The sequence below is a fragment of the Gillisia sp. JM1 genome, assembly GCF_000424645.1.
Lineage (GTDB): Bacteria > Bacteroidota > Bacteroidia > Flavobacteriales > Flavobacteriaceae > Gillisia.
Genome location: NZ_KE384219.1, coordinates 692058 through 749728, shown reverse-complemented (window position 1 = coordinate 749728; position 57671 = coordinate 692058). Strand labels below are relative to the sequence as shown.

At 33.6% G+C, this 57671-nt stretch carries 52 protein-coding genes (2 of these 52 cut by a window edge); 35 read left to right on the top strand and 17 right to left on the bottom strand.

The window, feature by feature from the left end:
• Positions 1-322: the end of a peptidoglycan DD-metalloendopeptidase family protein gene (locus tag H033_RS0117775; protein WP_026839501.1), read on the top strand. It extends 371 nt beyond the left edge of the window; 322 of the gene's 693 nt are visible here — the last part of the coding sequence; its start codon lies beyond the left edge, outside the window; it ends in the stop codon at positions 320-322.
• Positions 323-604: 282 nt separating this feature from the next.
• Here H033_RS0117775 and H033_RS0117770 read toward each other — a convergent pair whose 3' ends face one another.
• From H033_RS0117770 to H033_RS0117735, 7 genes are all read right to left on the bottom strand, one after another.
• The gene (locus tag H033_RS0117770) at positions 605-1087 is read right to left on the bottom strand and encodes a DUF4199 domain-containing protein (RefSeq protein ID WP_026839500.1); all 483 of its coding nucleotides are present in this window, start codon (positions 1085-1087) and stop codon (positions 605-607) included.
• A gap of 1641 nt (positions 1088-2728) precedes the next feature.
• The gene (secA, locus tag H033_RS0117760; protein ID WP_026839498.1) at positions 2729-6091 is read right to left on the bottom strand and encodes a preprotein translocase subunit SecA; all 3363 of its coding nucleotides are present in this window, start codon (positions 6089-6091) and stop codon (positions 2729-2731) included.
• An 85-nt stretch (positions 6092-6176) separates the two neighbouring features.
• Positions 6177-6398 carry a DUF2795 domain-containing protein gene (locus H033_RS0117755; RefSeq protein ID WP_006989959.1) on the bottom strand — a complete coding sequence of 74 codons (222 nt, stop codon included), beginning with the start codon at positions 6396-6398 and terminating at the stop codon, positions 6177-6179.
• A 153-nt stretch (positions 6399-6551) separates the two neighbouring features.
• Positions 6552-7127, bottom strand: coding sequence for a cob(I)yrinic acid a,c-diamide adenosyltransferase (locus H033_RS0117750; RefSeq protein ID WP_026839497.1), 576 nt, complete (start codon positions 7125-7127; stop codon positions 6552-6554).
• Between the two features lie 2396 nt (positions 7128-9523).
• Positions 9524-10228 carry an ABC transporter ATP-binding protein gene (locus tag H033_RS0117745; RefSeq protein WP_034886449.1) on the bottom strand — a complete coding sequence of 235 codons (705 nt, stop codon included), beginning with the start codon at positions 10226-10228 and terminating at the stop codon, positions 9524-9526.
• 54 nt (positions 10229-10282) lie between these two features.
• Positions 10283-11071, bottom strand: coding sequence for an O-methyltransferase (locus H033_RS0117740; protein WP_026839495.1), 789 nt, complete (start codon positions 11069-11071; stop codon positions 10283-10285).
• Between the two features lie 858 nt (positions 11072-11929).
• Positions 11930-13798 carry an ABC-F family ATP-binding cassette domain-containing protein gene (locus H033_RS0117735; protein ID WP_026839494.1) on the bottom strand — a complete coding sequence of 623 codons (1869 nt, stop codon included), beginning with the start codon at positions 13796-13798 and terminating at the stop codon, positions 11930-11932.
• A gap of 187 nt (positions 13799-13985) precedes the next feature.
• On the opposite strand from H033_RS0117735, the gene H033_RS0117730 reads away from it, so the two are divergent.
• The 7 genes from H033_RS0117730 (at position 13986) to H033_RS22220 (ending at position 19586) form a co-directional block, all read left to right on the top strand.
• Positions 13986-14774 carry a polysaccharide biosynthesis/export family protein gene (locus tag H033_RS0117730; RefSeq protein WP_026839493.1) on the top strand — a complete coding sequence of 263 codons (789 nt, stop codon included), beginning with the start codon at positions 13986-13988 and terminating at the stop codon, positions 14772-14774.
• 2 nt (positions 14775-14776) lie between these two features.
• Positions 14777-17245, top strand: coding sequence for a polysaccharide biosynthesis tyrosine autokinase (locus H033_RS0117725; protein ID WP_026839492.1), 2469 nt, complete (start codon positions 14777-14779; stop codon positions 17243-17245).
• Positions 17246-17281: 36 nt separating this feature from the next.
• Positions 17282-17677, top strand: a complete 396-nt coding sequence (locus H033_RS0117720) for a four helix bundle protein (protein WP_026839491.1) — start codon at positions 17282-17284, stop codon at positions 17675-17677.
• A gap of 123 nt (positions 17678-17800) precedes the next feature.
• Positions 17801-18661, top strand: coding sequence for an ABC transporter permease (locus H033_RS0117715; protein ID WP_026839490.1), 861 nt, complete (start codon positions 17801-17803; stop codon positions 18659-18661).
• 57 nt (positions 18662-18718) lie between these two features.
• Positions 18719-18970 (top strand): type II toxin-antitoxin system ParD family antitoxin, encoded by a 252-nt coding sequence (locus tag H033_RS0117710; RefSeq protein ID WP_026839489.1) that lies wholly within the window; start codon positions 18719-18721, stop codon positions 18968-18970.
• A complete protein-coding gene (locus tag H033_RS0117705; protein ID WP_026839488.1) occupies positions 18963-19262 on the top strand; it encodes a type II toxin-antitoxin system RelE/ParE family toxin in 300 nt (99 codons plus the stop codon). Before H033_RS0117710 ends, H033_RS0117705 begins: the two co-directional genes overlap by 8 nt.
• A gap of 111 nt (positions 19263-19373) precedes the next feature.
• Positions 19374-19586, top strand: a complete 213-nt coding sequence (locus H033_RS22220) for a hypothetical protein (RefSeq protein ID WP_034886448.1) — start codon at positions 19374-19376, stop codon at positions 19584-19586.
• Between the two features lie 295 nt (positions 19587-19881).
• Here H033_RS22220 and asnB read toward each other — a convergent pair whose 3' ends face one another.
• The 8 genes from asnB to H033_RS22215 all read right to left on the bottom strand — a co-directional run bounded on the left by asnB (position 19882) and on the right by H033_RS22215 (position 28158).
• Entirely contained in the window at positions 19882-21600 is a 1719-nt protein-coding gene (gene asnB / locus H033_RS0117695) for an asparagine synthase (glutamine-hydrolyzing) (protein WP_026839487.1), read from the bottom strand.
• Positions 21600-22298 (bottom strand): cytidylyltransferase domain-containing protein, encoded by a 699-nt coding sequence (locus tag H033_RS0117690; protein ID WP_026839486.1) that lies wholly within the window; start codon positions 22296-22298, stop codon positions 21600-21602. Before H033_RS0117690 ends, asnB begins: the two co-directional genes overlap by 1 nt.
• On the bottom strand, positions 22295-23416 hold the full coding sequence (locus H033_RS21085) for a class I SAM-dependent methyltransferase (protein ID WP_026839485.1): 1122 nt from the start codon (positions 23414-23416) through the stop codon (positions 22295-22297). Before H033_RS21085 ends, H033_RS0117690 begins: the two co-directional genes overlap by 4 nt.
• Positions 23417-23561: 145 nt before the next feature.
• Entirely contained in the window at positions 23562-24719 is a 1158-nt protein-coding gene (gene neuC / locus H033_RS0117680) for a UDP-N-acetylglucosamine 2-epimerase (protein WP_026839484.1), read from the bottom strand.
• Between the two features lie 169 nt (positions 24720-24888).
• On the bottom strand, positions 24889-26022 hold the full coding sequence (locus tag H033_RS0117675; RefSeq protein WP_026839483.1) for a glycosyltransferase family 4 protein: 1134 nt from the start codon (positions 26020-26022) through the stop codon (positions 24889-24891).
• Complete coding sequence (locus H033_RS0117670) at positions 26022-27422, bottom strand: UDP-glycosyltransferase (RefSeq protein WP_231367656.1); 1401 nt, start codon at positions 27420-27422, stop codon at positions 26022-26024. The genes H033_RS0117675 and H033_RS0117670 overlap by 1 nt, the downstream gene beginning before the upstream one ends.
• 235 nt (positions 27423-27657) lie before the next feature.
• Positions 27658-28071 carry a type II toxin-antitoxin system HicB family antitoxin gene (locus tag H033_RS0117660; RefSeq protein WP_026839481.1) on the bottom strand — a complete coding sequence of 138 codons (414 nt, stop codon included), beginning with the start codon at positions 28069-28071 and terminating at the stop codon, positions 27658-27660.
• 15 nt (positions 28072-28086) lie between these two features.
• The gene (locus H033_RS22215) at positions 28087-28158 is read right to left on the bottom strand and encodes a type II toxin-antitoxin system HicA family toxin (protein ID WP_231367669.1); all 72 of its coding nucleotides are present in this window, start codon (positions 28156-28158) and stop codon (positions 28087-28089) included.
• A 454-nt stretch (positions 28159-28612) separates the two neighbouring features.
• Here H033_RS22215 and H033_RS0117650 point away from each other — a divergent pair, with 454 nt between their 5' ends.
• Positions 28613-30094: an ArnT family glycosyltransferase gene (locus H033_RS0117650; RefSeq protein WP_155827870.1), complete on the top strand. Its 1482-nt coding sequence runs from the start codon at positions 28613-28615 to the stop codon at positions 30092-30094.
• On the opposite strand, the gene H033_RS0117645 is transcribed toward H033_RS0117650, so the two are convergent.
• Entirely contained in the window at positions 30081-30797 is a 717-nt protein-coding gene (locus tag H033_RS0117645; protein WP_026839478.1) for a glycosyltransferase family 2 protein, read from the bottom strand. The two genes, H033_RS0117650 and H033_RS0117645, sit on opposite strands and share 14 nt — an antisense overlap.
• A 215-nt stretch (positions 30798-31012) precedes the next feature.
• Here H033_RS0117645 and H033_RS20650 point away from each other — a divergent pair, with 215 nt between their 5' ends.
• The 17 genes from H033_RS20650 (at position 31013) to H033_RS20615 (ending at position 47765) form a co-directional block, all read left to right on the top strand.
• The gene (locus tag H033_RS20650) at positions 31013-31849 is read left to right on the top strand and encodes a polysaccharide pyruvyl transferase family protein (protein WP_034886533.1); all 837 of its coding nucleotides are present in this window, start codon (positions 31013-31015) and stop codon (positions 31847-31849) included.
• Positions 31850-31981: 132 nt separating this feature from the next.
• Positions 31982-32692: a class I SAM-dependent methyltransferase gene (locus H033_RS20645; protein ID WP_231367655.1), complete on the top strand. Its 711-nt coding sequence runs from the start codon at positions 31982-31984 to the stop codon at positions 32690-32692.
• A gap of 137 nt (positions 32693-32829) precedes the next feature.
• On the top strand, positions 32830-33756 hold the full coding sequence (locus H033_RS0117630) for a glycosyltransferase (protein ID WP_026839477.1): 927 nt from the start codon (positions 32830-32832) through the stop codon (positions 33754-33756).
• A gap of 91 nt (positions 33757-33847) precedes the next feature.
• Positions 33848-34702, top strand: a complete 855-nt coding sequence (locus tag H033_RS20640) for a glycosyltransferase (RefSeq protein ID WP_051228074.1) — start codon at positions 33848-33850, stop codon at positions 34700-34702.
• 298 nt (positions 34703-35000) lie between these two features.
• Positions 35001-35738: a class I SAM-dependent methyltransferase gene (locus H033_RS20635; RefSeq protein WP_051228071.1), complete on the top strand. Its 738-nt coding sequence runs from the start codon at positions 35001-35003 to the stop codon at positions 35736-35738.
• A 1-nt stretch (position 35739) separates the two neighbouring features.
• The gene (locus H033_RS20630) at positions 35740-36525 is read left to right on the top strand and encodes an FkbM family methyltransferase (protein ID WP_034886447.1); all 786 of its coding nucleotides are present in this window, start codon (positions 35740-35742) and stop codon (positions 36523-36525) included.
• 7 nt (positions 36526-36532) lie between these two features.
• Positions 36533-37327: a methyltransferase domain-containing protein gene (locus H033_RS0117610; protein ID WP_026839476.1), complete on the top strand. Its 795-nt coding sequence runs from the start codon at positions 36533-36535 to the stop codon at positions 37325-37327.
• 170 nt (positions 37328-37497) lie between these two features.
• Complete coding sequence (locus H033_RS0117605) at positions 37498-38766, top strand: polysaccharide ABC transporter ATP-binding protein (protein WP_026839475.1); 1269 nt, start codon at positions 37498-37500, stop codon at positions 38764-38766.
• Positions 38759-39652 carry a class I SAM-dependent methyltransferase gene (locus H033_RS0117600; RefSeq protein WP_026839474.1) on the top strand — a complete coding sequence of 298 codons (894 nt, stop codon included), beginning with the start codon at positions 38759-38761 and terminating at the stop codon, positions 39650-39652. Before H033_RS0117605 ends, H033_RS0117600 begins: the two co-directional genes overlap by 8 nt.
• A gap of 2 nt (positions 39653-39654) precedes the next feature.
• Positions 39655-40356: a class I SAM-dependent methyltransferase gene (locus H033_RS0117595; RefSeq protein WP_026839473.1), complete on the top strand. Its 702-nt coding sequence runs from the start codon at positions 39655-39657 to the stop codon at positions 40354-40356.
• Positions 40357-40376: 20 nt separating this feature from the next.
• Positions 40377-41474 carry a glycosyltransferase gene (locus tag H033_RS20625; protein ID WP_051228068.1) on the top strand — a complete coding sequence of 366 codons (1098 nt, stop codon included), beginning with the start codon at positions 40377-40379 and terminating at the stop codon, positions 41472-41474.
• 6 nt (positions 41475-41480) lie between these two features.
• A complete protein-coding gene (locus H033_RS0117585; protein WP_026839472.1) occupies positions 41481-42656 on the top strand; it encodes a glycosyltransferase family 4 protein in 1176 nt (391 codons plus the stop codon).
• 38 nt (positions 42657-42694) lie between these two features.
• Positions 42695-43810 (top strand): GDP-mannose 4,6-dehydratase, encoded by a 1116-nt coding sequence (gene gmd / locus H033_RS0117580; RefSeq protein ID WP_026839471.1) that lies wholly within the window; start codon positions 42695-42697, stop codon positions 43808-43810.
• Between the two features lie 224 nt (positions 43811-44034).
• On the top strand, positions 44035-44982 hold the full coding sequence (locus tag H033_RS0117575; protein ID WP_026839470.1) for a GDP-L-fucose synthase family protein: 948 nt from the start codon (positions 44035-44037) through the stop codon (positions 44980-44982).
• Entirely contained in the window at positions 44975-45829 is an 855-nt protein-coding gene (locus H033_RS0117570; protein WP_026839469.1) for a glycosyltransferase family 2 protein, read from the top strand. The genes H033_RS0117575 and H033_RS0117570 overlap by 8 nt, the downstream gene beginning before the upstream one ends.
• Before the next feature lie 7 nt (positions 45830-45836).
• On the top strand, positions 45837-46736 hold the full coding sequence (locus H033_RS21080; RefSeq protein WP_026839468.1) for a glycosyltransferase family 2 protein: 900 nt from the start codon (positions 45837-45839) through the stop codon (positions 46734-46736).
• 12 nt (positions 46737-46748) lie between these two features.
• Positions 46749-47765, top strand: coding sequence for a glycosyltransferase family 2 protein (locus H033_RS20615; RefSeq protein ID WP_051228065.1), 1017 nt, complete (start codon positions 46749-46751; stop codon positions 47763-47765).
• 40 nt (positions 47766-47805) lie between these two features.
• Here the strand turns inward: H033_RS20615 and H033_RS0117555 are convergent, their stop codons facing one another.
• The gene (locus tag H033_RS0117555; protein ID WP_034886446.1) at positions 47806-48693 is read right to left on the bottom strand and encodes an alpha-1,2-fucosyltransferase; all 888 of its coding nucleotides are present in this window, start codon (positions 48691-48693) and stop codon (positions 47806-47808) included.
• Positions 48694-48890: 197 nt separating this feature from the next.
• Here H033_RS0117555 and H033_RS0117550 point away from each other — a divergent pair, with 197 nt between their 5' ends.
• The 9 genes from H033_RS0117550 to H033_RS0117510 form a co-directional block, all read left to right on the top strand.
• On the top strand, positions 48891-49937 hold the full coding sequence (locus H033_RS0117550; protein ID WP_026839466.1) for a hypothetical protein: 1047 nt from the start codon (positions 48891-48893) through the stop codon (positions 49935-49937).
• On the top strand, positions 49934-50767 hold the full coding sequence (locus tag H033_RS0117545) for a glycosyltransferase (RefSeq protein WP_026839465.1): 834 nt from the start codon (positions 49934-49936) through the stop codon (positions 50765-50767). The genes H033_RS0117550 and H033_RS0117545 overlap by 4 nt, the downstream gene beginning before the upstream one ends.
• Positions 50768-50771: 4 nt before the next feature.
• The gene (locus H033_RS0117540) at positions 50772-51713 is read left to right on the top strand and encodes a glycosyltransferase family 2 protein (RefSeq protein WP_026839464.1); all 942 of its coding nucleotides are present in this window, start codon (positions 50772-50774) and stop codon (positions 51711-51713) included.
• Positions 51710-52813 (top strand): non-hydrolyzing UDP-N-acetylglucosamine 2-epimerase, encoded by a 1104-nt coding sequence (gene wecB, locus H033_RS0117535; RefSeq protein ID WP_410503532.1) that lies wholly within the window; start codon positions 51710-51712, stop codon positions 52811-52813. The genes H033_RS0117540 and wecB overlap by 4 nt, the downstream gene beginning before the upstream one ends.
• A gap of 200 nt (positions 52814-53013) precedes the next feature.
• Positions 53014-53802: an FkbM family methyltransferase gene (locus tag H033_RS0117530; RefSeq protein ID WP_034886445.1), complete on the top strand. Its 789-nt coding sequence runs from the start codon at positions 53014-53016 to the stop codon at positions 53800-53802.
• Between the two features lie 65 nt (positions 53803-53867).
• Positions 53868-55118, top strand: coding sequence for a UDP-glycosyltransferase (locus H033_RS0117525; RefSeq protein ID WP_026839461.1), 1251 nt, complete (start codon positions 53868-53870; stop codon positions 55116-55118).
• A complete protein-coding gene (locus H033_RS0117520) occupies positions 55115-56263 on the top strand; it encodes a glycosyltransferase family 4 protein (RefSeq protein ID WP_026839460.1) in 1149 nt (382 codons plus the stop codon). The genes H033_RS0117525 and H033_RS0117520 overlap by 4 nt, the downstream gene beginning before the upstream one ends.
• A 2-nt stretch (positions 56264-56265) precedes the next feature.
• Positions 56266-57351: a glycosyltransferase family 2 protein gene (locus H033_RS0117515; protein WP_026839459.1), complete on the top strand. Its 1086-nt coding sequence runs from the start codon at positions 56266-56268 to the stop codon at positions 57349-57351.
• A gap of 6 nt (positions 57352-57357) precedes the next feature.
• A protein-coding gene (locus tag H033_RS0117510) for a methyltransferase domain-containing protein (RefSeq protein ID WP_026839458.1) crosses the window boundary here: on the top strand, positions 57358-57671 show its 5' portion. 316 nt of this gene lie beyond the right edge of the window; 314 of the gene's 630 nt are visible here — the first part of the coding sequence; the start codon lies at positions 57358-57360; the stop codon falls past the right edge of the window.

Below are 57671 nucleotides of genomic sequence, written 5' to 3'. Positions count from 1 at the left end.
GAATGAAGGTTTTGGAAATTACGGCCCAACAATTATTCTAGAACATATTGTGGGAGATAGAACCTTTTATACGCTGTATGGACATTTAAGCAAAGACTCCATTAAAAAATTAAGTTTCGGCCAGATCGTGGAAGCCGGAGATAAAATTGGAACTCTTGGTTCCCATAAGGTAAATGGAGATTATGCTCCGCATTTACATTTTCAAGTGATTAAAGATATACAAGGATACACAGGGGACTATCCGGGAGTTGCATCTGCAGATAAACTAGACTTTTATCTGGACAACTGCCCAGATCCTAATCTTTTATTGAAGATTGATTAAATCAATTTGATTTTAAGTTTTTCTGTCCAGTTTTCTTGAATTTTTTGTCATCTCGAACGTAGTGAGAGATCTCAGTTGAATTATATGTGTAAAGTAAAGAAGAGATTTCTCAGTTGCTAAAGGCTTCTTCGAAATGACACTTTTTGGTAGAGGATAATTTCCGGATTTGTCATTTCGAACGTAGTGAGAGATCTCAATGGAGTTTAAAACTTCAAGTAAAGAAGGGATTTCTCAGTCGCGAAAGGCTCCTTCGAAATGACAGCAAATTTTTTGCTAAATAGCTTACTCTTTCTTTGTTTTTAGAAACCATGCAACTGCGGCAGAGGTTACTACACCCATCACTAAAGCACCAAAAGTAGCTTGAATAATATAGGATTTTAGATTGAAATACGCTTCAGCTTGTTCTTGGGTCATCACTTTTGTTTCTACACTATATGCAATTACATTCTCAAAATAATCGGGAGTAATATAGGTGCTGGTTACGAATTGTGATAAGGGAGCAAGAACTGTAACTACAATGGTTACTATTATTCCGGCCACAAAACCTTGGCGCCAGGTCATTTGTCCATTATAAAAGTTTATTTTTTTATCCCTGATGGCGAGAAAATAAACTAATACTGCAAAAATCCCGAAGAAGTTAGTGTAAATGGCTTGTTTAGCGATAAGTACATCATGCCAACCCATTGTTTTTTCAAAAACCATCCAAAGCAAGGCTAAAACAGTAAAAACAACACCCCACTTAATTTCAATTGTAAATTTATCCATGATAATGCTCTTGGTTAAAAGGCTAAAGGTATCAAAAACTTAGATTTATTTTCCTGAGAAAAGAAGCTCTCTCAAATTACGAAGTCCGTAATACTGTCCCGAGGCAGCATGATGTTTCAGGATCTTGATTGTTTTGTAGGCTTTACGTTATTTGTCATTCCGAGCCTTTAGAAGTATCAAGACAGCTATTCAATCACATTTCGACATCCCGATCTCACTGGAAATGAGATAACTTTAAAAAATGTCATTTCGACGAAGGAAAAATCTCTTTAATTTGCAGAGATTCTTCACTTCATTTCATTGCGCTCAGAATGACAATTTTGCAAATGTCTAAAACCTTAGTTTTTCGAAGTATCAATATTACCATTCAATCACATTTCGACAAGCTCAGTGTGACAATTCAATATAATCTTCTGTGTAACATAAAATGTCAAACTGAGCCTGTCGAAGTTTTTAACGGCTTGAATTGTGCAATTATATATCGACATCCAGATCCCTCGGGAAATGGGATAACGTTGAAAAAATGTCATTCCGACGAAGGAGGAATCTCTTTAATTTGCAGAGATTCTTCACTTCATTTCATTGCGTTCAGAATGACAATTTTGCAAATGTCTAAAACCTTAGTTTTTCGAAGTATCAATATTACCATTCAATCACATTTCGACAAGCTCAATGTGACAATTCAATATAATCTTCTGTGTAACATAAAATGTCAAACTGAGCCTGTCGAAGTTTTTAACGGCTTGAATTGTGCAATTATATATCGACATCCAGATCCCTCGGGAAATGGGACAACTTTAAAAAAATGTCATTCCGACGAAGGAGGAATCTACTTAATTTACAGAGATTCTTCACTTCATTTCATTGCGTTCAGAATGACAATATTAAAAATGTTAAAGACCTTAGCCTATCGAAGTATCAATATTACCATTCAATCACATTTCGACAAGCTCAATGTGACAATTCAATATAATCTTCTGTGTAACATAAAATGTCAAACTGAGCCTGTCGAAGTTTTTAACGGCTTGAATTGTGCAATTATACATCGACATCCAGATCCCTCGGGAAATGGGACAACGTTGAAAAAATGTCATTCCGACGAAGGAGGAATCTCTTTAATTTGCAGAGATTCTTCACTTCATTTCATTGCGTTCAGAATGACAATTTTGCAAATGTCTAAAACCTTAGTTTTTCGAAGTATCAATATTACCATTCAATCACATTTCGACATCCCGATTCCTCGGGAAATGTGACAATTCAATATAATCTTCTGTGTAACATAAAATGTCAAACTGAGCCTGTCGAAGTTTTTAACGGCTTGAATTGTGCAATTATATATCGACATCCAGATCCGTCGGGAAATGGGACAACGTTGAAAAAATGTCATTCCGACGAAGGAGGAATCTCTTTAATTCACAGAGATTTTTCACTTCATTTCATTGCGTTCAGAATGACAATATTAAAAATGTTAAAGACCTTAGCCTATCGAAGCATCTCGACTCCGCTCGAGGTGACATATTTCTTAACTAAGTTATATTGAGACCAGTGATAAAAAAAAGGAAATTGACGCATGATGGCTCCTAGCACAAACACCAAACCCGGCAATTTGCCGGGTTTGGTGTTTATAAAAAATATTTTATTCTAGCTTTCATGATCGGTAATTACCCAATCTCCTTTATCTAAAAGAGGGATCGCCTGCTTGTATTTCAAAGTTTTATTTTCACCACTCATCACATTTTTAATAGTAACCTTATCATTTCTATTGATCTTTGGCTGATCCCGAACTATGGTTTCGGTTACCTGAGGACGAGATTGTGTTTGCCCTGCAGCTCTACTTTGTGCTGAACGTTCATCTAAATTTGGGATTTCTTCCTTAGTGGTTTCCATTTTATCGCTGCGTCTTGGCTGACGCGCTTCCTGAATATTAGTTGTGTTCCCTTCTGGAATTTCTCCTTTAAATAAGAATGAGATCACATCTTTATTAACTTGTTCAATCATGGATTTAAACAATTCAAAAGCTTCAAACTTATAGATCAATAAAGGATCTTTTTGTTCGTGAACGGCTAATTGAACACTCTGCTTAAGTTCGTCCATCTTACGCAAATGAGTTTTCCAAGACTCATCTATAATTGCAAGTGTAATGTTCTTTTCAAAATCTTTGGTAAGTTGTTTTCCTTCAGATTCGTAAGCTTTTTCAAGATTGGTAACAACCTGCAAACTTTTTACTCCATCTGTAAAAGGAACTGCGATACGCTCAAAGTTATTAGCTGGATCTTCGTAAACATTTTTAATAATTGGAAAAGCTAAAACAGCTGTGCGATCCATTTTATTATGATAATGTTCGAATGCTGCTTTATAAACAGTTCCAGCTATCTTCTGAACATCCATTTTTCCGAAGTCAGCTTCAGAAACAGGAGAACTCATAGAGAAATAGCGAATAAGTTCGAATTCAAAATTCTTATAATCTGATGCGGCTTTGTTATTTTCAGTTATAACTTCAGAAGTATCAAAGATCATATTGGCGATATCCACCTTTAATCTATCTCCAAAAAGAGCGTGATATCTACGTTTGTAGATTACCTCTCTCTGGGCATTCATAACATCATCGTACTCAAGCAATCTCTTACGAACACCAAAGTTATTTTCTTCAACTTTTTTCTGCGCCCGTTCAATAGATTTAGAGATCATGGAGTGCTGAATTACTTCACCTTCTTCCAAGCCCATTCTATCCATTAACTTCGCGATCCTTTCAGAACCGAATAAACGCATCAGGTTGTCTTCTAAAGAAACATAGAACTGAGAACTTCCCGGATCCCCTTGACGACCAGCACGACCTCTTAACTGTCTATCTACACGTCTGGAATCATGACGTTCTGTACCAATAATGGCCAGACCACCTGCTTCTTTAACTTCTTTGCTCAATTTAATATCGGTACCACGACCTGCCATGTTGGTAGCGATGGTTACTATTCCAGCATTTCCAGCTTCAGCAACAATATCTGCTTCTTTCTTGTGCAATTTTGCATTCAAAACATTGTGAGGAACGTTTCTTAACTTCAACATTCTACTCAATAATTCCGAAATTTCAACAGAAGTTGTTCCTATAAGCACCGGTCTACCTGCATTAGAAAGCTTGGTAACTTCGTCTATTACAGCATTAAATTTCTCTCGTTTTGTTTTGTAAACCAGATCCTCACGGTCATGTCTTACAATGGGTCTGTTAGTAGGAATTTCCACCACATCTAATTTGTAGATCTCCCATAATTCTCCAGCTTCGGTAACCGCAGTTCCCGTCATCCCAGAAAGTTTACGATACATTCTAAAGAAATTCTGAAGAGTTACTGTTGCAAAGGTTTGTGTAGCATCCTCAATTTTTACATTTTCTTTAGCTTCAATAGCCTGGTGTAAACCATCACTATATCTTCTACCATCCATGATACGACCAGTTTGCTCATCTACGATCTTCACTTTGTTCTCCATCACCACATATTCTGTGTCCTTTTCAAACAAGGTGTATGCCTTTAAAAGCTGGCGCATAGTGTGTATACGATCACTTTTTACGCTATATTCACGGAAAAGCTCTTCTTTTTTCTCTACTTCATCTTCCTTGCTAAGCCCTTCATTATCAATCTTAGCGAGCTCCATACCAATTTCTGGCATTACGAAAAAGTCTGGATCGTCTTCTCCAGATAAAAATTCTACCCCTTTATCGGTAAGATCTATCTGATTGTTTTTTTCTTCAATAACAAAATAAAGTTCCTCATCAACTTTTGGCATCTCACGATTGTTATCTGCCATGTACTGATTCTCAGTTTTCTGAAGAAGAAGTTTTATACCTTCTTCACTAAGGTATTTTATAAGTGCTTTGTTTTTTGGTAAACCTCTAAAAACTCTTAAAAGTTGAAGCCCACCTTCTTTAGTATCACCAGCAGCTATTAATTTTTTAGCTTCAGCTAATACCTTGATCAAATGATTTCTTTGAACCTCTACTATATGGTTGATTGCCGGTTTCAAAGCTTCAAATTCGTGAATATCCCCTTTTGGAATAGGTCCTGAAATGATCAATGGTGTTCTGGCATCATCTACTAATACAGAATCCACCTCATCTACAATTGCAAAGTTAGGTGAGCGTTGTACCAAATCATCTGGAGCGTGAGACATGTTATCTCTTAAATAATCGAAACCAAATTCGTTATTTGTTCCATAAGTAATATCTGCATTATAGGCTTTACGTCTTGCAGCAGAGTTTGGACGATGATAGTCTATACAATCAATACTAATTCCGTGGAACTGAAAAATCGGGGCCATCCAGGCGCTATCTCTTTTTGCCAAATAATCATTCACAGTTACCAAATGCACCCCTCTACCACTTAAGGCATTTAGATACATAGGAAGAGTTGCAACAAGCGTTTTTCCTTCCCCTGTTTGCATCTCTGCAATTTTACCTTGGTGCATTGCAACACCACCAATTAATTGAACATCATAATGTACCATGTCCCAGGTAATAGGTTTTCCGGCAGCATCCCAAGAGTTGCTCCAGATTGCATGATCTCCGTCTAATTCTACATAGTCTTTCTCTGCAGAGATCTCTCTGTCAAAAGCAGAGGCTGTAACTTTTAGTTTTGGATTATGAACAAATCGCCTAGCCGTTTCTTTTACAGTAGCAAAAGCTTCGGGAAGAATATCATTAAGGACAGCTTCAGTGATATTATACATTTCATCTTTCAAGGCATCAACTTCTGCATAGATATCCTCGTTTCTGGTAATATCTTCAGAAGCATCTGCTTCGCTATTTAATGCTTCGATTTTAGAGCGAATATCTGCGGTGACATCGGCGATTTTCTTTCGGAAAGTTACCGTTTTTTCACGCAGCTCATCTATAGAAAGCGCTTCAAAATCTTTCTCCAAAGCTTTGATCTTCTCTACTATAGGTTGTATCTCTTTAACATCTTTCTTGGATTTATCTCCAACAAACACTTTTAATACAGAATCTAAAAAACTCATAGTTTTTTGTGTTTAATATGGTTCAAATGTACGCAAAAAAAAAGCCTCTTTTAGGAGACTTTTTAGTATTTACGTGTTATGTTTTCTAATATTCATCCTCATTCCAAAGGTAATCTTCGTCTGTAGGATAGTCGGGCCAGATCTCTTCAATAGAGTCATATGAATCCCCTTCATCTTCTATTGATTGAAGGTTTTCTACTACTTCTAATGGAGCTCCCGTTCGAATAGCGTAGTCAATTAATTCATCTTTTGTTGCCGGCCAGGGTGCATCGCTTAAATAAGATGCCAATTCTAATGTCCAATACATTGATTTATCGGTGTTTATTTTTTGCAAAAATAATTTTTTTGTTGTAATAGGCAAGTAAAAAATCTATTATTTCGTCAATAATTTTAAGAACGTGGTCTAAAATGTTAATTTTTATACAAAATTTAGATTTTAGCTGAATAATTTTCAATTTGTTTAACTCCTCTTTTCAGGAATCCATTTTACCTCATTTGCATGTAAATCTTTGGACAATTTCCGTGCCAGCACAAATAGGTAGTCAGAGAGTCTGTTAAGGTATTGTAAAACCAATTCATTGAAGGGGCTTATCTCATGAAGTGCAGTGGCCATACGTTCTGCCCGACGGCAGACGCAACGAGCAATGTGACAAATTGACACAGAAGGATGTCCTCCAGGGAGCACAAAATGGGTCATTTCAGGAAGACTCTCATTCATAGAATCCATTTCTTTTTCAAGAAGAATGATATCCTCTTCAGTAATAGTTGGAATGTTTAAGCGCTCTTGTCCGCTTTTAAGGATCGCTTTTTCTGGATCGGTCGCTAAAATTGCTCCTAACGTAAATAATCTATCCTGGACTCTATTTAGAATTTCACGGGTATGATCTCCAACTTTTTGATCTTTTACCAGTCCAATATGGGAGTTCAATTCATCTACGCTCCCGTAACTCTCTATTCTTATATGGTGTTTAGGAACTCTGGTTCCTCCAAAGAGAGAGGTAGTTCCTTTATCTCCGGTTTTGGTGTATATTTTCATGTCAATTTTATTTTAACAATTCAAATATACAAACATTCAAAGAAGGTGATTAGAGAAAATGAGTATAAACTAACTATTGGAAAAAGCAGATAAGAGCGCTTTCTAGTGTCGAAGCTTCTTAATTATTAAACTTCACTAGTAGACTAGCTACTCTTTTTACGTTCTAGATAACGCATTCTAAGCTTTCTGTTTTTTTTATGCTTGCGAAGTTTCGTTGAGCTGCCTTTATTCCAAAGGAAATAGGTGATAACAGTTGCAATTATCAATAAATAAATCCAGGTTTCCCTGTCAAAATCGATCATTTGTAGATGAATTTAGTACAAGGTAATAAAATGAATTTTAAATGCCAAGCGGAATTAATGTCATTCCGATCCCGATTGCTATCTGGAGAGGAATCTCATATGGAGTACCCAAGATCCTTCGACAAGCTCAGGATGACATTCTTTGCAGGTTGACCGTTGATACTATTGTCCCTTCGAGCGTAGTCGAGAAGTCTTTAAATTATAATTTGATTTCATTGAGATTCTTCACTTCGCTGCTCTTCGTTCAGAATGACATTTTTCATGTTTTGTCATCCCGACGGAAGGAGGGATCTCTTGTAAATAGGCTTGTACTAGATTGAAATCCTTCGACAGGCTCAGGATGACATTCTAGGCCTTTGTCTCTTCGAGCGTAGTCGAGAAGTCTTTAAATGATAATTTGATTTCATTGAGATTCTTCACTTCGCTGCTCTTCGTTCAGAATGACATTTTTCATTTTTTGTCATCCCGACGGAAGGAGGGATCTCTTTTAAAAAGGCTTGTACTAGATTGAGATCCTTCGACAGGCTCAGGATGACATTCTGTGCAGGTTGACCGTCATTACTATTGTCCCTTCTAGCGTAGTCGAGAAGTCTTTAAATGATAATTTGATTTCATTGAGATTCTTCACTTCGCTGCTCTTCGTTCAGAATGACATTTTTCATTTTTTGTCATCCCGACGGAAGGAGGGATCTCTTTTAAAAAGGCTTGTACTAGATTGAAATCCTTCGACAGGCTCAGGATGACATTCTGTGCAGGTTGACCGTCAATACTATTGTCCCTTCGAGCGTAGTCGAGAAGTCTTTAAATTATAATTTGATTTCGTTGAGATTCTTCACTTCGCTGCTCTTCGTTCAGAATGACATTTTTCGTTTTTTGTCATCCCGACGGAAGGAGGGATCTCTTTTAAAAGGCTTGTAATAGATTGAGATCCTTCGACAAGCTCAGGATGACACTCAAGGCTTTTGTCTCTAAAGGAGCGTAGTCGAGAAGTCTTTAAATGATAATTTGATTTCATTGAGATTCTTCACTTCGCTGCTCTTCGTTCAGAATGACATTTTTCATTTTTTGTCATCCCGACGGAAGGAGGGATCTCCTTTAAAAGGCTCGTACTAGATTGAGATCCTTCGACAGGCTAAGGATCGCATTCTAGGCCTTTGTCTCTTCGAGCTTCCCGATAGCATTCTTTGCAGGTTGACCGTCAATACTATTGTCCCTTCGAGCGTAGTCGAGAAGTCTTTAAATTATAATTTGATTTCATTGAGATTCTTCACTTCGCTGCTCTTCGTTCAGAATGACATTTTTCATTTTTTGTCATCCCGACGGAAGGAGGGATCTCTTGTAGAGGAGAATTTTGCTTCATTGAGATTCTTCACTTCGCTGCTCTTCGTTCAGAATGACATTTTCATTTTTTGTCATTCCGATCCCGATTGCTATAGGGAGAGGAATCTCATATGGAGTACCCAAGATCCTTCGACAGGCTCAGGACGACATTCTGTGCAAGTTGACCGTTATTACTATTGTCACTTCGAGCGTAGTCGAGAAGTCTTTAAATTATAATTTGATTTCATTGAGATTCTTCACTTCGCTGCTTTTCGTTCAGAATGACATTCTCATGTTATGTCATCCCGACGGAAGGAGGGATCTCTTTTAAAAAGGCTTGTACTAGATTGAAATCCTTCGACAGGCTCAGGATGACATTCTAGGCCTTTGTCTCTTCGAGCTTCCCGATAGCATTCTGTGCAGGTTGACCGTCAATACTATTGTCCCTTCGAGCGTAGTAGAGAAGTCTTTAAATTATAATTTGATTTCATTGAGATTCTTCACTTCGCTGCTCTTCGTTCAGAATGACATTCTCATGTTATGTCATCCCGACGGAAGGAGGGATCTCTTTTAAAAAGGCTTGTACTAGATTGAGATCCTTCGACAGGCTAAGGATGACATTCTTTGCAGGTTGACCGTCAATACTATTGTCCCTTCGAGCGTAGTCGAGAAGTCTTTAAATTATAATTTGATTTCGTTGAGATTCTTCACTTCGTTGCTCTTCGTTCAGAATGACAATTGTAAGCTTTGTCCCTTCGAGCGTAGTCGAGAAGTCTAATTTACTGGATTTGAAATTTCCTTTTTAACATCACTTTCCACAATCCCATCTCTAAGTCTTATAATTCTATGGGCATGTTTTGCGACATCTTCTTCGTGAGTTACCAAAATAACGGTATTTCCCGCTGCATGAATTTCATCAAATAAAGTCATGATCTCTAGAGAAGTAATAGAATCCAGGTTTCCTGTTGGTTCATCTGCAAGAATTATGGAAGGTTTATTTACCAAAGCTCTTCCTACTGCCACACGCTGACGTTGACCTCCAGAAAGCTGATTGGGTTTATGGTCCATTCTATCGGCTAGCCCAACATTACTTAGTACTTCTTCTGCACGTATTTTACGCTCTGCTTTAGAGAAACCGGCATAGACCATTGGCAAGGCAACATTCTCTAGTGCAGTTGTCCGTGGTAATAAATTAAAGGTCTGGAATACAAAGCCAATTTCTTTGTTACGAATTTCTGCAAGCTCATCATCACTCATTTTGCTTACATCGTTCCCGTTTAGAATATAAGTACCAGAGGTAGGAGTGTCCAGACAGCCTAGAAGATTCATTAGAGTAGATTTTCCAGAACCAGAAGGTCCCATAAATGCTACATATTCTCCTCTCTCTATATCCAGATCTATTCCTTTTAAAACCTTAATGATCTCTTGGCCTAAAGGGAAGTCTCGAGTAATGCTGCGTATCTCAATAACTTTGCTCATAGTATGATTCCAATAAATTTATTGCTTTAATAGGACGCCGAGTTTGATGATTTGTTACAAGCGAATTGTAAAATGCTCTTTTTCTTGTTCTTTTCTGAAAAAAACCAGTCCCCAGTAAAAGCTATCTATAGTTACACGAACAGAAGGATGAGCTTTGATCTCCTCCCATGCTTCCTCCATTTCTGCAGACCAGTGAATATCATCAAAGATAAAAACTGAATTGTTGTGAACTAAGGGAAGTAGTTTTTTAAAGTATTTTAAGGTAGGTGTTTTTTGATGATTTCCATCGAAATATACCAGATCAAATCCTGAATCTTTGTTTGTGTTTCCTTTTTCTAAGATGGAATCTAAAAGCATATCGAACTCACCAATTTGGAGTGAAATGTTTTTTAAATTGTATTTATCAAAATAGTTCTGAGCTACTTTTGCAGTTTCGGGGCAACCTTCTAAAGTTGTTAGCGATATAGGATTATCTATAGCAATTGCTGCAGAAGAGATTCCTACTGAAGTTCCTAATTCCAGTCCAGTTTCAAACTGAAAATAGGAGGCTAGTTTATTTAAGAGAATAGCTCTTTTTATAGGAATACCCGCATTTTTTGCAATAGCTCCAACTTTTCGGTTTTCAGATTTAAACACGCGACTCCCGGCACCAAAGTCGGTGACTTTAATAATTTGGGTATCTTGGTTTACAGCATTCCAAAACGCTCTTATTTTCTGAAAAGCACGTTTGTTATTTTTTAGGTACAAACATTTGGTAAGCAGATCATATACAAATGGGGAATGCACTCCATGCTGATTGGAAGATCTGAATAGAAATTTTATGTAAGCTATTAATTGATGCAAGTGCGATTAAAGTTGACTGTTATGACTTCTCTTTTCTTTATTATTTGACGTCACCCTGTCCCGAACCATCGGGAGTTTCAGGGTCTAACATTAAACTTAAGTAAGATGCTGAAACGAGTTATCATTGATGTATTATATAAGTTACTGATTTATAGATAATTGACACGCCTAATTCTTTGCAAGTTTTTAATACGCTTTTTGTTATCATTGAGGTGATTTCAAGAATTTGGAAAACACTCCTTTTAGTCGGTAATGATTTGTTTAATTTTTAAGATTGTTCATTTTTTTGCCTGTCCAAAAAAACGAACCAAAAAAAGGACACTTTTTTGTAGGTGTTTCCAATTATGCTACCGCATAATTAGAACCGTCCTTCCACGGCTAAATTTTCTCCAAGGCTTCGAAAATTTTACGCCGTGGAAGCACTACACTTGCAAAAAAGAAGTTCCTAATAAGATAAATCAGTTAGAAACAATCATACGTCATAAACCTATGTTAGATAATTTTTTTACCACGGGTCTCAGCATGACGGATCTTATGTTTGCTTGTTAGGCCAAACCTCAAACCACAAACCTCAAACAATATCAAATAATGTTTATTAAAAATAACCTCTCGACTCCGCTCGAGGTGACAATTACTGGACATTTTTTCAAAATTAAAAATCCTGAAACCCAGAACCTCAAACCTCAAACCCAAAACATCACACCTCAAACAATACTAAATAATTTTTATTAAAAATAACCTCTCGACTCCGCTCGAGGTGACAATTTATTTAACATTTCCTTCAAAATTTAAAACACCAAACACCAAACACCAAACACCAAACACCAAACATCACACCTCAAACATCACCCCTCACATTTAAGCTTCTTTCGCCCCCAATTCAAAATAGCGTTCTGTTTTGTTTTCTATCTCATCCTCAACTTCCTTTAGTTCTTTAGATTTTTTTGCGATCTCATTTGAATTTGAAATTTCTAAAAACTGCTGCTGGATCTTTTCTTTTTTCTTTTCAAGATTAGCGATCTCCTTTTCAAGCTTATTGAATTCTTTCTTTTCGTTATAATTAAGTCCGTTATCTGGTTTTGGTTCAGACTTGGCAGCAACCTCTTTTGAATTGTTGTTTTTGGGTTTTCCGTTTGACTCAGCAACCTGACTATCCTCATATTCTCGATAATCTGAATAATTTCCTGGGAAATCTTCAACTTCAGCATTTCCTTTAAAAACGAATAGGTGATCGACGATCTTATCCATGAAATACCTGTCGTGAGAAACCACTACTAAACAACCAGGGAAATCTAACAAGAAATTCTCTAAAACGTTTAGCGTAACAATATCCAGGTCGTTTGTAGGTTCATCCAATATTAAGAAGTTTGGATTCTGAATTAGTACCGTACATAAATACAATCTCTTTCTTTCACCACCACTTAATTTCTCAACAAAATCATATTGTTTTTTACGATCAAAAAGGAAACGTTCCAAAAGCTGTTGTGCTGAGATCTGTCTTCCTTTTTGCAAGGGAATATAATCTCCATACTCACGAATCACATCGATCACTTTTTGTCCCGGCTTGGCTTGGATTCCGCCTTGTGTGTAATAACCAAACTTAATGGTTTCTCCAAGAATAACTTTTCCGGAATCCGGTTTAATCGCTCCGGTTAAAATATTTAAGAAAGTAGATTTTCCGGTTCCGTTTTTTCCGATGATTCCAATACGTTCTCCTTTTTGGAAGTTGTATTCAAATTTATCTAGCAATTGCTTGCCTTCATAACTTTTAGAAATTTTATGGATCTCTACGATCTTGCTTCCCATTCGTTCCATATTGATCTCCAACTGAACCTGGTGATCTTTTCTTCTTTTAGAAGCACGGTCCTTGATCTCATGAAAATCGTCTATTCTAGATTTAGATTTGGTGGTTCTGGCTTTTGGCTGTCTGCGCATCCAATCTAATTCCTTCTTAAAAAGTTGTTTTGCTTTATCGGTATTGGTTTGATCCTGTTCTATTCTGGCATCTTTCTTATCTAAGTAATAAGAATAATTCCCTTTATAAGTATATAGGATTCCATCTTCTAATTCCACGATCTCATTACACACGTTTTCCAGGAAATACCTATCGTGAGTAACCATGAAGATAGTGAAATTCTCTTTTTTAAAGAATTCTTCCAGCCATTCAATCATATCCAGATCTAAATGGTTGGTAGGTTCATCCAGAATAATGAAATCTGGTTTACTTAGTAGCATAACCGTTAAAGCAAGCCGTTTCTTTTGCCCTCCGGAAAGATCACCAACTTTTTTATCTAACTGATCCAGTTTCATCTTGAAGAGGATCTGAGTATATTGAGTTTCAAAATCCCAGGCCTGATGCATTTCCATAAGCTCAAAAGCTTTTTGGTAGGCATCTGCATCATCGGGATTTAATAAAGCTTTTTCATATTGAGCGATCACTCGCATGATCTCATTATCTGAGGCGAAAATAGTTTCCTCTACCGTTAGATTCGGATCGAGATCTGGCTCCTGAGCAAGGAAAGCCGAAGTGATACCCTTTCTATAAACAACTCTTCCATCATCTGGAGTTTCTGTGCCGGCAAGTATATGTAATAAGGTGGTTTTTCCACTTCCATTTTTTGCTACAAAGCCCACTTTTTGTCCTTCATTGATTCCGAAGGAGATATTAGAGAACAGCCCGACTTCCCCAAAAGATTTGGCTATATTTTCAACCGATAAGTAATTCACAGAATAAATTTTTTGCAAAAATAGCTAGAATTTACGGAGTTAAAAGAAGATTAGTTTTATTATTAGCCTACAACCGCTATATTTGTTTTTCAAGCTTTGCTTTCATGGCTTATATTTATTGACTGAAGGGCTTGATTTTATACCCAATATCTAGCTATTTTGAATTTATTTACATCGATCTCCGCTTATGAACTATAAATTATTGGTATTCATTGGAATTGTTGTTTTAAGTTTCACATCATGTATTTCTACAAAGAAGATCACCTATTTACAGCAGGATGAAACAGCGGTAGATAGTATTATTCAAATTCAGCGCCTTCAAAAACCATATAGAATTCAGATAAATGATCTTTTGAGTATTCGTGTAAAAGCTTTAGATCAGGAATTAGTTGGTATGTTTAATCCTATTAACGATGCAAATGCTGCGGCTACTGGGGAAGAACGATTGTATTATGATGGATTCTTAGTAGATCCACATGGCAATATTAGAATTCCTTCTTTAGGGGAAATTAATGTGATGGGCTTTACCGTAGATGAGGTGAGAGAGCGAATAGAAAAAGAATTATTGGATCAGTATTTTAAAAATGAAGCAAACATTTTTGTAACAGTTAAACTGGCAGGAATACGCTATACTACGCTCGGGGAAATAGGTTCTGGGAGCCAGGTGGTTTATAAAGAACAGGTGACTATTATGGAAGCTGTTGCAAATGCTGGAGGAATTACTGAATATGGGGATCTAACCAATATTAAAATTATCAGGCAGTACCCAGGAGGAGAAAAAATTCATAGTATAGATCTTACCTCGATAGCAGCAACCAAAAGTCCTTATTATTATATTCAACCCAACGATTTAATACTGGTAGATCCATTGCCTCAAAAAGCATTAGGTTTTGGCACTACAGGATTAGGAACTGCCAGGGATATAGTAGGTGTGGTAACTTTACTTACTTCTGTAATCTTAATTTTCACAAGATAATTATGGCAAATGAAGATGATCATATTTCCGATGTAGGTTCCACTTTCGACTTTAAAGGCTTTCTCCTTAAGATCTTAAGTTATTGGCAACTAATATTGATTTCGGTAGCTATAAGTATGGCGGTGGCTTATTATAACAATGTTCGAAAATTACCGGTATATCAACTGGGTAATTCCATCGCTATAAAAGATGATCAGAATCCATTTTTTACTACAAATACGAGTCTTACTTTTAATTGGGGTGGGGTTTCAGATAAGGTAAGTACCGCTACCACAATATTAAAATCGCGTACTCATAATGAAGAGGTAGTGGAGAAACTTCAATACTATATTCAGTATTTAAAGGAGGGCGAATATCAAAGAGTAGATGCCTATGGAAGTACTCCCTTTGTAATTGCAGTAGATACAACCCGATTTCAAGCTGTAAATTTACCTATTACAATAACCTTCAAATCTGAAGATGCTTTCAATATAAAAGCCAATATTCCAGCTTCAATTTCTACACAAAATTACGGTACAAAAGAAAAGGGATCCTTGAGTCTGGATTCTCAGGATTTTAGTAGAGATTTTAAGGTTGGGGAACCCATTCAACTTCCTTTTTTTAGTGGTGTAGTAAATAGGAGTAATCAAGCGCTACAAATTGGAACTCCTTTTTATATCAGCTTCATAAATTTTGATTCTGCTGTAGGCCAATATAGAGGTGTGGGTATAGGAGCAGATAATATGAATGGTTCTATGCTAAATCTATCCATGTCTGGAGGTAATAAAGCAAGAATCGTAGAATATTTGAATGGTACGGTTGGGGTACTGAGTGATAATATGCTGGAGCGAAAGAATTTATTTGCTACTAAAACTATAAGATTCATTGATAGCAGTTTGGCTGTGAAATCAAGGGAATTAAAAGATGTCGAAGATGAACTAAATGATTTTAGAAATGACAATTCCATCTTGGATATTTCTGCGGAAAGTTCTCAAATTTCATCAAAGTTGGCAGGCTTCGATGTAAGAAAAGAGGATATCCGCAGGCAGCTAGCTTATTTTAGTATTTTGGAAAGTTATCTGCAGACCAAGACAGATTACAGCAATGTTCCTGCCCCTTCTGTGGCTGGTATTAACGAGGGAAGTATCACCTCAGGAGTTGGTAAGATCCTGGAATTATCTCAAGAGCGAAGTAAATATCAATATTCTTTAAAAGAAAACTCCCCTGTTTTTGCGGATATAGATAGACAGATCAATTCGATTAAAACCGTATTACTAGAGAATATAAGTTCTTCCACTGGATTGTTACAAGGTGAACAAAGATCTATAAATGCACAGATAGCACAATCTGAAGCAGCAATCAAAAAATTACCCCAAGAGGAGCAAGATCTGTTGAAGATCCAGCGAAAATATAGCATTAGTGAAAAAACTTATAATCTCTTCCTAGAAAAGCGAAGCGAAGCCAGTTTAATAAAGGCAGCAAATGTGAGTGATGTAATGATCATAGATGGCGCAAAAGATACTGGAGGAGGCCAGATAGGACCTAATACACAATTGAACTATGTAATGGCTTTATTAGTGGGGGCTGTTATTCCATTGGTTTTTGTGTTTCTCATTGTTTTCCTAAATACAAATGTTCTGAACGCTCAAGAAGTTTCGAGATTATCCCCAATTCCTATTTTGGGTTTAATAGGGAAGAATAAAGTGGAATCTAATTTGGTGGTTTTTGAAAAACCTAAATCTGCGATTTCTGAAGGCTTTAGGGGGATTCGAAGTAGTTTGCAGTTCATGTATAAAAAACTAAGCCTTACTGGCTCCAAAACCGTGATGATCACATCTTCTGTCTCTGGCGAAGGAAAAACCTTTTGCGCGATGAACTTAGCAACTGTTTTTGCACTTAGTGAAAAGAAAACAGTTCTTATCGGACTTGATTTACGGAAGCCAAAGATCTTTGATGATTTTGAGCTGGATAATGACATAGGAGTCGTTAATTATATAATTGGTAATAACACTTTAGATGAAATAATTCAGCCAAGTAAAATACCATATTTAGATGTGATTACCGCAGGCCCGATTCCTCCAAATCCTTCTGAATTATTGATGGGGGATCAAATGGAGGTGATGATGGCTGAGCTCAAGGAAAAGTATGATTATATAATAATGGATACCCCTCCAATTGGGATTGTGGCTGATGCTATGAATTTGGTGAAATATGCAGATGCTACGTTATTTCTTATTAGGCAGGATTATACTAAAAGGGGAATGTTAGAGTCTATTAACGAGAAATATTCAAAAGGTGAGGTAAAGAATATAAGCTTTGTGCTTAACTACTTCCAACATCGTGCGAAATATGGCTATGGTTACGGTTATGGTTACGGCTATGGCTACGGTTATGGTTATTCGTATAATAAATACAATGCATATGGGGAAGGGCCAAACAAAATTGCTCAACTTAAAAAAGTATGGAGGAAGGCGATGAGGAATTTTGAATAAGTAAAATGTTTATTGTTTGTAGTTTATTGTTGAATTATGGGGAAGATCGAACGTTTTGAGGATATTGAAAGTTGGAAGTTGGCAAGGATAATCTGCCAGCAAATCGAAGTTTTATTCAAAGAAACACCTTTAAAGAAAAATTTTGCTCTTCGGGATCAAATGGAGCGTAGTTCGGGTTCTATAATGGATAATATTGCAGAAGGCTTTGGACGCGGAGGCAATCGAGAATTTCATAATTTTCTTAGTTATTCTAAAGGTTCCGTAACCGAATTAAAATCGCAACTTTACCGTGCTTGGGATAAAAACCTTATAAGTAATGCTCAATTTAAAGAATTGTCTTTCGAATGTGATAAAGTTGAAAATAAAATAGGAGCATTTATGTATTACTTGAGGAATTCTGACCTTAAAGGTATCAAATTTAAAAAAGAATAATTTAGATTAAACACCAAACACCAAACACCAAACACCAAACACCAAACACCAAACACCAAACACCAAACACCAAACACCCTTGACTAAAAGCGCTTCACCTTTCACTCCTCACTCCTCACTAATATGAAAGGAACGAGCGACGACTGGCTTTATGAAATAAGTCCTAAACGAAAACTGATCGATCTTAACTTTCAGGAGATCTGGCGTTATAGGGATCTTCTGATACTTTTTGTGAAACGGAATATCGTTACCGTTTATAAGCAGACAATTCTTGGTCCGCTTTGGTATTTCATTCAACCTGTGTTTACGGCGATAACATTTACCTTGGTATTTAATAATATTGCCAACATTCCAACGGGTGATGTGCCTCCATTTTTATTTAATCTTACAGGGATTACAGCATGGAATTATTTTAGTCAGTGTTTAACTGGAACTTCAGATACTTTTAGGGCAAATGCGGGCATTTTTGGAAAGGTCTATTTCCCACGGGTAATCATGCCACTTTCTAATGTGATTACAAACTTGTTCAAATTTGGAATCCAACTATTGGTGTTAGTAGTCTCTTATATCTATGTAGTCTGGAGCGGAGTGGAAATAAGTCCGAATTTCAATCTTTTATTACTTCCTGTTTATATTTTAATGATGGCTATGCTTGGACTTGGCTTGGGAATGATAATCTCAGCCTTTACAACAAAGTATAGGGATCTTACTGTTTTAGTAGGTTTTGCAACTTCTTTATTGGTATACCTTTCGGCAGTGCCATATCCCTTGAGTGAGGTGGAAAACAAAATGCCAGATTATGTCTGGATCGTACAATATAACCCTCTCACACAAATAATTGAAGGCTTTAGATATATGATCTTAGATTCAGGAACTTTTACCTGGTTCGGATTTACATATACTCTGGTTATCTCAATATTCCTATTTTTATTCGGACTGGTAGTTTTTAATCGTACAGAAAAGAATTTTATAGATACCGTGTAAGCTTTACTGATTTCATTATTTACCAATTTTTGGTATATTTGGACAAACATTTTTAAAATGAGTAAAAACACATCTGTTTCACTTGGAGATTATTTTGATCAATTTGTTCATAGCAGAATAAATGAAGGTAGATTTAAAAATGTTAGTGAAGTTATACGCGCAGGCTTAAGGCTTTTGGAGGAAGAGGAAAGTAAAGTTATTGTCCTAAGAAACGCAATTCAAGAAGGGATTGATAGCGGAATTGCAAACGACTTTGAACCAAAAAGCCATCTTGAATCCCTGAAAGCAAAGAAAAACGCTAATGGCTAAATTTGAAATGACAAACAAAGCGGTCGAGGATTTGTCGAAAATATGGAATTATACTTTTGAAGTTTGGTCTGAAAAACAAGCCGATGTTTATTATGAAATGCTGATTTTAATTTGTCAAGAAATTGCAGACAACCCAGACTTAGGAAAAACCTATGAAGGAATTGCTCCAAACCTACTGGGAATAGAAGCAAATCGACATATAATTTTCTATAGAACTATTAAAGAAAATCATGTTGAAATTACAAGAATTTTGCATGGTAGAATGGACTTGAAAGAAAAAATATTGAAATAAAGAAATGACATTAGAGTGAAGAGTGAAGAGTGAGTTGTGGGTTGTCAGTTATCAGTTTTCGGTTGTGAGTTGTGGATTTTCGCTTCGCTCGATCTTGATTAATTTTGCCAAATGAAAAGCTACAAAGATCTAGATGTTTATAATTTAGCATTTACATATGCGGTGGAAGTTCATAAAATTTCTCTGAAACAACCTAAGTTTGAGCTTTATTATTCCCTTTTAAATGTGAGCGTCACCCTGTCCCGAACCATCGGGAGTTTTGGGGTCTTATACCACATATTTGAGATGCTGAAACAAGTTCAGCATGACGGTAACAACCTGTAATTAATTAATAAAAAACTATTTACTGTAGCAAACAATAAGAATCCAATATATTATATGATTTTCCTGAAATTAAAGAATTGAAGCTTAAATATGATAAATTAGGCGGAAAATTATATTCTTTTAATAAGTAGGTGGAAAACAATTGGAAAAACTAATCCAATCCAGAACCAATATCTGCGAACTGCCAACCGATAACAGACAACTGATAACTTCCAACAGACAACCGAGAACTGCCAACCGCCAACCGAAAACCGCCAACCGATAACAGACAACTGATAACCTCCAACCGATGAACCTATTGATTATTTAATACCAAGGCAGCATTTACCCATTGCCAAACATGGAAACTAGACTCGTTTTCTCCTTTAAGGTATGCGTTCCATTCTTTTTCAATTTCTTGAAAGTCGAACCAATCCGAATTCTTAGAGTTTTTAAGTCCTTTTAATTGAAATTCTACCCATTCTCTAAGCTCTAGCGCCATCCATTCCCTCTGCGGAGTTTGAAGGGAGCGTTTGGGTGCAAAGGAAATATTTTCAGGAACTAAAGGTTTTAAAATTTTGCGAAGCATAAATTTTTGAAGGCCTTTATGAATTTTAAATTCAGGAGGTTGAGCGAACGCGAATTCCACAAGTCGATGATCAAGGAATGGTTCGCGGAGTTCGGTGCTGTACGCCATAGAGATACGGTCATTGAATCTTAATGCCCGCGGAATTTTAGTGTAAAAAAGATCCCGATATTGTTTGTTCTGCAGGTCGTTATCAAAAGGTTCAGGATAGGAGGGTTTATTAGCTAGAGAACGCAATTCTTCGGTTAAAACATCAGGTCTAAACGGACTTATGTTTCCAACTCCCTGAATATTTGTTTGAGAATCTGCTTCTGGGAGGTAATAATCATAACCTGCCCATTGTTCATCCATTCCTTGCCCATCTAATAAAACTTTCACACCATCTTTCTGAGCCTGCTCAAAAATTTTGGAATAGGCAAGAGTCGGAATTCCTGCAAAGGGTTCATCCTGGAGTTTAGCAATTAATTCAGCCGATTTCTCCACCTCTTTAGCTGTGAATTTCATCTTATTGAGAGGGTTTTTTGTTGTGGAAATCATTTTCTCTACCCAAGGAAGCTCATCATAGCGTTCATCTCCGGTATAAAAAGTATAGGCATTGACCATTTTCTTGTCCTCAAATTGATTTACCAAGGCCAGAAGCAAGGAGCTGTCGACACCCCCGCTAATATTAAAACCAAGTGGAACATCTGCCCTAAACCTGAGAGCTACACTATCCTTTAAAAGCTTTAAGTAGATTTCTTTAGCTTTTTCAAAACTGTAATAGGGATTGATCTTAGCAACACGCTCTTCAAAATCATACCATTTTTCTATTTTTAATTTTCCCTTGGTGAATTCTAAACGATGCCCTCCGGGAAGTTGATTCACCTCTTCAAAAAAAGTTTCATCTGGCATTCCGTAGGAGCCATAAGTAAAATAATTAGCCCATACCTTTTTATTAGGTTTATCCCTATTTAATACTGATCCTAAGGCCTTGATTTCGCTACTGAAGTATAGGGATTTATTTTTTTGAGTATAATAAAAAGGTTTTACCCCAAACCGATCTCGAGCAGCAAAAAGAATTTTTTCTTTGGTGTCCCAAATTGCAAAGGCAAACATTCCATTAAATCTATCAAGACATTTCTTTCCCCATTTAATATAAGCTGCAAGTAAGACTTCGGTGTCTGAAGTTGTTTTAAAATGATATGAATCTTTTAATTCCTCTCTTATTTCTTTAAAATTATATATTTCTCCATTGAAAGTAAGATGATACCTCTCAAAAGTATCAGTAAAAGGTTGATTGGCATCGGAAGAAAGATCGATAATAGCAAGCCTATTATGACCTAGTGCAGCAAAATCTTTATCTATAAATGTTCCCGTGTGGTCTGGTCCTCGGTGAGCTTGCTTTTCAAGCATTTTTCTTAGATCGGATTCTTTGGGATGGGAAGAAATCATTCCTGCTATTCCACACATTAGCGCTTGGTTTTTTTAATAATTTTTTCCGCTTCTTTCCAATCCTTTGGTGTGTCTATATTCACGTAGTAGTCATTTTTAGATTCAATATATCCAATAGAGCTTCCATAGAGGGAATTCTGTTTTAAAATAACATCCGAACGAGTGATATATAAAGCACCATCACGATAAAAAGCTTTTGGTAGTTCCTGTCTTCTGGAGATTATTTTTTTGTCTCCGGTAGAGATTTTAAGTTGATTGTGCTCATCAGGTTCAAAAATCCAATGCGGATTAAATTCAGTAGGAACTTCCCGAACAGAGATTAAACAATCTATACCTTCATTTTTGAATTTTTCGATTGCGTCATCTATTAAATTATTATCTCTAAAAGGGGAAGTAACCTGTAGCAGGCAAATTGTATCAAATTCTTCATTTTTATTTTTAAAAAAATCTAGAGCATGTTTTATCACAGCTAGAGAAGGAGTGTCGTCTTGAGCTAAATTTTCTGGCCGAATAAATGGGACTTCTAGTCCTGCTTTTTCTGCAACTTTAATGATTTCAGGATCATCAGAACTTAGAATCACTTTGGAAAGTAGTTTTGAAGCTTTTGCTGCCTCAATCGTATAATGCAACAAAGGTTTTCCTCCTAATAATTTAATATTCTTCTTCGGTATTCCTTTACTTCCGCCTCTGGCGGGGATTATTCCAAGTATTTTCATATTTTATTAAAGACAAAACGATTTTCTCCTATTCCAAACTTCTTTTTTGCGAATGGAATCTTATTGTAAATTGATTCCACTCGATCAAAATTTGTACCTCGATCTAATCTACGAATATTACAAGCTCCATTCTTTTTCAATTCTTCAATTATCTTATTTGATGAAAGTCTCGTATTAATTGGTACCATAACATGGTCGAGCATATAAAAGACTCTATTCATAGGTATGCCTAGTGATCTTAGTACATTTTGAGCAAATTTTTTATTAACATCTTTCAAGATTGCTCTTAAGATTTCAATATTATCCCAAAAAATTCCTCCAGGATTTTCAATCAAATATTGCCAACCAAAACCTCCGGATTTCATAACTCTGAGCTGTTCTTTAATTCCCTTTTTCCAATCTTCTGTATGATGGAGTACACCGTTACTATATACTATATCAAAGATTTCATCCTCAAATGGCATGTTAAGAACAGAACCCTTAATGAAATCAATATTATTGATGCCCGCTATTTCCACTCTGGATCTCGCGTCAGATAATCCAATTTCCGAAAAATCAATACCAACAGCTTTATTAACACCTAATAATTTCCATGCTGTAGTATATCTTCCCCCTCCACAACCTTGATCGAGTAATACCGAATCTTTTAAATTGGGAATATTAACTTCATTCCTTATTAATCGGGTTTCCAATAATTTTTTGGCTTCTTCAAAATAATTTACATTTTTGAACTCTTTGAATAAATTTCCATAATGTTGTCCGGTATGTGTTTTTACATCTAACTGAAAATCTTCTTCTTCAAAATTCTCAAATGAATTAGATAAAATATTTAGTAAGCCTTCGTTGTTAACTGCTGTGATTGTTGAATCCTTCAAATCAACTAGTGTCTTTTCAAATAAAGAATCAGGTTCTTCCGATGATTTAAAAATATATTCTGTCTTGTGAAAAAGGAATGGTACTGCTAATATTCTGAAGTAATCATTAATCTGATCTTTAGGTAATGAATTGAACATGCTAATTAACTTTTCAGGAACTTCATTGTACTTTTTTAAATGAACACAATCTACTATTTCGCCAATAGTATTTGTAAACCGAATATCTTTATCCTCTCTAATCATCAATTTTTTTTGATTTATAAAAATTAAACCTTAACTAAATTATTTGTTGCTAGAATTCAAATTCAATAGGTTCAACGCACTTCTATCCAATTACTAATTATTTGGTACTATATTTTAACTGGTTATGCTTTTTATGATATTAATTTTAATAGGTTATTGTCTTACTAAAAGTCAATGCTGTAGTTGCAAGAATTTCAGCGATTTTCGTGCCTGCATCTCCATCTCCATAGATCGTTGAGCTTTCAAATTTTTCTGAAGTTATGGCCTTTTTTATAGCCTTTTCTATTTCAATTTGAGAATAAGAAACATCGGTAACATTTGCAGCTCGGCTTCTTCGGAACTGACGATTACCTATATTTACGACTGGTAGTCCTAAATAAGCACATTCTCTTATACCTGCGCTGGAATTTCCTACAAGCGCTTTGGAATTAATCAGTAATTTTAAAAAGTCCAGAGGCTCCATGTTTTTAAAGAAATGTATATTTTTAGGATGTTCCAGTTCCCGGAAAGCTCTAATTCCGTTGGAAGTCCCATCGGATCCTGCATCTACATTAGGCCAAAACCAAAAAGTGGGATAATTTAAATTTTTAACCGCTTTTAGTGTTTCCTGAATTTGTTTTTTCGATTCTTTATATTCTGTAGTCACAGGGTGTTGCATGACAACTATATAACCATTTTTCCAATCAAGTTTGGCCCCAACTCCGCCATATTTCTCCAACGGGTTGAAATCTAAATTTGGAGTTTCATGGATTTCTTTTGCCAGATCTATAGAGGGACAACCAGTATTAATAACCATCTGTGTACTTTCTCCTAATTTAATCACCCGTTCCCGCGCATCATCACTACTTACAAGATGAAGATCGGCTAATTTGGTATTGGCGTGACGAACCTTTTCATCTATACTGCCGGTTACTTCTCCTCCCTGAATATGAACAAGCGGGATATTTTGATAAGCAGCTGCAATGGAAGTAGCAATTGTTTCAAACCGATCTGCTATAGTTATTACCGCATCTGGTTTTAAGTTATAAAACACATTGGTGAGTTCCATAACTCCCAAGCCTGTAGTTTTAGCCATAGTTGTTGGATTTTCTCCCTCAAGAACCATAAATACTTTAGCTGCAATTGGAAATCCATCTTTTTCAATAAAATCTACCGCATTGCCATACCTGTCCAATAATGCAGAACCTGCAATAACTAATTGTAGTTCCAGATCTGGATGATTTTTAATTGCTGTGAGTGCAGATTTAATTCGGCTGTAGGAAGGCCTTGCAGTAACTACTACACAGATTTTTCTCTTGGGCATGTATTGTTCTTTATAGTTGGACTAAAGTATGAAAAAATGTTCGAAGTGATGAAGTAACGAAGTGATGGAGTGACGAGGTGACTGGGTGATGGGGTGATGGGGTGACGAAGTGACGAGGAAACTTGAACCAAACCACAAACCCTGAACCCCAAACGTTGAACGTTAAACCCTAAACCCTTTTTTTATAAAACTCAATATTCCTCTCTACAACTACCTCCGTAGAAAACTTGGCAACAACCCGCTCCCTAGCAGCAGTACCCATCTTCTTAGCCAGAGCAGGATGCATTAAGAGCTGAAGAATTCGATCTGCATATTCTTGATGATTTTTCGGGTTTACCGTAAACCCTGTTTTACCGTCAATCATAACTTCTTTTGCCCAACCAATATCTGAGGTCACCAGGGCTTTTTCCATCGCCATCGCTTCTAACCAAGTCATGGGTAAAGCTTCAGCAAAGCTTGGCAAGACTACCACATTGGCTTTCGCTATTTGTTCCAATATCTCTTCATAGGGCAAAATGCCATTCCAAACAGTGTTTTTTGATGCCTTGGCAGTAAATAGATCCATCATTAATTGTTGGGTGGACTTGCCAGTTTTGTGATCCTGAACATCTTTTCCTGCAATTATTAGTTTGGCTTCGGGTTTAATTTTTACGATCTTATTAAAGATCTCCGCTAATTCCAAAACGCCTTTTTTCCTGATGATACTTCCAAAATAGAGAATGGTATTTGGCTCCAAATCTGTATTGCGCGGACAGAAATATGCCACATCTACCGAATTGGGAATAACCTCAATTTTCTTTTTTAAGCTAAAGAGGGCCGCAGTTTTTACCGCAGTGAATTCACTTACAGAAAGCAGATGATCCGCTCCTGCCAGAGCTTTTTTCTCAAACCAGAAATTTTTTTTCTTTTGTTTACGGTTTTCTAGATGACAGAAATAAGCATCACTTCCGTGAAACCTAATCGCAATGGGGCACTTTAATTTCATGAATGCAGTAATTCCTGTCCAGTCAGGAGCTTCTAATGCATCAATTTGATCTTGGATGATAAAGTCATTAAGGTAATTCTGAAGGAATTCTCGGTGCAAATACCAGCCCAGGAATTTATATTTTCTTTGTTTTATAATATGAAATTTTATTCCGTCTTCACTAAAAATCTCATTTGTTGACTGTCCATAGATAAATATGGATACTTTAATCCCTTTTGCTGCCAGAGCAGCGACCATATTCTTAATACTGGTGCCAATCCCTGCAGCAGAATTGGTTTTAGGATGGGGGTATTCCGGGCTTAGAAAACCTATGTGCATTACTTAGAAATTTTATTTATGTCTTCCCAAATTCTTTCAGAAGCATTTTCTGCAGGAGTAAGATTTATCTTGTGAAACCATTTTTTTGCATTTTTCACTATATCTGCTGAATCGTTTAATATTAAACTTAGTTTATTCTCAATCTCCTCCTTAGAATTTAACCAAACAACTTCATTCCCTGTGGGCATAGATCTAAAGTGAACAAAATTATATACTTTTTTAGAAGACCAATTAACATCAATCTTTTGTTCAACATCATAATTAAGAAATAAGCATGGCTTATTAAATAAAGCATAATCAAATACCATAGAGGATCCCAAATTGATGACTGCCTTGGTGTGAAAAATAGAGTTGACTTGTAATTCCAGATCTTCTTGGGTTGGAAGAATAGAATTCCAATGCTCTCCAACTTTTTTCCACTTTGGAGCTACGGGAATAATCAGATCTTTAAAATCCTCAAGAGTTTCATCATATCTGTCGGAAAAATCTACAGGACATCGCCGGAAAAGAATTCCTAGTTTAGTTTCCCTATTTTCATTCAGGCTTTTTATTGCCTCTGCAACATCCTTTAAATAATGAGGATCATCTGGGCTGGTGGTTACATCATCTCCGCTAAAGCAGATATATTCTTTTGTGAGATCCAAATTGTTTTCTACAAAAAATTCTTTCCTTGTTTTTCTTAAGTTCAGGTTGAAATGAGGTTCGAATTGCGGACTTCCGGTAATGAAAATACTGTCTGAATTTATTTGAGGATAATAGTTAATTAATTCCTCCTTCATATATTCACTCCATACAAAGTAGAAATCGGGTTCTACTATCATGGTTGCTTTGGGCAGATTATCCCAGGAAAAAATAAATGTACCAGTAGGAATTCCCAGATCCTGTGCAGCTGTTAATGGAGCAATGGCATTTACCGGTCGCTGATTGGTGCAAAATATAAAATCGGGTTTTTGTTTTTCCAACACATCTTTACAATATTGATAGAAATTAGATTTTCTTTCAGAAGCTTTTAATTTTTCACGCAACTTATGCAGGCCTTTTTCTCCCTTGTAGGTTTTGGTGAGTTGAGTAAGAATTGCATTTTTGATTTTTGATTTTATTCTTTTATTGGAAGATGGAAATTTGTAGGATTGGTATACCGAATCATCAAACTTTTCTTCAAAATAATCCAGTTCTCCACTAATTTTTGCGCGTTTTAAAAGATCGGTATAGGCTCTCGGTTTTCCTCCTAGTTTAATTTCTTTATAATCCAATGCAGACAGATCAAAAGGGGTCTGATTCCAGAATACCACATCCCAGCCCATTTGTTCTCCTATCTCCACAAAAGATGTAAAAGCAAAATTCCGCAGGCCAACGCCATCGGGGAGTAGGATAAAAATTTTTTTTGGTTTCAAAAGCACTAATTATAAAGTCTGATCCAAATATATGGAAAATGTGAGGAGAGAAGAAGTGCAGAGTGAAAGAGTAAATAGTGAAGGAGTGAAGGAGTTAAAGAGTGAAGGAGTTAAAAAGTGAAAAAGTGAGGTATATAAAAATAAACTTTTGATTTACGATTCAAATTTTTATTTTTCCGATAACCGATAACCGATAACCGATAACCGATAACCGATAACCGATAACCGATAACCGATAAACTTAGAAAGAAACTGACAATAATTCGTTCCCCAATTCATGAAGGGCTTTTTCAATTTTCTTTGCCCTCTCTTCCGAAGCATTGGCCTTTCCTGTAGCATATTGCCTCATTAAGGATTCATTTATCCCGGCTTTTTTTGCCAAACTGGAAATTTTTATTTCAGGAATGAGTTTAAAAAGTGCTTGAATATCTAAACGATATACAAAAACATTGGCATTTAATATCTCTTGGATCCATTCTTCATTTACTTCCATTGCCGTTTCCAGATAATCGCTGTAAGCTTGTTGTAAATTTATTTTTAATTCCTCAAGGGAATTTCCAAATGCTGTTACTACCCCCGGCAGGTTTTGAGTGGTGCCCCAATAGGTTCCGTCTGCCGCTTTCTCTAAATAAACTTCTATGCTCTTATTTTTCAAGGCTTTTTATTTAAACTATTCTATTACTGCTTGTCTTAGGATAGATTTTACCGTTCCTTTCGGAACATCTTTTTTAGGATGAGGAATGGTAACGAGTCCTTTTTGAGCCGGATGTTTAAAGTGGTGGTGACTTCCTTTTCAATCATTTTAATAAGATCGGTCGAATGCATCAATTTAAATATATAACATTTTTGTTATGTTTAAGAAAAATTTTAGCTTTATTTCCTTCAACCAAAATTCATAAAGTTCGAAGCGGTTTGATTCCAAAAGACCACTTCTCATCCCATTTTCTCACCAACTTCTACGAATTAAGTGAAAGCAAAATTCCGAAGGCCAACGCCATCAGGCAAGAGAATAAAGATTCTTTTTAATTTCAAATCAGCCTTTAATATTGACTTTTCCAAATATAGGAAATTTATTTTATGCTATTTTTACATTCGAACTGTTCATTTCTTCTAACGTTCTAAAATAAATATTCAAATAAAACAGTTCTTATCTCTATATTGGGAGAGTTAATAGCAACCTAAAAATTATTGATAATTTGCTCAAACCTAATACTTGTTTTCACTTATTGGCATTTTTTGCTGCTATTCTACTGTATTTTATTATCCAACCATATAATCTAGGATTCACCCCAGATTCTATGGATTATTTAGAAGTTGCTAACAGTATTGAATCAGGAAATGGTATTACCAATATTAAAGGACAAATTGTGAATCATTGGCCACCATTATTTTCATTATTACTCGCGCTAATTTCTAAAATAACTAATTCTGGAGTTATTTACGCAGGGTCAATTCTTCAGATGTTTCTTTTCTACGCTTTTATTCTTTTTTATTCACTAGTCCTGAGAGAGTTAAAAATCAATTTTAAGCTAATAATATTTTCTGGAATTTTACTGGTTGTTTCTCAAGTTTCAATAAATTTTTCCTATTTCTTGTCCGAAGGTTTATTTTTAGTTCTGCTGCTGGTTAGTTTTTATTTATTTCTGAAATGGTTACCTGACAAAAAATTTAAACATCTTTTTTGGTCTGCATTTTTGTGTGGATTGTTTTTCTTAACGCGGTATGCAGGGATAGCTTTTATAGCATGTTACTTATTCTTTATTTTATTTTTCCAAGACGGGAAATTGAATGAAAGAGTGAGAAATTTTCTCTTGTTTTTAGGTTTAATTGTATTAGTGATATCTCCATGGTTTATATATCAAAGTGCTTTTGAAGAAAATTTAGGAGGGAGGAAATTAGCAATTCATATAATCCCATTTTCCAAAATATTAGATTTTTTCATAACTGTTTCCTATTGGTTTTTAGGTAGTGCTTTAGCCATTTTCCTTCTTATATGCCTGGTAGTAATCTATGTTGTTAAAATCAAAAAATCAGAAATTCAATTTGAAGTTTTGATAAAAAAAATTTATAAAAGGTATCAGAAAGCGATTTTACTTTCGTTTCTTTTTATTTTGATATATCCTCTTTTCCTAATTGTATCCATTTCTTTTTATGACTCATATACACCAATGGATAATAGAATTCTTTCGCCATTATTTATATTTATTCTTTTATTCATCACTTTTTTCCTCCAAACTTTAAAAGAACATAGACAGATGTTACTTTTAAATGGCACTATTCTATTTCTTTTTCTTAGTTTCTCCTCTTCTGTTTTTCCAATTTATCAGAATCATTATAAAAATGGCAGTGGATATACGAAAAAAAAGTGGGCTGAATCTCAAACTTTAAATTATATAAAGGAGAAAAATTCTGATATTATTACTTATACCAATGGAATTGAAATAGGCAAATTACATGCTCAACAGGATTTTTATCTTTTACCTCGATTATCTGAAAATCTATTAATTGAGAAAATGAAAGAAGAAGTATCTATGGGGGAAGCTCAGATCGTTTACCTTAAAGAAGTAAACTGGAGAAATTATTTGGTCTCAGAAAATGAATTATTGGAAATATTTAAAGAAAATGATGTCTTAAGGTTTGAAGATGGTTTTATTATTCGTGCATTCATTTCTGAATAATATTATATTTAAAAACGCACCATAAAGCTCTTACACCATCTTTCCAATTGATCTTTTTACCTTCTTCATAAGTTCTCCCATAATAAGAGATTCCTACTTCATAAATTCTTATCTGCGGGATTCTGCAAATTTTGGCAGTAACCTCAGGTTCAAAACCGAATCTCTTTTCTTTTAGATCTAATGACTTCAAAACCTCTGCGTTAAAAAGTTTATAACAGGTTTCCATATCTGTCAGATTAAGGTTCGTAAATGCATTGCTTAATGAAGTAAGGAATTTATTGCCTATAGAATGCCAATAAAACAAGATACGGTGTGGATTACCACCCATAAATCTTGAGCCATAAACAACATCTGCTTTGCCATTCATCATTGGCTTTAGCAAAATATTATATTCTTCTGGATCATATTCCAGATCGGCATCCTGAATAATAATAAGATCCCCGGTTGCCAGTTGAATTGCCTTGTGGAGTGCAGCTCCTTTTCCCTGATTGAATTCTTGATTATGAAGCTTTATAGATAATTCAGGATTAAATTTTATAAAATCTTCTATTAATTCTTTTGTTCGATCTGTAGAAAAATCATTTACTATTATCAATTCTTTTTCCAGGGGATATTCCAGTTTTAGATCCTTTAAAACTTCTAAAATTGAAGAGATGGTTTTCTCTTCGTTATATGCAGGAATAAGAATTGATAATTTTTTCAAATGGGAAGTAGGTTTAAGACAACAAATATATCTTTTTTACTTAATTTACAGATAATAAGAATTTTTAAATAAATTCCGAAATTGATTTTATAGGGAGTTTAAATCAAGTTTGATATGTGGAAAATTATATAATATCACAAATCGTAAACCCTAATCCTCAAACAAAAATGACTATTTTTGAAAACAAAGATTAAAACCTCAAAGCCCAAAAATTGATGTCCTCCAAAACGATACAATTATTTTACTGGAGCGAGATAAAATTCATCCTTAAGAAGAAGGAAAACTATGGCGATCTTCTTTCTAAATATTTAGCAGAAAAAATATCAGGAAAAGAAGTAAAATGGGTTCATCCAAAAAAACAGCCTTGGTATAAATGGAATAAGACAAATTATGTCACTATAGGAAGTATTATTCACCATGCTTCCAAAGACAGTATAGTGTGGGGAAGTGGAATTATTGATAAGGAACAAATTATTACAAAAGCAGATTTCCGCGCGGTTCGAGGACCCCAAACCAGAAAATTTTTGCTGGAACTCGGGTATGAGTGTCCTGAAATTTATGGAGATCCCGCTTTATTGTTGCCAAAGTATTATCACCCCACTATTAAAAAGGAATTTGAAATTGGGATTATTCCGCATTATCACGATTTTAAATTTGTTTCAGATCTTTATAAAAATGACTCTGAGATTCTGGTAATCGATCTTATGACGATGGATATAGAAGCGGTCACCCGACAAATATTAGAATGTGAGAAAACCATTTCTTCTTCCCTTCACGGCATTATAGTTTCTCATGCTTATAATATCCCGAGTATTTGGGTAGAATTCTCAGATAAGATCTTTGGTGATGGAATTAAGTATCGGGATTATCTAGAATCGGTTCAAATTCCTTTTTATCAGGCTGGGTTTATCAGGGATAAATATTCTCTGGAAAGATTGCAGGAACTTTTGGATAACTATAAAAACCTACCCCAAAGTTCAAAAATAAAAGAATTGCAAAAAGGTTTGATGGAAAGTTGCCCGTTTCGGAAAAGTGATGAAGTAAAGTTGTGATGAAGTGACGTTGTAATGATTTGGTGGAGGGATGTTAATCAACGAATCCCGAATTAACAAGTCACAATCATAAATAAATTTTTTGCCGTTTCGGTGATCAATAATTTATAAATTGCGCACATACGAAGTCTTATGAGTAGTACAGACCAAAATCAAGAAAAAAACAAACTTCATTATGAAGCGCTGTACGCTAACTATCCCATCAGCAATATTCTTCACTGGATCAATAACCTCGATAAATTTCTCGAATCGGCAACTACTACAGAAACCAGTTGGTTTGGATTATATCAGAATAATTTCAGGGAGAAAATAAAGGGAAAGAAAGTATTGGAAATGGGCTGTGGAGATTGTACCAATGCTGCGGTAATGGCGGCTTTAGGAGCTGAGGTGGTTGCCAATGATATCGCTTCTGCAAGTGGCGAAATAGTGAGGAAGCTAAACGAAAATTATACTTTTAAATATCCCATCAAATTTGTGGAAGGAGATTTTTTGGAGAACAAACTGCCTTCTAGAACCTTTGATTTTGTGGTTGGAAAGGCCTTTTTACATCATTTAACAATCCCTATAGAAAAATTATTTTTAAGGGAAACCGCCAGGCTGCTAAAACCCGATGGGGAAGCACGATTTTTTGAACCTGCTGTAAATTCAAAGGTGCTTGATGAGATACGCTGGCATATACCTATTGGCGGGAGGCCTTCTAAATTTAATAAAGTAGATTTCAAAAAATGGAAAGAAATAGATCCGCACCCTGACAGAAGTTTTAGTTCCAAACATTGGAAAAAAGCAGGAGAAGAATTTTTTAACGATGTAGAAATTATTCCCGTTGGTACGCTTGAGCGATAAAGCCGTTTCTTTGGATGGGGCGAACGCCGAAATAAATTTAAGCGTTGGGCATTAAAAAGCGAACGTTTTTTACCAGAGTTTCTAAATAAACCATTTACAAGAAGCCAATTAATTATATATAAAAAGGCTATTTTTTAATGGAAAATATTTGTGTCAGTGTTTTTATCTTAACCTATAACCAAGAGGAGTTTATTGGCCAAACAATTGAAAGTATATTGGATCAAAAAACAGATTTTGCCTACCAACTGGTAATAGGTGAAGATTGTAGTACCGATAATACACGTTCAATCTGCGAAAAATATGCAAAAGAAAATACAGACAAAATAAAATTGCTGCCTTCTGTGAAAAATTTAGGCTTAATAAATAATTTTATAAGAACTCTAAAAGAGTGTGATGGTAAATATGTTGCTATTTGCGACGGGGACGATTATTGGATAGATCCTTTTAAGTTAAAGAAACAAGTAGATTTTTTAGAGAATAACCCAGATTATTCGATAGTTTTTACGGGAGTAAAATTCTTATTTCCAGATGGGAATCTTCAAACTAAACCAGCAGTTGGCCTAACTGAAGTTTCCTGTTTCAAGGATCTTATTTTTGAAAATTATATTCCATCTGTCACTGTACTATTTAAAAATAATCAATACTTCGAGGAATTTCCAGAGTGGATAGATCGATTTCCTTATGGGGATTGGCCAATTTATTTATGGACTATAAGAAACGGAGGAAAAATCGGTTATTTAGAAGATATCACAGCAGTTTATAGGAAAGAAATTGGAGTTTCAGAAAGATTGAAACTAATCCCCAGCGATATTGTAAAAGTTAATTTAGATATTGTTGACTGTGTTTTTAGAGATTCTGGTTTTTTGAGTCAACGAAAAGTGATTAAGAAAAGCCTCCAACAGCATCAATTTTCTTTAATGGCAAGTTATTTCAGAGAAAATAAATTTTTGAAATCTCTAAAGATGTCGTTTAGATTAATATTGGTAGCACCTTTAAAAGTTATACACACTTATCTATATTTAATTAAACGAAAATACCTAATTAAAGTATTAACTAAAAAATAATATAGCCACCTTGATATAGGTTTGTTATTTTTAGTTTTACCCATAGCATAAATTGTATGAAAAAAAAATTCTTCATTATAAATGAAATAGTATGATCTCTATAATAGTATCATCTTATAGAGAAGAACTATATAAAGATTTAACTAAAAATATTGCTGAAACAATAGGGGATATAGATTTTGAATTAATAAAAATTGATAATCCAGGGAAAATAGGAATATGTGAGGCTTATAATATTGGTGCTGCAAAGTCCAAATTTAATTATTTGTTGTTTTTACATGAAGATGTTTTATTTCGAACAATAGGTTGGGGAGAAATAATCAAAAAAACATTTGAAAATAATAAAGATTTAGGTTTGCTAGGAATTGCAGGAAGTTCAATAAAAACTAAAATGCCATCTACTTGGTGGACCGGACCTGGTTTGAATTATATTCGAATAGTTCAACATGATAAAGCTAATTCAAAATTTTTTGATAAAAATGAAGGCTTTAATGAAAAATCATTTGTTGAGGTTGCTGCTATTGATGGAGTTTTAATGATAATGAAAAAGGATGAAAGGATTAGATTTGATGAGAATTTGAAAGGTTACCATAATTATGATTTAGATCTTTCTTTAAAACACTATTGTCTAAATAAGAAGGTTGGGGCTACTAATGAACTTTTGATTGAACATTTTTCAGGAGGGAAAATTGATAGGGATTGGTATCTTTCTACAAGTATATTTCATAAAAAAAATCGGGATAAATTGCCCATTATTAAATCAGAAATTTCTGCTAATAGACTGAAAAATGCTGAATTTACAACCGGAGCTATATTTGTAATGGGTTTGCTGGATAATAATTTAAATTCAGAAGCTTTATATTGGTGGCTAAAGCTATTAAACATGAAATTTATTTCCAGATTCCATTTTAAATTTATTAAAAGGTTTTTAAAAAATTCATTTTAATAATGAATCTATAGTTTTGTGTAAAATGATTATTGAAACTAAAATGATATTAAGCTAGTCCGTTAACGGGACTCATTAACTATTCTATTATACTTTTTAGTAACTGTAGATTTTATATGAAATTTAATTTGTCAATTCCCTCCGTTAAGAAGTGCGCAAGTGAGAAATCAAAATTGTTATTTTGTATAAATACTTATAATGATTTTAGAAATAGTTTTTTTTTGTTGAAAACAATATCATTTAAATTCTATAATTAAACTCATTTGGTACACATATATCAATAAGTTAGAATAAAAAAATGTCGCAAATTCAAAATTTTTTTGAAAATAACACTAGCAATGCCATCCATAAATGGAGGCATTATTTTGACATCTACGATTTTTGGTTTAAAAAATATAAAAACAAACCAGTAGTTATTTTGGAAATAGGAGTCTACCAAGGAGGTTCTTTAAATATGTGGGGCGATTACTTTGGCGAGGAAGCGAAAATATTTGCAATTGATATTAATCCTTTGTGTAAACAATTTGAAACAGAAAACATAAAAATTTTTATAGGATCACAAGAGGATAAGGAATTTTTGAAGTACGTTAAAACCCAGATACCAAAACTGGATATTTTAATAGATGATGGCGGACATACTATGCTACAACAAATCGTATCATTTGAAGAATTATATGAGCATATAAATGATGATGGTATCTATTTATGCGAAGATTTACATACCTCGTATTGGAAGAATTATGGAGGTGGATTTAAAAACCCTAATAGTTTTATTGAATATAGTAAAAATATTATCGATTCAATAAATGCTTGGCACTCAAAAGACTCTAAACTTAAAGTAGATTCAATCACGAAAAACACCTATGCATTGCATTATTATGATAGTGTTTTAGTGGTGGAAAAGAGATTAATGAGCCCACCTGTTGCTGAAATTTCGGGCAAAATTATTATACCAATTCACAATTTTCCAACTCCGAAGTTGAAACAAAGCTACTTAAAAAAGATTTTTAATAGGGTATTTAAAACTAATAAGTAATATGAATAAAGTTATTTATAGTCTTAAAAAAGTCTTGAGAAAAGTCAAATTATGGAGAAAAGCTGGAATAAAAGAGATTGCTCGATTTGTACCTTTAGAAAAGAACTTCCGGGGTAACAAGTTATATATTCATGATATTGCTTCATTTAATTTATGTAATGACGAATTGTTCCAAACAGAGATGTACAAATTTAAGGCAAGTAGCCCTAATCCTTATATAATAGATTGTGGAGCAAACTTAGGGATGAGTGTAATCTATTTTAAAGAGTTATATCCGGAGGCTACTATTATAGCTTTTGAAGCAGATGATTATATTTTTAGTTTTTTAGAAAAAAACATAAAATCATTTGGGTATAAAGATGTGGAATTAATAAATAAAGCGGTTTGGAATTGTGAAGATACGCTATCTTTTATTGTGGAAGGCGGAGCTGGTGGGCGAATTGAAAATGAAACGATTAATGGTATATATAAAAAAGTACAAACCACAAGCCTTAAAAAATATTTGCAGGGAAAAAAAATTGATTTTTTAAAAATTGATATTGAAGGTGCTGAATATGAAGTTATAAAAGATTGTGAAGATGAATTAAAAAATATTGATTTTCTATTTATAGAATATCATAGTATGCCTAATATAGAACAAAATTTGCATAACATTTTAGAAATAGTTCAAAATGCAGGTTTTAAATATCATATAAAAGAAGCTTACACAAGAAGATATCCTTTTGTAGAAAGAGATTTAAATTTTGGCATGGACTTACAACTGAATATTTTTTGTTACAAAAACTAATCTCAATATGCCAAAAATTAGAACAGTTTTCAAAGTCTTAAAAAACAAAGGGCTAATAGGAGTTTTAGAAATTTTTAAGAATAAGTTTTATCCTTATCAAGCAAAACCTATTAAAAAAATAGAACTTTATAAAAGTTATTTCAAAAATAAAAAAGGAATAGAAATAGGTGGCCCTAGTAAAATATTTTCTCAAGAAATTCCAATTTATCCGGTTATAAAATCTTTAGATGGCGTTAATTTTAGTCCTCATACTACTTGGGAAGGTAATTTAGCCGAAGGACAAAACTTTAATTATTTCGAGAACAAAATTGGATATCAATTTATTTGTGAAGCTAGTAATTTAAAAGCTATTCCAAATAAAAAGTACGATTTTCTTATAGCGAGCCATTGCTTAGAACATTGTGCAAATGCATTGAAAACTGTTGAAGAATGGTTAAGAGTAATCAAAAAAGGAGGAGCAATATTATTGATTTTACCTGATAAAAGATATACATTCGATCATCAAAGACCTGTTACAAGCTTTGAACATATTGTAGATGATTTGAATGGTAATATTGACGAAACCGATTTAGCGCATCTAGAAGAAATTTTACAATTTCATGACTTAAATTTAGATTCCCCAGCGGGAACAAAGACACAATTTGAAAATAGATCTTTAGATAATCTTAATAATAGATGTTTACACCATCATGTTTTTGACATTAAATTGCTTGAAAACATATTTACCTATTTTAATATTGAAATAATTAAAGTGTCTTTTGTAAAGCCTTTTCATCAAATTATTTTAGGGGTTAAAAAATAATTTTAAGCACTATTTTTTCTGAACTATTCCTTTATTATTATCCCCAAAAGCTTGATTTTTGTATCTTTCAGGGCTATCATTTTTACAAGGATTAGCATTCTCATAAAATAAACCATGAAATTCTTGTGAAAGAATTGAAATCTAAATACAGAGTCCCATAAAACAACCCAATGAGCATAATTTTAAAAGCCGAAAATATTTCCAAACAATATAGATTAGGTACTGTAGGCACTGGTACTATATCTGATGATTTTAAACGTTGGTGGTGCAATGTAAGAGGTTTGGAAGATCCTTTTTTAAAAGTTGGTGGTGTGAACGACCGAAGTGCAAAGGCTACTGAAGATTATGTTTGGGCACTACGGGATATTAATTTTGAAGTTAAAACAGGTGAAGTTTTGGGAATTATTGGTAAAAATGGTGCGGGTAAAACCACTTTGCTCAAAATACTTTCTCGGGTAACATCTCCTTCTACGGGAAGTATTAAAACCAGAGGGCGTATTGCCTCATTATTGGAAGTAGGTACAGGGTTTCACGGTGAGCTTACCGGCAGGGAAAACATTTTTATGAATGGGGCCGTCTTGGGAATGTCTAAACCAGAGATTAAAAGAAAACTAGACGAAATTATAGATTTTTCTGGCTGTGAAATGTATATAGACACTCCTGTCAAAAGATACAGTAGCGGAATGACAGTAAGGCTTGGATTTGCGGTGGCTGCCCATTTGGAACCGGAAATTCTAGTGGTAGATGAGGTCTTAGCTGTCGGTGATGTAGATTTCCAAAAAAAGGCGATTGGGAAAATGCAGGATTTATCTCAAGGAGAAGGAAGAACCGTGCTATTTGTGAGCCATAATATGGCAAGTGTAAGGAGTCTTTGTGATAGAGGTTTAGTTTTGAAGAATGGATTAGTAACTTTTGAAGGAGATATTCAATCATCGGTAGAAAATTATCTTAATGATGATTTAAATAAAAGTTGGCATTATAAAAATCCAAAACCAAATATACGATCTCATATAAACTTAATAGAAATAATTACAAGTTCACCTAAGGGGATTCATGACTTTAATGAGGATATTACTATCAAAATTGAACTTTATTGTGAACGGAAAATAATAGCTCCAGCGGTTTCATACCAAATATTAAACAGTGATAATATCCCTTTAATTCATGAATTAATACTAAATGAAGAAAATACATTTTGTCAAGAAAAGGGAAATTATTGTTTAACCTCGAAAATTAAAAATTTAAAACTTTATCAAGGAGTTTATAAACTAAATGTATTTTTTGCTGATAATTTCTCTAAAAACAGACTTGATGCAGTAACTGAAGAGTGTAAGTTTGAAATCATAAACATGAAGAAAAGACCCTATTATTGGCATAATGGATCAGCTATCTATAAGGAGAGTGAAACATCTTGGAATATTTCAAAAACTGATGCATAGTATTAAAAGTCCATTAAATCCTGAAACGGAAGCTTTTTTATATAGTTCATTTGAGACTGATAAAATTATTAGGCTATATAATGATATTAATATTAAAGTAGATAGATTCTTTGATGAGCCAGAAATTTATTTGTACAAATGCAAATATACGGGGTATTTATTTTATTTTCCTTACAATATAGTGGCTGATGCAGCTTTTTACGAAAATATTTCTAAGAATAGACCTTATTATTCGCAACGTTGGGAGCATTTTAGAGCTATTAAGTATATAAAGAATAACGATAGGGTTCTAGAAATTGGTTCTGGCTTTGGTATATTTTTGTCAATGTTGAGAGAAAAAAATATTTCTGCTAAAGGAATAGAACTGAACTCTCATGCTGTAAACCAATGTAAAATCCAAAATCTTAACATAGAAGATTGTTTAATACAAGAGGAGGCAGAAAAAAATAAAAATAAATATGATGTTGTAGTTACTTTTCAAGTTTTAGAGCATATTACCGAAGTTAGAAGTTTTATTCAAGCTGCAGTAGATACAATAAAACCTGGGGGTAAACTTATTGTAGGTGTTCCAAACAATAATCCATATCTATTTATATCTGATAAGTATCATACCCTTAATTTACCGCCACATCATGCTGGTTTGTGGAATAAAAGGTCTTTAAAATCTTTAGAAAAAATTTTCCCAATAAAATGTGAAACAATTGAATTTGAGCCGTTAAATAACTCATATGAATATTTTATTCAATATCATCTGAAAAATGCACCCAATAAAATTTTAAAAAAAACTATTAGCTTTTTATACACCGTGGCTCCTAATATTTTAAGAAAAATTTGCTGTAAACTTATTAAAGGAAGAAATATTATGGTAATTTTTTCTAAAATCTGATAATGGACAATTTTACAGAAATACCATTTGAAAACTCCAACTTAGATAGATGGTATATTCGTAGTGCAATTTTAAAATCTTTAAATGACAATCTCGTTAATCTTGAAGGAAATCTTTTAGACATTGGCTGTGGTAAAATGCCTTATAAGGAATATATCTTGCAAAATTCCTCTATAGAAAAATATGTGGGATTGGATATAGAGACAGCCCTAAATTATGATACAGATAATAAGCCTGATTTCATTTGGAATGGCAAAGTAATGCCTTTTGAATCTAATTCATTTGATTGTGCTTTTGGCACGGAGGTTTTAGAACATTGTCCAGAGCCCGAATTGGTTTTAAAAGAGGTTTGGAGAATTTTAAAGCCAGGGGGAACATTCTTTTTTACAGTTCCTTTTTTATGGAATTTGCACGAGGTTCCAAATGATGAATATAGATATACGCCATTTGCTTTAAAGCGACATCTTTCTAATGCAGGCTTTAATAGTATTGAAATAAAAGCAACTGGTGGTTGGCATGCATCAATGGCTCAAATGCTAGGTTTGTGGGTGCGTAGAAGCAACATGCCAGAAAATAAAAGAGATATATTGTCCTTTTTTATAAAGCCTATTATAAAATATTTAGTAAAAATAGACAGGCCTGATACAGTTAAATTTGTAGATGGCCAAATGATTACCGGACTTTCAGGAATAGCTAGAAAATAATATAGAACTTAAAAAATTAAATGAATATAGCTTTATTATCCCCAAATAAGAATGCTTATTCTGAAACTTTTATTCAGGCACATAAACAGTTGCTTCAAGGAAATATTTTCTACTATTTTAACGGCGAGTTGCCGACGCAACTGGAAGGAGGTCTGGTTCTTAATTCCAGAAGTAAAAGAATCTTGGATATTATTAAAGGGCATTTTAATTTAAATCGGTTTACGTTAGAAGAACAAGCCTTGATTAGCTCTTTTAAAAAGAATAAAATCTCATTGGTTTTTGCAGAATATGGAACTACTGGAGAAAAAATAGTTTCTATTTGTAAGGCACTAAACCTATCTCTAATAGTACATTTTCATGGTTTTGATGCCTCTGTAAAAAGTGTTATTAAGCAGAATGATAATTACAAAAGAGTTTTTGAAACCGCAAGATTTATAATTGTGGTATCCAAGAAAATGTATCAAGATCTCATAAAAATGGGCTGTCCTGAAATTAAATTGATATATAATGTATGTGGCCCAAATGAAAAATTTCTTCAGGTAAAGCCTAATTTCAACAAGCTTCAATTTATATCAATAGGGCGCTTCGTAAATAAAAAAGCACCATATTATCTAATTCTTTCATTTATTAAGGTTCTGGACAAGTATCCAGAGGCAAAACTTATTATGGCTGGAGAAGGAGAATTATTAAATACTTGTAAAAATTTAGTAGATTATTATGGATTACAGAGTAATATTGAATTTCCAGGAGTAATAAGTCCTGATAAATACAGGGAGTATTTAAGTGAGTCATTGGCAATGGTTCAACATTCCCTTACAGCTGATAATGGGGATGCTGAAGGCACCCCGGTAGGAATACTGGAAGCAAGTGCTGCTGGAATACCCGTTATTTCAACCAATCATGCTGGAATTCCTGATGTGATTATTAATGGGGTAACAGGTCTATTAGTGGAAGAACATGATGTAGTTGGAATGGCTGAGAAAATGATTTACCTTATTGATCAAAAACGAATAGCTATAGATTTAGGGCAAAGGGGTAAAGAAAATATATGTAAACACTATTCTCTTGATTTACATATTAGGAGTTTAAATGAAATCATAGAATTAAGTTTTAAATAAATTTCAATGAATATTTTATTTATCACTCATTATTCTGCTTTGTATGGAGCAAATAAATCATTGATTAATTTGTTGGAAGGGCTCAAGCAACATGGAGCTAAGCCATTTGTAGTAATACCAGAAAAAGGAGATCTTGGTGAATTTCTTGAAAATAAAAATATTCCTTATCTAATTCACCAATTTAATTGGTGGTGTGGAATTCAGCCTCAAACCACCAAAAATAAATATCGAAATCTAATTTTCAAAGTTGAAAAATGGAAAAAAAATATTAAAAGGAAGAAATTTAATAATAGTCAAGTAAGCAGTCTAAAATTAAAATTAGGAAATTTTAATCCTGATTTTATTCATTCAAATTCATCAGTTTTTAATTTTGGTTTATTATACGCGAAAAAGTATAACATACCTCATATTTGGCATCTTAGAGAAAGTCAAGAGCAATATTGTTTTAAATGGTTTTATAACACCAAGTTTGTTAATAAAACGTTTAATAAATCAGATATAATCATATCAGTTTCTTCCTTTCTTAAAGAATATTATAGTAGAAAAAATAATATTAATAATATTAAGGTGCTTTATAACGGCGTATCAAGTTGTAATGATTTATTGAAATTAGATGAATTGCGTAAACTTAAAACTGAAAAAATAGATGAAGCTCTTGTTTTTGGAATAGTAGGTTTACTCCATCCTAAAAAAGGCCAGGAGGAAGCAATTAAATCTTTTGCTATGGTTAATAAAAATTACCCTAAAACCAGATTAATAATAGTTGGTGAAGGGGACCAAAACAGACTAAGAAAATTGGTTGAAGAGTTAAAACTTACTGATAGAGTTGAATTTTGGGGACATGTTTCAGATCCCTTTAACGCCTTTTTGGCAATGGATGTATGTTTAATGTGCTCAAGAATGGAAGGAATGGGAAGAGTTACTATAGAAGCTATGGCAACAGCTATACCAGTAATAGGATATAGAGAGGGAGGAACAGTAGAATTGATAGAAGAAAATATTACTGGACTATTTTATGAAATTGATCATAATCAATTAGCAGAAAAAATGATTTACTTAATAAAAAATAGGGAGCAAAGGATTAAAATGGGAATGAAGGCCAGAAAAATTTTCGAGAAAAAATATACATCAGAAATCTATGCTCAAAACTTCATGAATATTATAACAAACTTTAAGAAGTAAGAATTCTTATCTTTCAAAATTTAAATTTGAACTCAAACATGAATAAAACAGCTCTAATCACAGGAATCACAGGTCAAGATGGAGCCTATCTTGCAGAACTGTTATTGGATAAAGGCTATAGTGTTCATGGTATTAAAAGAAGGAGTTCCTCTTTTAATACAGATAGGATAGATCATCTGTACCAAGATCCTCATGAAAAGAATATTCGGTTTAAATTGCATTATGGAGATCTTAGTGATCCCATGAATCTAACAAGTATTATCCAAGAGGTGCAGCCAGATGAGATCTATAATCTTGGAGCTATGTCTCACGTTAAGGTGAGTTTTGATACGCCGGAATATACCGGAAATATAGATGGCTTAGGAACCTTGCGTGTTTTAGAAGCGGTTAGGTTATTAGGGCTTACTCATAAAACCAGAATCTATCAAGCTTCTACATCAGAACTATTTGGAAAAATACAGGAAATACCTCAAACCGAGAACACCCCCTTTTACCCAAGAAGTCCTTATGGAGTTGCTAAACTTTATGCTTATTGGATCACCGTAAACTACCGGGAAGCTTATGGAATGTATGCATGCAATGGTATCTTATTCAACCATGAATCTCCGCTTAGGGGAGAAACCTTTGTAAGCAGAAAGATCACTCGGGCAGCCTCCAGAATAGCTCTGGGGATGCAAGACTCCTTGTATCTGGGAAATCTGGATGCAAAAAGAGATTGGGGACATGCTAAAGATTATGTACAGGCCATGTGGCTAATGCTGCAACAGGAAATTCCAGAAGATTTTGTGATCGCCACAGGAGTAACAACTTCCGTTAGAGAATTTGTAGATCTTGCTTTTGCTGAGCTTGGTATTGTTTTGGAATATGAAGGTGAACTGGAGAATGAAATAGGAAAGATAGCGTCCTGTGCCAATCCTGAATATCAATTACCTATTGGAAAAGAGGTGATAAAGATCGATCCGAAATATTTTCGTCCCACTGAGGTGGATATGCTTATTGGGGATGCAACAAAATGTAAAGAAAAACTGGGTTGGGAGCCAAGCCATTCTATAGGTGAATTGGTTAAAGACATGATGACGGCGGATATGAAGTTATTTCTGAAAGAGAAATACTTGAAAGATGGAGGCCATGACACTTTAAAATATAATGAGTAAAAATCCCCCCAGGCTCCCGAAATAAAATCGGGACAGGCTCCAAAGGGGTAGTTAAAGAAAAAGCTCAAAATTTCAAATCCTTGTAATCCTTGAAATTCGTGTTTTTCCAAACTCCAAACCACGAGCTTTTCCCTTATTCTACTTCCCACTTTCAAAAACCACAATCTCTCGAAATTCGAATAAATTTGTTTTAATTCAGATAAATTCGGGTAAATTCGTAACTAATGGAGAAAGATTCTAAAATATATATTGCAGGGCATACTGGAATGGTGGGTTCTTCAATTGTAAGGCAATTGGAACTCGAAGGCTATTCAAATCTAGTGAGAAGGACATCCCAAGAATTAGATCTCACCAGTCAACAGGCTGTTTCAGCTTTTTTTCAAGAAGAAAAACCGGAGTTTGTGTTTTTAGCGGCTGCGAAAGTGGGAGGAATAGAAGCAAACAATACCTATAGGGCACAGTTTTTATATGAAAACTTAATGATCCAGAACAACGTGATCCACCAAAGTTATGTTCACGGAGTCAAAAAATTAATGTTTTTAGCCTCTTCCTGTATTTATCCGAAATTGTCGCCACAGCCTATTAAGGAATCTTATTTGTTAAGCGGTAAATTAGAATCAACTAATGAACCTTATGCTATCGCGAAAATCGCTGGTGTAAAGCTTTGTGAAAACTATAACTGTCAGTATGGCTGTAATTTTATCTCTGTAATGCCAACAAATCTTTATGGACCCAATGATAATTATGATTTAGAAACTGCGCACGTGCTTCCGGCATTATTGCGTAAATTTCATGAAGCAAAAATTCAATTTGATAGAACTGGACAAAGTGAACCTGTCGAACTTTGGGGAACAGGCGCGCCATTGAGAGAATTTTTACATGTAGATGACCTAGCAAAAGCCTGCTTTTATTTAATGAAAACGTACCAAGGAAATACAAGTGTGAATATAGGGACTGGACAAGATATCTCGATAAAAGAACTTGCCGAAACGATTCGAAAAATAGTAGGATTTAAAGGCAAACTAATTTGGAATGAAGATAAGCCAGATGGGACTCCTCGTAAATTATTAGATGTCTCCTTAGTGCATAGCTTGGGTTGGAAACATCAAATTGAATTGTTAGAAGGAATAGCAGAAGTTTATAAGAATAAATTTAAAAATCAAGATGCTTAAAAAGCCTTTACTTTCTATAATAACCATAAACTATAATGATCTAGAAGGTTTAAAGGGAACTTTATTAGGTGTAAGCCATCAAACTTGGAAAGAATTTGAATACATTGTTATTGATGGTGGATCTACCGATGGAAGTAAGGAATTTATTGAAAGCCAAAATGATAAAATAGATATTTGGGTAAGTGAAGAGGATTCCGGAATATATAATGCCATGAATAAAGGGATTAATGCAGCTTCTGGAGAGTATTTATTGTTTTTGAACAGTGGCGATTTTTTGAATAACAATAATGTTTTATCTCAAGTAGCTGAAAAATTAATAGATGGTTTCGATATTTTTTATGGAGATGTTCAACTTAGAGACAATAAAAAATCAGAGAAAAAAGATGTGCTGGTATATCCTGAAAAATTAAAATTCAGTTTTTTCTGTAATAGTACCATAATTCATCAAGCTGCTTTCATTAAAAAAACATTATTTGATGAAGTTTTCTATTATAATGAAGAATTAAAATTTGTTTCTGATTGGGAGTTCTTTATTTGTGCAATATGTAAATATAATGCTACCTATAAAAAATTAAATTTTGTCCTTATTGATTTTGATATTAATGGGATATCAAGTGATCCGGTAAATGAAAAATTATTATATCAAGAAAGGGATTTTTGTCTCAAAGAACATTTTCCTCTAATAATGGCAGATTATAAAGAACTAATAGATTCAAGAAACAAGCTTAATCTACCAATTGTTAAATCAACTTTGGAATTACAAGATTATATTGCAGCGAGAAAACTTCATCGAATGGTTTTGAATTTTTTATTAAAGATGTCTAAAATTAAAAACAATAATTTTTAAAGGTAGAATGGAGAATTTAATATCCATCATTATTCCAACTTTTAACAGGTCTTCTTTAATTGGAGTAACCTTAGATTCTGTAATAGCCCAAACCTATACAAATTGGGAATGCATAGTGGTGGATGATGGATCTAGTGATGGAACTACAGAAATAGTAGAATTTTATTCTAGCAATGACGAAAGAATTAATTTATATCCTCGCCCTGAAGAAAAGCCTAAAGGAGCAAGTTCTTGCAGGAATTATGGATTGGAAATTTCTAATGGAGAGTATATACAATTTCTGGATTCGGATGATCTTATTTCAAAAGAAAAACTATCAAGTCAATTAAAGTTATTAGAAAAAAAACCACAAAATTCAATTGCAACTTGTAAATGGGGTACTTTTAAAGATGACCTCGATAATTCTAAAATTCATCAAAATTTAAAAGCCTATGATGATTTCGAGAATCCATCAGATTTTATTAATGCCATGGGAGTGTCTATTTGCTATTTTCCACCGCACGCTTATTTAATTAGGAAATCAATTATTATTAAAGCTGGATATTGGAATGAATATTTATCGCTAAATGATGACTCCGAATTTATGATTAGAGTTATAATCAATTCTGATAAAATTTGTTTTTCAGAGGATAGCATTGCATTTTATCGCCTTCCTGGCGAAGATAATTTAAGTTACTTCAATTCAGAAAGCAAAGTTTTAGACGCTATTTATAGTTGGATGCTTATAGAGAATTACCTGAAGATTCGTTTTAAAAAGGAAGAGTTTCCCTTTATAGAAAGGGCTAAAAATGATTTTTATCAGCATGCTAAGGTTTTTCCAGAGTTACTTATAAAGAATAAAGAATATTTCAAATCTCAGATAAGAAGAGAGACTTCTTGGATAAAAAAAATATTCCTTAGTAATTGAGAAAAAATATCAATGACAGATTCCCCTCTTATTTCTATTATTCTTCCAGTACATAATGGAAGAAAATATTTAGAGCTAGCCATTAGTAGTTGCCTTAACCAGACTTATGAAAATTTGGAACTGATTATTGTAGATGATGGATCTACAGATGATTCCATTTTAATTGCAGAAGAATTTAAATCTAAAGATAGCAGAATTTCTATCATAAAAAACAAAGAAAATCTTACGCTACCAGTAAGCTTAAATATTGGGCATAAAAATGCCAAAGGAAATTTTATCACTTGGACCTCCGATGATAATATCTTTCAAAAAGATGCCATTAAAAAGCTATATCTAACACTTGTAAAGAAAAATGTAGATATAGTTTATAGTGACTATCTAATTATAGATGATGAGGGGGAATTAGTAAGACACGCTAGGCTTAAGGATATTGAATATCTATTATTTTATGGAGTTATTGGGGCCTGTTTCCTGTATAAAAAAGAAGTTTATGAACGGAATATCGGTTATAATGAAAAACTATTCCTTGTAGAAGATTATGATTTTTGGTTACGAGCACTTAAACATAGCAGCTATTTTAGATTAGAAAACCCCGTATATTATTTCTATCGCTATCATCCTAATAGCCTAACAATTAGGATGGAAAAAGATAAGGAACTAAAACAGCAATGTGTTCAGAATTTAAGAAACCTTTATTCTAACCTTTTTATTGATCCTAGTATTAGGGATAAAGACGCATTTATTGAAATCATTATAAACCGACATTTAGAAGGACCAAATGTTGATATCAAAATGTTGGAATCCAAATACTTTTTTAAAGATCTGCATATTGTTTCTTCTAATTTTGTTGGATTTTCCTACAGAAAAGTAAGACGAATATTAATTACTGATGTTGTAGAAACCATCCTAAAAAATAAAAAATTTCATAAAGTTTCGGTGTTAGTGGCTTTACATCGTGCAGGGAAATCGGAATTATTGCGCTTGCCTATAGATAGGTATTTTGCTCTTTTTAAAAAGTGCATATTCTAAATAAAACAAAAATTAGTTGCTTATTATTTTTTATTAGACTCTATATACGGATCCACTCCGAAGGAATTAGGTCACAAGTGTCTTCATTTTGACTAGGATCTGTAAACCATTTTTTAGGAGCAATAACTATTTTGTTAGGGTTTTTATTGAGCCATGCTCCCCACCAACTAAAAGAACTGTTTGCTATAATATTGTGTTTACAGGAACTCATTAATAACATGTCCTTCCAACTATTATCTCCTGAATTGTCAGCTACAAATAATTTAGGATTACACAATTCTTTAAATTGTTCCCTTACCCATTCTATATCGTCTGAGAAGAAGACTAGTTGGGAAATATATACTTTAGATCCAATCAAGGAAATTGCATCCATGTAATAGCTCAAAGAACAATTACCATGGAATTTCTGAGTAAGATTGTCACTAACATAATCGCCCCTTCTAATATGAATTGAGACTGATTCTGAATTCTTAATCCTTTCCAATAATTTGAAATTATCATCATTTAATTTCGAAAAGGGAAATGAATAAAGATTTTTTATAAAATTTTCATGACCTAAAAAATATTTAAAGCTTTGAAAATATCCAGTTAAATATGCAGGGTTTTTAATTAAATATACAGAATCATTGTGCTTAAAAGAATTTTCACTGTAAATCTTAGGGTAATTAAATCCCAATTTCTTTTTAAATTTATTTATAAATGAAAGCTTAAAGAAATAGTCAATATCTGTCTTGCTGGTTTTTTTAAAAGATTCATTAAAAATTGCAAGTTCAAAATTTCTTGGAGTGGGTCCAGTATTTTTGACTTCTCCATCAAAAAAGCTGTTGTCTATTAATAAATTTGTATTATTTTTTTGTGTGATAATTTTGGATACTGCATATTGAAACATTTGGTTGCCAAGTCCTCCCTTTAATTTTATAATGATCATCTTTTCTTTTTCGGAAATTTATTAATGGAAAATCAACTATTTTTAATATTAAACTGGCTATTACTCTTAAAATAACATCAATTTTATTTGTTCTAAATTAATTATACTTTCTCTATTTTATATATTTTATGCAAAAAATTAAAATGATTATTAAAATAATAAGTTTATTTGCTCTTGCACCATAGAATAAATATAATTTGAAGATTTTCTTGCCCTTTCACAAAAAAGAATTTCATCCATATTTGGAAGAAATAAAAACACACTCTATAAATGAAATAGTATGTGATAGGCATCAAAATTATGATTCTTCATTTAAAATAATAAATATACATTGGCCTGAAGCAATTTTCGATTGGCAGGAGCCTACGCAAAGTGATATTGAAGGTTTGAAGAAAACAATAAAAATTTGGAAAAATGAGGCTATTATTGTTTACACAAAACATGATTTTGAACGTACCAAAGGACCTACACCTAATTTCACTAAACTCTTTAATATAATTGAAGAGAATACAGATGTGTTTATACATCTTGGGGTATATAGTAAAAAAATCTATTCGGATAAGTATCCCAATGCAAAACATGAGATTATTTGTCATCCATTGTTCGAAAATAGCTTTCAAATTTCCAATAAGAATGAGGCTAGAGAAATCCTTGGAATTAATAGCGAAGCCATGGTAATTATTGCGCCAGGAAATATTAGAAATTTCAAAGAACGCAAGATGGTTTTACATTCTTTTAATGCTCTAGGTTATAAAAATAAGGTTCTTATTTCTACTAACATGCGAAATGAGCTGAGATTGGATTTTCCAGGGAGAGTAAGATTTAAAAAATGTTTTGATGTTCAAAAGTTCTTTATTAAAAGATTCAGGCAAAAACACTCCTCACCTAAATATCTTTTCACCTATAATCCATTAAGTGCTGAGGATCTCTCCCTAAGAATGTCGGCTGCAGATATAGTTTTGGTGCCACGGGTGGATATATTAAATTCTGGAATTGTCTTTTTGGGTTTAACATTTAGAAAAGTGATTGTGGGTCCTGCAATAGGAAATATTGAAGAGCAATTAAAAGAACTTAATTATCCTGTTTTTAATCCTAATTCTATGTCTTCCGTAACTAAAGCCTTGGAAAAAGGTATTAAATTACACCTTTCTGGAGAATATTTAGGAGGTGTTCAAGCAAAGTATTACCCAATTAATGTTGCCAAGGATTACGACCGGATTTTTTTAAAATATAAAAAGAAATGATTCCTAAAGTATCGATAATTATTGCCTGTTATAATGACCTGGATGTTGTAGGTGCAATAAAATCTGCTCACAACCAAACCTATTCTAACAAGGAGATAATTGTTATAAACGATGGCTCAAATAGTCAAACGGATGATGCTATTAATTCTGTAAAGGAATTAATAGATCTTGTTATAACACAAAAAAATCAAGGTCAGAGTATCGCAAGGAATAATGGAATAAAAAAAGCAAAGGGTGCCTATATTTTAAATCTTGACAGTGACGATTCTTTTGAGCCAGAATTTTGTGAACGGGCGATGCAAGTTTTTTTAGAAAATGAAGAAGTAAAGATAGTAACCTGTAAGGCCAGAAGATTTAATAAAAAGAGTGGTGAAATTGATGTGTTTACACCTGCTGGGGGTAAATTAGAGGATTTTCTTTTTTCTAATGCCGCTTTGGGTAGTGCAATGTTCAAAAAAGCAGACTGGCAAGCATGTGGAGGCTATGAGGAAAACTTGCCTATATTAGGTTTCGAAGACTGGGAGTTATATTTAAATATTCTAAAAACTGGTGGAATTGCAAAAGTTTTGCCTGAAGTATTATTTAACTATCAAGTGAGAGCAAATTCTACTACTGCTCAAATTAAAGATTTTAAACTCGATAAATTCAAGTATATCATTTTAAAGCATCCTGACCTTTATAAAGGTAATTTTGAAGCTTTAGTTGAGAATTTATTTGAAAGGTTAAAAGTAGAGGAGAGAGAAAAAATTAAAAACAAAAAGAGGATTGAATATAAAGTCGGAAATGCTATTTTAAAACCTTTAAGGATTATTAAATCCTTGATAAGATAAAAAAATGCCGAAAAACACTCCACAGGTTTCAATTATAATGGCCACTTACAATAGGGCTCATTTAGTAGAAGAAACTCTTGAATCTATTCTAAATCAATCATTCAAAAATTGGGAATGCTTGATAATAGATGATGGGAGCTCAGATAACACTCATGAAATACTGCAGCCATATTTGCTGAAAGATTCCCGATTTAACTATTACAAACGAAACGAAGATCATAAAAAAGGGCTTCCTGGCTGCCGCAATCAAGGCTTGGAAATAGCTGAAGGAGAATATGTTATATTTTTCGATGATGATGATATTGTGCATCCTGACAATCTCAAAATTTGCACTGAGTTATTAGCTGTTAAAGATTTGTTTTTTTGCCGATACAATAAAAAACATTTTTTGGGTGAATGGAATTCGGAAAAATTTATTGAGGAAAATATGTTTTCAACCTTGACTGTAGATATAGATCAACTTGAAAATGTAATTACAGGCAAATTGCCCTTTGCTTCCTGTACTGTACTATGGAAAAAGACATGTTTTGAAGCACATAAATTCAATGAGGAGTTATTATACGCGGAAGAGTGGGAATGTTATTCCAGAATTTTATCTACTGGCATTAAAGGAATTTCAATAAATAAAGTGCTTTATTACAACAGGAAGCATCCCAACTCCAATACAGGAGAATTCTATAATAACGATCCTGTAAGAAGAGCTTCAAATTTGAAAGCCATCAAATTGGTTATAAATAATTTATCTAAAAAAGGATTATTATCCCCAACTTTGTTGCAGTATTTTATTAGAACAGGATTTTTCTTAAAAGAAATTTCGATAATAGAAGAAGTGCTTGAACAATCGAATGCTGGTGTTTTTAAAAAGTATAAGTATCTATTTGGGTTTATTTTGTATCCTGTTTTAAAACCATTATTCAATCTTAAAGCAAAATTAAAGAAATCTTGAAAATCCTACTTTGTTTTGGTACCCGACCCGAAGCCATAAAAATGGCGCCTGTAATTCAGGAAATCAAAAAACAAAAACTAGACTATAAAGTTTGTGTAACTGCCCAACACAGGGAAATGCTTGATCAGGTATTGGATTTCTTTGAAATAGTGCCAGATTATGATTTGGATTTAATGCAGTCAAATCAGTCATTAAATCAGCTTAGTTCAAATATTCTTAAAGACATGGATCATATTTTGGAGAAGGAAGAACCTAATATTGTTTTGGTGCAGGGAGATACCACAAGTGCAGCAATGGTAGCCCTTGCTGCTTTCCATAGAGGAATAAAAGTTGGTCACGTAGAAGCTGGTTTACGAACTTATAAAAAACTAGCTCCTTTTCCTGAAGAAGTTAATAGGCAACTTACAGCAAGAATTGCCGATTTTCATTTTGCTCCAACTTCTAAGGCAAATTCCAATTTAATAAAAGAACAAATCCCCATAGGGCATATTTATGTTACTGGAAATACAGTAGTTGATGCTTTAGAGTGGGCAATTGCAAAAATGGAATCAGAGCAGTTAAGTGAAGAAATCCAAAAAACAAAAGCCTTACTTGATCCGAAAAAAAAACTGATCCTTGTTACAGGTCACCGCAGGGAAAATTTTGGAGAAGGTCTTAAACATATATGTGAAGCCCTAATAGAATTGTCGCAGAATGAAGATGTTGAATTAATCTTCCCAGTCCATTTAAACCCTAATGTTATAACAACTGTAACACAATTGTTGGGAAAAATAAATAATATTCACCTTATTGACCCAGTATCTTATTCTACCATGCTTTGGCTAATGCAGCAATGCAGCCTTATTATTTCAGATTCCGGAGGAATTCAGGAAGAAGCTCCAACCTTTAAAAAGCCGCTATTGGTAACTAGAGAGGTTTCAGAAAGGATGGAAGGGATAGAAGCTGGTTTTTCTGTATTAGTGGGAACCAATAAGCTTAAAATAGTTTTTGAAGCAAAAAAAGCTTTAGTGACCCCTCCAGCTTTTAGAGGTAAAATTAATCCTTACGGAGATGGGAAGGCATCAAGGAAAATTATTAAAGCACTGATGGGAGTTTTGTAAATGATAATATTTTAGCAAAGCCAGTCGAAATGTGGGTTCTATAGTCTAAACTTTGACAAATTTAGTATAATAATAAGTTCTACGATATGTCATTGTACCATGTTGCGTCACAAGGCCTCAGAAATGTGACTATTATTCACGAGTGCCTTATTGAGCACAACATGACATACGGTAAGAAAAAATATATTTATCTAAAAAAAATGATCAAATTTTATTTAAAAAAAACCCAGCTATGGAAGTTTATTTCACAGAGTACTATTTATAAAAAATTTCGAGACCCCGAAAATTATAGAAAACAACAGGTAGAACCAAATTTTTATAAAAGAATTCTAAAAATGCATCCTTCCAGGAATAATTTAATTTTTGATGTAGGTGCAAATATTGGAAGTAAAAGTATAATATTTTCCAAGCTAGCAAGAAAGGTTGTTTCCTTTGAGCCTTCTGAGAAACTATTTATTTTTTTACAAAAAAAATTCGCAAATACGAATGTGATTCTTTTCAATTACGCATTAGGTAATAGCGTTTCAAAATCGGATTTGTATATAGTTGAGAATAATGAGGCTTATAATTCATTAAATAAAAAACATATTGAGATTACAGCAACTTCGAGAAATATAGCGACTATTGATACTGTTAAACATCAACAGGTAAATGTTGAAATCATTGAAAATTTTATTACCAAGTTTGGGATTCCAAAATATATTAAAATTGATGTTGAAGGTTATGAATATGAAGTAATAAAAGGCTTGAAAACAACAGTCCCTATAATAAGTTTTGAAGCTAACTTACCAGAGTTTAGTGAAGAATCTATCCAAATTATTAAATATTTAGATGAGCTTTCTTTAAATAGATACAAATATAATTTTACTGTATCTAATAGCTTTATTATGAAAAATTTTATTGCTAAGGAGGAAGCGATTAACTTTTTAATAGATACTAATCTACAATATGTTGAAATTTATGCTATTCTAGACCTGAAATCCAAATGAACAAGACATATTTCTATTAAAATATTTATATTTTAGCTTATACTTAACTCCCCAGCCTTATTAAAATGCTAAAAAAAATTTTAGTTGTTGTAGAATCTATTGATGTAGAAGACAGTAGTGGTTCTAAGGCTAATGTAGCTTTGATAAAAAACTTAAATAATGCAGGTTTTGATTTAAGGGTATATCATTATACAAGAAAAGCAATTCATCTTGAGGGTATTGAATGTGTTGCTATTAACGAAAATAGAAGAAGTCTTCTTTTTTTTCTCAGTCGATTGGAAAGATATTTCAGGTATTTTTTCAAAATAAACTTGAATAAACATCTAGAAAAAGTTTTCGGGTTTTCTTTTACTTTATTTAATGATAGAAATAGCATTGTTCATTCTTTAAATAGTATTGATAATTTTAAACCAGACCTTATATTTACTCTTAGTAAGGGAGGTAGTTTTAGGCCACATCATGCATTATTGAAAATACCGAAATGGCATTCTCGTTGGTTGGCATATATTCATGACCCATACCCGGCACACCTTTATCCTCGCCCTTTTGCTTGGGTAGAATCTGGTTACCAAAAAAAATGGCAGTTTGTACAAGATGTTTCAGAAAAAGCTGCTTATAGTGGTTTCCCTAGTCAACTCTTAATGGAGTGGATGGGAAGTTATTATCCTAATTTTTTGAAAACAGGCGTTGTTATACCTCATCAACTTGATAAAGAAGAAACTTTAGGAGTATCAATTCCAGATTATTTTGATCCGAAAAAATTTAATCTACTTCATGCGGGCACACTTCTAGGTCCTAGAAACCCTATTCCCCTTATTTTGGCTTTTCAGCAATTTTTAAATAAATTCCCAGAAGCAAGTCAAGACTCTAAATTGCTTCTAATAGGAAATAATGAACTTTATATTGCGCAACTTCAGCAATATTTAAAAAGAATTCCATCTTCCAATTTTATAGTTGAACCTTATTCTGAATATAATAAGGTACTTAAGATGCAAATGAAAACTGCAGTAAACGTAATTCTTGAGGCTAAATCTGAAATAAGCCCTTTTCTTCCTGGAAAATTTCCACATTGTGTACTAGCAAATAAGCCAATTCTTTTGCTGGGACCAAATTTAAGTGAGACTAAAAGATTGTTAGGTGAAAATTATAAATACTGGGCTGAAGCTGATGATATAGAAAACATAACTTTATTAATGAGTAAGCTCTATTTAGAATGGAAAAATTCAAAAGATAAGTTTAAATTGAATAGACCGGATCTGTTGGAATATCTTTCATCCGATAAATTGAAAGAAGTGATAAGTACCTTGAAAGTATGAAAATTTTAATGGTGTCCATGTTTGCTAATCACTTTTTCAATTGGACCAACCAATTAAAAGATTCTGGGCATGAAGTACATTGGATAGATGTTTTTGACAATGGATCGGAGGTTGTAAACATTCAATGGGTTAAACAAACTATAAATTGGCGTAGAAGGGTGGATTTTCCAGGGAGGCAGTCTATCAAAAGGCATCTGCCTTTTTTAAGTAATTTTATAAGTACTATTAATGAAAGGAAATTGGCAGAGGTTTTCGAAAAAAAACTGAAGGAAATTAAACCAGATATTGTCCAAAGTTTTGTTTTATTTTCCGCCTGTGCTCCAATATTGAGTATTATGAATAAAAATCCCCGGATTAAGTGGATTTATTCTGCGTGGGGAAATGATCTGTACTATTTTCAGAATGAGCCAGAATATTTAAAAGATATTAAATCTGTGCTTCCCAGAGTTGATTATATGTTTGCCGATTGTTTTCGGGATTATTCAATAGCAGAAAAATATGGTTTCAAAGGAAAATTTTTAGGTGTTCACCCAGGAGGAGGAGGATTTGAATTCTATCATGAGGATTCTATTAAAGAAATTGAGGACAGAAAAATAATCCTCATTAAAGGCTACCAAAAGCTTTTTGGGGAATGTATAGTAGTTTTGGAAGCAATTCAGTCAATAATTGAAGAATTAAAAGAATATAAGATTATTGTCTTCGGTGCAGATAATGAAACACTGTCATACCTCGATTCTTCTGATTTACTAAATTGTTCTAATTTCACTTTTTATGAAGATATAGGACGGGGAGAATTAATGAAAATTATGGGAAAATCTTTAGTTTACATCGGAAACAGTATTTCTGATGGGATGCCCAATACTATGCTTGAAGCTATAATTATGGGAGCTTTCCCTATTCAATCCAACCCGGGTGGTGCAACGTCCGAATTGATAGATCATCAAAAAAACGGATTATTGATCCAAGATCCTTTAGATGTTAATGAAATTAGAAGTTTGATCTTAAAAGCAACTAATGACAGGATATTTTTAGCGCAAGCCGTTGAATATAACTTTAAACATATTAAACCCAAGTTGGAAAGGGAATTTGTAAGACAGGAAGTTCTTGAAAGATATAGTCTCGTGGAAAAAGAAGTCACTCAGTAAATATGGAAAAAATCAGCATAATTTTTGCTTACCGCAATCGGGAAATTAGCCGGATTAAAATCGCCATGGATTCGCTTGAAAGTCAGAATAACAAGGCGTTTGAGGTAATATTTGTAAATTATGGGAGTGAAACTGAAATTTCTGGTAGCCTCGAAAAATTACTCCGCACATACAAATTTGTGACATATCATTCTCTTGAAGTCAGGCAGCAATTATGGAATAAAAGTAGGGCATTAAATTTCGCTATAAAAAAAGCAAGTTATCCTTATATTTTTATAGCAGATGTTGATATAGTGTTCAGTCCAGATGCTGTTGAAGTTCTTATGAGCCGTGCTTCTCCTAAAGATTTTTGTCTTTTTAAAATGGGATATTTAAATAAGAAGGAATCTTCTAAACTTAACAACGAATTTAAATTTGAAAATTTAAAGCCGGAGCGTTACGGAGAAATTAATGGAATGATCCTGACGACAAAGGAAGCTTTTTTTTATATTAAAGGCTATGATGAATTTTTTCATTTTTATGGTTCCGAAGATGTCGATTTGTATACCCGTTTAGAAAATGCAGGCTATAAATCTAATTTGGTAAACGATATTTATTTTTATCATAACTGGCATAAGTCCTACCAAAAATCGGACTATAAAAAGCTAAGTGTAATCCCAAGGCTTACTAATGCATTGAGAATAAATCAACAACATTACTTCTACCATCAAAAGGAAATGACCACAAGTCCAAAAAAGCAGGAATTTTGGGGTGAAATAATCGAAAAAACTAAAAGTGAATTATTGGAAAGACCTACTAAAAAAGTTCAGTTAATTAATATCCTGGCGCAGGTTGAACACTTTTTTAATGAGGAATTGCAGGATATTAAAAATGAAATTGTAGAAGTGAAGGCCATTGAGGATCCGTATTATAATTCCATAAAGCACAAAGCAAAAAGGCTCTTAGGCAAACAATCACAAACCTATTGTTCCCTAAAAGAAGTAAATGATATTATTTTAAAGATGATAATTTTCAATTTCAGAAATTCCAATTATTCTTACGAAATCTCAAATGACCTAAAATCCATTATCTTTAAAGTTCAATTATAAGGTTTGATGAAGAACATTTTAAAACGAATTCAGAATATTACCTTGAACATAATAAGAGCGTTTAAGGAAGATCGAAAATATAAAAAACAGGCAGAGAATACCTTAGAATTGAGAAAAGTTAAGATATCTGATTATGAACGCTGGAAAAACACGGAGGAATTATTTGTAGATTGGAATCAGCGAACAGCAATTTTAGCTTCAATGATTACAAAGGGAGCAAATATTATTGAATTTGGAGCAGGTAATATGGCCTTAAAAAATCATATCCCGCCAGATTGTAGCTATACACCTTCAGATATTTATAAAAGATCAGAGGAAAT

What these genes read in the sequence shown, in the direction of transcription:
- H033_RS0117770 (WP_026839500.1), bottom strand. Translation starts at nt 1,087, where the DNA reads ATGGATAAATTTACAATTGAAATTAAGTGGGGTGTTGTTTTTACTGTT.
- secA (WP_026839498.1), bottom strand. Translation starts at nt 6,091, where the DNA reads ATGAGTTTTTTAGATTCTGTATTAAAAGTGTTTGTTGGAGATAAATCC.
- H033_RS0117755 (WP_006989959.1), bottom strand. Translation starts at nt 6,398, where the DNA reads ATGTATTGGACATTAGAATTGGCATCTTATTTAAGCGATGCACCCTGG.
- H033_RS0117750 (WP_026839497.1), bottom strand. Translation starts at nt 7,127, where the DNA reads ATGAAAATATACACCAAAACCGGAGATAAAGGAACTACCTCTCTCTTT.
- H033_RS0117745 (WP_034886449.1), bottom strand. Translation starts at nt 10,228, where the DNA reads ATGAGCAAAGTTATTGAGATACGCAGCATTACTCGAGACTTCCCTTTA.
- H033_RS0117730 (WP_026839493.1), top strand. Translation starts at nt 13,986, where the DNA reads ATGAACTATAAATTATTGGTATTCATTGGAATTGTTGTTTTAAGTTTC.
- H033_RS0117725 (WP_026839492.1), top strand. Translation starts at nt 14,777, where the DNA reads ATGGCAAATGAAGATGATCATATTTCCGATGTAGGTTCCACTTTCGAC.
- H033_RS0117720 (WP_026839491.1), top strand. Translation starts at nt 17,282, where the DNA reads ATGGGGAAGATCGAACGTTTTGAGGATATTGAAAGTTGGAAGTTGGCA.
- H033_RS0117715 (WP_026839490.1), top strand. Translation starts at nt 17,801, where the DNA reads ATGAAAGGAACGAGCGACGACTGGCTTTATGAAATAAGTCCTAAACGA.
- H033_RS0117710 (WP_026839489.1), top strand. Translation starts at nt 18,719, where the DNA reads ATGAGTAAAAACACATCTGTTTCACTTGGAGATTATTTTGATCAATTT.
- H033_RS0117705 (WP_026839488.1), top strand. Translation starts at nt 18,963, where the DNA reads ATGGCTAAATTTGAAATGACAAACAAAGCGGTCGAGGATTTGTCGAAA.
- H033_RS22220 (WP_034886448.1), top strand. Translation starts at nt 19,374, where the DNA reads ATGAAAAGCTACAAAGATCTAGATGTTTATAATTTAGCATTTACATAT.
- asnB (WP_026839487.1), bottom strand. Translation starts at nt 21,600, where the DNA reads ATGTGTGGAATAGCAGGAATGATTTCTTCCCATCCCAAAGAATCCGAT.
- H033_RS0117690 (WP_026839486.1), bottom strand. Translation starts at nt 22,298, where the DNA reads ATGAAAATACTTGGAATAATCCCCGCCAGAGGCGGAAGTAAAGGAATA.
- H033_RS21085 (WP_026839485.1), bottom strand. Translation starts at nt 23,416, where the DNA reads ATGATTAGAGAGGATAAAGATATTCGGTTTACAAATACTATTGGCGAA.
- neuC (WP_026839484.1), bottom strand. Translation starts at nt 24,719, where the DNA reads ATGCCCAAGAGAAAAATCTGTGTAGTAGTTACTGCAAGGCCTTCCTAC.
- H033_RS0117675 (WP_026839483.1), bottom strand. Translation starts at nt 26,022, where the DNA reads ATGCACATAGGTTTTCTAAGCCCGGAATACCCCCATCCTAAAACCAAT.
- H033_RS20650 (WP_034886533.1), top strand. Translation starts at nt 31,013, where the DNA reads ATGTCCTCCAAAACGATACAATTATTTTACTGGAGCGAGATAAAATTC.
- H033_RS20645 (WP_231367655.1), top strand. Translation starts at nt 31,982, where the DNA reads ATGAGTAGTACAGACCAAAATCAAGAAAAAAACAAACTTCATTATGAA.
- H033_RS0117630 (WP_026839477.1), top strand. Translation starts at nt 32,830, where the DNA reads ATGGAAAATATTTGTGTCAGTGTTTTTATCTTAACCTATAACCAAGAG.
- H033_RS20640 (WP_051228074.1), top strand. Translation starts at nt 33,848, where the DNA reads ATGATCTCTATAATAGTATCATCTTATAGAGAAGAACTATATAAAGAT.
- H033_RS20635 (WP_051228071.1), top strand. Translation starts at nt 35,001, where the DNA reads ATGTCGCAAATTCAAAATTTTTTTGAAAATAACACTAGCAATGCCATC.
- H033_RS20630 (WP_034886447.1), top strand. Translation starts at nt 35,740, where the DNA reads ATGAATAAAGTTATTTATAGTCTTAAAAAAGTCTTGAGAAAAGTCAAA.
- H033_RS0117610 (WP_026839476.1), top strand. Translation starts at nt 36,533, where the DNA reads ATGCCAAAAATTAGAACAGTTTTCAAAGTCTTAAAAAACAAAGGGCTA.
- H033_RS0117605 (WP_026839475.1), top strand. Translation starts at nt 37,498, where the DNA reads ATGAGCATAATTTTAAAAGCCGAAAATATTTCCAAACAATATAGATTA.
- H033_RS0117600 (WP_026839474.1), top strand. Translation starts at nt 38,759, where the DNA reads ATGCATAGTATTAAAAGTCCATTAAATCCTGAAACGGAAGCTTTTTTA.
- H033_RS0117595 (WP_026839473.1), top strand. Translation starts at nt 39,655, where the DNA reads ATGGACAATTTTACAGAAATACCATTTGAAAACTCCAACTTAGATAGA.
- H033_RS20625 (WP_051228068.1), top strand. Translation starts at nt 40,377, where the DNA reads ATGAATATAGCTTTATTATCCCCAAATAAGAATGCTTATTCTGAAACT.
- H033_RS0117585 (WP_026839472.1), top strand. Translation starts at nt 41,481, where the DNA reads ATGAATATTTTATTTATCACTCATTATTCTGCTTTGTATGGAGCAAAT.
- gmd (WP_026839471.1), top strand. Translation starts at nt 42,695, where the DNA reads ATGAATAAAACAGCTCTAATCACAGGAATCACAGGTCAAGATGGAGCC.
- H033_RS0117575 (WP_026839470.1), top strand. Translation starts at nt 44,035, where the DNA reads ATGGAGAAAGATTCTAAAATATATATTGCAGGGCATACTGGAATGGTG.
- H033_RS0117570 (WP_026839469.1), top strand. Translation starts at nt 44,975, where the DNA reads ATGCTTAAAAAGCCTTTACTTTCTATAATAACCATAAACTATAATGAT.
- H033_RS21080 (WP_026839468.1), top strand. Translation starts at nt 45,837, where the DNA reads ATGGAGAATTTAATATCCATCATTATTCCAACTTTTAACAGGTCTTCT.
- H033_RS20615 (WP_051228065.1), top strand. Translation starts at nt 46,749, where the DNA reads ATGACAGATTCCCCTCTTATTTCTATTATTCTTCCAGTACATAATGGA.
- H033_RS0117555 (WP_034886446.1), bottom strand. Translation starts at nt 48,693, where the DNA reads ATGATCATTATAAAATTAAAGGGAGGACTTGGCAACCAAATGTTTCAA.
- H033_RS0117545 (WP_026839465.1), top strand. Translation starts at nt 49,934, where the DNA reads ATGATTCCTAAAGTATCGATAATTATTGCCTGTTATAATGACCTGGAT.
- H033_RS0117540 (WP_026839464.1), top strand. Translation starts at nt 50,772, where the DNA reads ATGCCGAAAAACACTCCACAGGTTTCAATTATAATGGCCACTTACAAT.
- H033_RS0117530 (WP_034886445.1), top strand. Translation starts at nt 53,014, where the DNA reads ATGATCAAATTTTATTTAAAAAAAACCCAGCTATGGAAGTTTATTTCA.
- H033_RS0117525 (WP_026839461.1), top strand. Translation starts at nt 53,868, where the DNA reads ATGCTAAAAAAAATTTTAGTTGTTGTAGAATCTATTGATGTAGAAGAC.
- H033_RS0117520 (WP_026839460.1), top strand. Translation starts at nt 55,115, where the DNA reads ATGAAAATTTTAATGGTGTCCATGTTTGCTAATCACTTTTTCAATTGG.
- H033_RS0117515 (WP_026839459.1), top strand. Translation starts at nt 56,266, where the DNA reads ATGGAAAAAATCAGCATAATTTTTGCTTACCGCAATCGGGAAATTAGC.